Source organism: Paraburkholderia sp. MM5496-R1, assembly GCF_050436205.1.
Lineage (GTDB): Bacteria > Pseudomonadota > Gammaproteobacteria > Burkholderiales > Burkholderiaceae > Paraburkholderia > Paraburkholderia tuberum.
Genome location: NZ_JBNDLT010000003.1, coordinates 342750 through 399235 on the forward strand (window position 1 = coordinate 342750; position 56486 = coordinate 399235).

The 56486-nt window shown below is 64.1% G+C and carries 54 protein-coding genes and 4 pseudogenes (2 of these 58 cut by a window edge); 24 read left to right on the forward strand and 34 right to left on the reverse strand.

Annotated features, from left to right (window positions below; translation table 11 throughout):
* From OKW38_RS27770 to OKW38_RS27780, 3 genes are all read right to left on the reverse strand, one after another.
* Positions 1-3, reverse strand: the beginning of a protein-coding gene (locus OKW38_RS27770) for a hypothetical protein (RefSeq protein WP_167368704.1). The gene continues 141 nt to the left of window position 1, outside the view; 3 of the gene's 144 nt are visible here — the first part of the coding sequence; it begins with the start codon at positions 1-3; the stop codon falls past the left edge of the window.
* A 50-nt stretch (positions 4-53) separates the two neighbouring features.
* A complete protein-coding gene (locus OKW38_RS27775) occupies positions 54-344 on the reverse strand; it encodes a hypothetical protein (protein ID WP_429333564.1) in 291 nt (96 codons plus the stop codon).
* A gap of 247 nt (positions 345-591) precedes the next feature.
* Positions 592-924 (reverse strand): DUF2322 family protein, encoded by a 333-nt coding sequence (locus tag OKW38_RS27780; protein ID WP_429364135.1) that lies wholly within the window; start codon positions 922-924, stop codon positions 592-594.
* Between the two features lie 81 nt (positions 925-1005).
* Here OKW38_RS27780 and OKW38_RS27785 point away from each other — a divergent pair.
* Positions 1006-1332: pseudogene (locus tag OKW38_RS27785) on the forward strand (hypothetical protein); the annotation flags it as partial.
* A 297-nt stretch (positions 1333-1629) separates the two neighbouring features.
* Here OKW38_RS27785 and OKW38_RS27790 read toward each other — a convergent pair.
* From OKW38_RS27790 to OKW38_RS27810, 5 genes and pseudogenes are all read right to left on the reverse strand, one after another.
* Positions 1630-2481, reverse strand: a complete 852-nt coding sequence (locus tag OKW38_RS27790) for a carbohydrate ABC transporter permease (protein WP_018423397.1) — start codon at positions 2479-2481, stop codon at positions 1630-1632.
* A gap of 10 nt (positions 2482-2491) precedes the next feature.
* On the reverse strand, positions 2492-3466 hold the full coding sequence (locus OKW38_RS27795) for a carbohydrate ABC transporter permease (RefSeq protein WP_184064375.1): 975 nt from the start codon (positions 3464-3466) through the stop codon (positions 2492-2494).
* Positions 3467-3523: 57 nt separating this feature from the next.
* On the reverse strand, positions 3524-4777 hold the full coding sequence (locus OKW38_RS27800) for an ABC transporter substrate-binding protein (protein WP_090806886.1): 1254 nt from the start codon (positions 4775-4777) through the stop codon (positions 3524-3526).
* 85 nt (positions 4778-4862) lie between these two features.
* Positions 4863-6843, reverse strand: a pseudogene (locus tag OKW38_RS27805) (beta-galactosidase).
* A 20-nt stretch (positions 6844-6863) separates the two neighbouring features.
* Positions 6864-8030 (reverse strand): ABC transporter ATP-binding protein, encoded by a 1167-nt coding sequence (locus tag OKW38_RS27810; protein ID WP_429364136.1) that lies wholly within the window; start codon positions 8028-8030, stop codon positions 6864-6866.
* Between the two features lie 192 nt (positions 8031-8222).
* On the opposite strand from OKW38_RS27810, the gene OKW38_RS27815 reads away from it, so the two are divergent.
* The 5 genes from OKW38_RS27815 to OKW38_RS27835 all read left to right on the forward strand — a co-directional run bounded on the left by OKW38_RS27815 (position 8223) and on the right by OKW38_RS27835 (position 14097).
* Positions 8223-9266, forward strand: coding sequence for a LacI family DNA-binding transcriptional regulator (locus OKW38_RS27815; RefSeq protein WP_429364138.1), 1044 nt, complete (start codon positions 8223-8225; stop codon positions 9264-9266).
* Positions 9267-9894: 628 nt separating this feature from the next.
* Complete coding sequence (locus OKW38_RS27820; protein WP_090806894.1) at positions 9895-10899, forward strand: sugar ABC transporter substrate-binding protein; 1005 nt, start codon at positions 9895-9897, stop codon at positions 10897-10899.
* 97 nt (positions 10900-10996) lie between these two features.
* Positions 10997-11986, forward strand: coding sequence for an ABC transporter permease (locus OKW38_RS27825; RefSeq protein ID WP_090806896.1), 990 nt, complete (start codon positions 10997-10999; stop codon positions 11984-11986).
* A 20-nt stretch (positions 11987-12006) separates the two neighbouring features.
* The gene (locus OKW38_RS27830; RefSeq protein ID WP_208524305.1) at positions 12007-12810 is read left to right on the forward strand and encodes an ATP-binding cassette domain-containing protein; all 804 of its coding nucleotides are present in this window, start codon (positions 12007-12009) and stop codon (positions 12808-12810) included.
* Positions 12811-12852: 42 nt separating this feature from the next.
* Positions 12853-14097, forward strand: coding sequence for an ROK family transcriptional regulator (locus OKW38_RS27835; protein WP_090806900.1), 1245 nt, complete (start codon positions 12853-12855; stop codon positions 14095-14097).
* A 5-nt stretch (positions 14098-14102) separates the two neighbouring features.
* Here the strand turns inward: OKW38_RS27835 and OKW38_RS27840 are convergent, their stop codons facing one another.
* Together OKW38_RS27840 and OKW38_RS27845 are read right to left on the reverse strand one after the other, a co-directional pair.
* Positions 14103-17216, reverse strand: a complete 3114-nt coding sequence (locus tag OKW38_RS27840; protein ID WP_429364139.1) for a transglycosylase domain-containing protein — start codon at positions 17214-17216, stop codon at positions 14103-14105.
* 308 nt (positions 17217-17524) lie between these two features.
* Complete coding sequence (locus tag OKW38_RS27845) at positions 17525-18463, reverse strand: LysR family transcriptional regulator (RefSeq protein WP_429364140.1); 939 nt, start codon at positions 18461-18463, stop codon at positions 17525-17527.
* A gap of 159 nt (positions 18464-18622) precedes the next feature.
* On the opposite strand from OKW38_RS27845, the gene OKW38_RS27850 reads away from it, so the two are divergent.
* The 3 genes from OKW38_RS27850 (at position 18623) to OKW38_RS27860 (ending at position 21783) form a co-directional block, all read left to right on the forward strand.
* On the forward strand, positions 18623-19555 hold the full coding sequence (locus tag OKW38_RS27850) for a dihydrodipicolinate synthase family protein (protein ID WP_429364141.1): 933 nt from the start codon (positions 18623-18625) through the stop codon (positions 19553-19555).
* 107 nt (positions 19556-19662) lie between these two features.
* On the forward strand, positions 19663-20952 hold the full coding sequence (locus OKW38_RS27855; RefSeq protein WP_429364143.1) for an NAD(P)/FAD-dependent oxidoreductase: 1290 nt from the start codon (positions 19663-19665) through the stop codon (positions 20950-20952).
* Positions 20953-21057: 105 nt separating this feature from the next.
* Positions 21058-21783 (forward strand): TetR/AcrR family transcriptional regulator, encoded by a 726-nt coding sequence (locus tag OKW38_RS27860; RefSeq protein WP_429333557.1) that lies wholly within the window; start codon positions 21058-21060, stop codon positions 21781-21783.
* Positions 21784-21885: 102 nt separating this feature from the next.
* On the opposite strand, the gene OKW38_RS27865 is transcribed toward OKW38_RS27860, so the two are convergent.
* Genes OKW38_RS27865 through aroQ form a run of 3 tightly spaced genes read right to left on the reverse strand, consistent with a single transcriptional unit; the run spans position 21886 to position 24718 of the window.
* Positions 21886-23265, reverse strand: coding sequence for an MFS transporter (locus OKW38_RS27865; protein WP_187617331.1), 1380 nt, complete (start codon positions 23263-23265; stop codon positions 21886-21888).
* Positions 23266-23315: 50 nt separating this feature from the next.
* Entirely contained in the window at positions 23316-24266 is a 951-nt protein-coding gene (locus OKW38_RS27870; protein ID WP_429333556.1) for a shikimate dehydrogenase, read from the reverse strand.
* Positions 24263-24718: a type II 3-dehydroquinate dehydratase gene (aroQ, locus tag OKW38_RS27875; protein WP_429364145.1), complete on the reverse strand. Its 456-nt coding sequence runs from the start codon at positions 24716-24718 to the stop codon at positions 24263-24265. Before aroQ ends, OKW38_RS27870 begins: the two co-directional genes overlap by 4 nt.
* 319 nt (positions 24719-25037) lie before the next feature.
* Here aroQ and OKW38_RS27880 point away from each other — a divergent pair, with 319 nt between their 5' ends.
* The 3 genes from OKW38_RS27880 (at position 25038) to OKW38_RS27890 (ending at position 27839) form a co-directional block, all read left to right on the forward strand.
* Entirely contained in the window at positions 25038-26930 is a 1893-nt protein-coding gene (locus OKW38_RS27880) for a bifunctional sugar phosphate isomerase/epimerase/4-hydroxyphenylpyruvate dioxygenase family protein (protein ID WP_429364147.1), read from the forward strand.
* A 168-nt stretch (positions 26931-27098) separates the two neighbouring features.
* The gene (locus OKW38_RS27885) at positions 27099-27431 is read left to right on the forward strand and encodes a hypothetical protein (RefSeq protein WP_090806920.1); all 333 of its coding nucleotides are present in this window, start codon (positions 27099-27101) and stop codon (positions 27429-27431) included.
* A gap of 153 nt (positions 27432-27584) precedes the next feature.
* Positions 27585-27839 (forward strand): hypothetical protein, encoded by a 255-nt coding sequence (locus tag OKW38_RS27890; RefSeq protein WP_090810191.1) that lies wholly within the window; start codon positions 27585-27587, stop codon positions 27837-27839.
* A 273-nt stretch (positions 27840-28112) separates the two neighbouring features.
* On the opposite strand, the gene OKW38_RS27895 is transcribed toward OKW38_RS27890, so the two are convergent.
* The 9 genes from OKW38_RS27895 to OKW38_RS27935 all read right to left on the reverse strand — a co-directional run bounded on the left by OKW38_RS27895 (position 28113) and on the right by OKW38_RS27935 (position 35611).
* Positions 28113-28403 (reverse strand): contact-dependent growth inhibition system immunity protein, encoded by a 291-nt coding sequence (locus tag OKW38_RS27895; protein WP_429333553.1) that lies wholly within the window; start codon positions 28401-28403, stop codon positions 28113-28115.
* A 10-nt stretch (positions 28404-28413) separates the two neighbouring features.
* On the reverse strand, positions 28414-29250 hold the full coding sequence (locus OKW38_RS27900; RefSeq protein ID WP_429364149.1) for an RNase A-like domain-containing protein: 837 nt from the start codon (positions 29248-29250) through the stop codon (positions 28414-28416).
* 435 nt (positions 29251-29685) lie between these two features.
* Positions 29686-30015: a hypothetical protein gene (locus OKW38_RS27905; RefSeq protein WP_429364151.1), complete on the reverse strand. Its 330-nt coding sequence runs from the start codon at positions 30013-30015 to the stop codon at positions 29686-29688.
* Positions 30016-30032: 17 nt separating this feature from the next.
* Entirely contained in the window at positions 30033-30800 is a 768-nt protein-coding gene (locus OKW38_RS27910; protein WP_090806925.1) for an AraC family transcriptional regulator, read from the reverse strand.
* 159 nt (positions 30801-30959) lie between these two features.
* Positions 30960-32252, reverse strand: a complete 1293-nt coding sequence (locus OKW38_RS27915) for an NAD(P)/FAD-dependent oxidoreductase (RefSeq protein WP_429364153.1) — start codon at positions 32250-32252, stop codon at positions 30960-30962.
* Positions 32249-32524 carry a 2Fe-2S iron-sulfur cluster-binding protein gene (locus tag OKW38_RS27920; protein WP_090806929.1) on the reverse strand — a complete coding sequence of 92 codons (276 nt, stop codon included), beginning with the start codon at positions 32522-32524 and terminating at the stop codon, positions 32249-32251. Before OKW38_RS27920 ends, OKW38_RS27915 begins: the two co-directional genes overlap by 4 nt.
* Positions 32511-33668 carry an NAD(P)/FAD-dependent oxidoreductase gene (locus OKW38_RS27925; protein ID WP_429364155.1) on the reverse strand — a complete coding sequence of 386 codons (1158 nt, stop codon included), beginning with the start codon at positions 33666-33668 and terminating at the stop codon, positions 32511-32513. Before OKW38_RS27925 ends, OKW38_RS27920 begins: the two co-directional genes overlap by 14 nt.
* Entirely contained in the window at positions 33665-34621 is a 957-nt protein-coding gene (locus tag OKW38_RS27930) for a 4-hydroxyproline epimerase (RefSeq protein WP_429364157.1), read from the reverse strand. The genes OKW38_RS27925 and OKW38_RS27930 overlap by 4 nt, the downstream gene beginning before the upstream one ends.
* A 282-nt stretch (positions 34622-34903) precedes the next feature.
* Positions 34904-35611 carry a response regulator transcription factor gene (locus OKW38_RS27935; RefSeq protein ID WP_429365543.1) on the reverse strand — a complete coding sequence of 236 codons (708 nt, stop codon included), beginning with the start codon at positions 35609-35611 and terminating at the stop codon, positions 34904-34906.
* 293 nt (positions 35612-35904) lie between these two features.
* Here OKW38_RS27935 and OKW38_RS27940 point away from each other — a divergent pair, with 293 nt between their 5' ends.
* Both OKW38_RS27940 and OKW38_RS27945 read left to right on the forward strand, forming a co-directional pair.
* Complete coding sequence (locus OKW38_RS27940) at positions 35905-37206, forward strand: MFS transporter (RefSeq protein ID WP_429364159.1); 1302 nt, start codon at positions 35905-35907, stop codon at positions 37204-37206.
* A gap of 67 nt (positions 37207-37273) precedes the next feature.
* On the forward strand, positions 37274-38734 hold the full coding sequence (locus tag OKW38_RS27945; protein WP_429364160.1) for an MFS transporter: 1461 nt from the start codon (positions 37274-37276) through the stop codon (positions 38732-38734).
* A 20-nt stretch (positions 38735-38754) separates the two neighbouring features.
* Here the strand turns inward: OKW38_RS27945 and OKW38_RS27950 are convergent, their stop codons facing one another.
* The 6 genes from OKW38_RS27950 to OKW38_RS27975 form a co-directional block, all read right to left on the reverse strand.
* Entirely contained in the window at positions 38755-39027 is a 273-nt protein-coding gene (locus OKW38_RS27950; protein WP_090810195.1) for a hypothetical protein, read from the reverse strand.
* Between the two features lie 82 nt (positions 39028-39109).
* Positions 39110-39544: a DoxX family protein gene (locus OKW38_RS27955; protein WP_187611231.1), complete on the reverse strand. Its 435-nt coding sequence runs from the start codon at positions 39542-39544 to the stop codon at positions 39110-39112.
* A 103-nt stretch (positions 39545-39647) separates the two neighbouring features.
* The gene (locus OKW38_RS27960; RefSeq protein ID WP_090806942.1) at positions 39648-40055 is read right to left on the reverse strand and encodes a VOC family protein; all 408 of its coding nucleotides are present in this window, start codon (positions 40053-40055) and stop codon (positions 39648-39650) included.
* Positions 40056-40091: 36 nt separating this feature from the next.
* The gene (locus tag OKW38_RS27965) at positions 40092-40556 is read right to left on the reverse strand and encodes an RbsD/FucU family protein (protein WP_090806945.1); all 465 of its coding nucleotides are present in this window, start codon (positions 40554-40556) and stop codon (positions 40092-40094) included.
* Between the two features lie 80 nt (positions 40557-40636).
* Positions 40637-40918 carry a hypothetical protein gene (locus OKW38_RS27970; protein WP_090806947.1) on the reverse strand — a complete coding sequence of 94 codons (282 nt, stop codon included), beginning with the start codon at positions 40916-40918 and terminating at the stop codon, positions 40637-40639.
* Positions 40919-40940: 22 nt separating this feature from the next.
* Positions 40941-41309 carry a nuclear transport factor 2 family protein gene (locus tag OKW38_RS27975; protein ID WP_429364162.1) on the reverse strand — a complete coding sequence of 123 codons (369 nt, stop codon included), beginning with the start codon at positions 41307-41309 and terminating at the stop codon, positions 40941-40943.
* Between the two features lie 285 nt (positions 41310-41594).
* Between OKW38_RS27975 and OKW38_RS27980 the strand changes: the two genes are divergently transcribed.
* The 6 genes and pseudogenes from OKW38_RS27980 to flhC all read left to right on the forward strand — a co-directional run bounded on the left by OKW38_RS27980 (position 41595) and on the right by flhC (position 45445).
* On the forward strand, positions 41595-41984 hold the full coding sequence (locus OKW38_RS27980) for a type II toxin-antitoxin system RelE/ParE family toxin (RefSeq protein WP_429333545.1): 390 nt from the start codon (positions 41595-41597) through the stop codon (positions 41982-41984).
* The gene (locus OKW38_RS27985) at positions 41981-42283 is read left to right on the forward strand and encodes an addiction module antidote protein (RefSeq protein ID WP_090807042.1); all 303 of its coding nucleotides are present in this window, start codon (positions 41981-41983) and stop codon (positions 42281-42283) included. Before OKW38_RS27980 ends, OKW38_RS27985 begins: the two co-directional genes overlap by 4 nt.
* A gap of 88 nt (positions 42284-42371) precedes the next feature.
* Positions 42372-43220 (forward strand): helix-turn-helix domain-containing protein, encoded by an 849-nt coding sequence (locus OKW38_RS27990; RefSeq protein WP_090810207.1) that lies wholly within the window; start codon positions 42372-42374, stop codon positions 43218-43220.
* Between the two features lie 41 nt (positions 43221-43261).
* Entirely contained in the window at positions 43262-43798 is a 537-nt protein-coding gene (locus OKW38_RS27995; RefSeq protein WP_090807044.1) for a GNAT family N-acetyltransferase, read from the forward strand.
* Between the two features lie 741 nt (positions 43799-44539).
* Positions 44540-44860, forward strand: a complete 321-nt coding sequence (gene flhD, locus OKW38_RS28000; RefSeq protein WP_090807045.1) for a flagellar transcriptional regulator FlhD — start codon at positions 44540-44542, stop codon at positions 44858-44860.
* 14 nt (positions 44861-44874) lie between these two features.
* Positions 44875-45445: pseudogene (gene flhC, locus OKW38_RS28005) on the forward strand (flagellar transcriptional regulator FlhC).
* A gap of 139 nt (positions 45446-45584) precedes the next feature.
* Here the strand turns inward: flhC and OKW38_RS28010 are convergent.
* From OKW38_RS28010 to OKW38_RS28030, 5 genes and pseudogenes are all read right to left on the reverse strand, one after another.
* Entirely contained in the window at positions 45585-46091 is a 507-nt protein-coding gene (locus tag OKW38_RS28010) for a divalent metal cation transporter (RefSeq protein WP_429364164.1), read from the reverse strand.
* Positions 46027-47673, reverse strand: a complete 1647-nt coding sequence (locus tag OKW38_RS28015; protein ID WP_429364166.1) for an efflux transporter outer membrane subunit — start codon at positions 47671-47673, stop codon at positions 46027-46029. The genes OKW38_RS28010 and OKW38_RS28015 overlap by 65 nt, the downstream gene beginning before the upstream one ends.
* 13 nt (positions 47674-47686) lie before the next feature.
* Positions 47687-50873, reverse strand: a pseudogene (locus OKW38_RS28020) (efflux RND transporter permease subunit).
* A 43-nt stretch (positions 50874-50916) separates the two neighbouring features.
* Entirely contained in the window at positions 50917-52137 is a 1221-nt protein-coding gene (locus tag OKW38_RS28025; protein ID WP_429364168.1) for an efflux RND transporter periplasmic adaptor subunit, read from the reverse strand.
* Positions 52138-52171: 34 nt separating this feature from the next.
* A complete protein-coding gene (locus tag OKW38_RS28030; RefSeq protein WP_429364170.1) occupies positions 52172-53038 on the reverse strand; it encodes an alpha/beta hydrolase in 867 nt (288 codons plus the stop codon).
* Positions 53039-53213: 175 nt separating this feature from the next.
* Here OKW38_RS28030 and OKW38_RS28035 point away from each other — a divergent pair, with 175 nt between their 5' ends.
* From OKW38_RS28035 to OKW38_RS28050, 4 genes are all read left to right on the forward strand, one after another.
* Positions 53214-54218, forward strand: coding sequence for a LysR family transcriptional regulator (locus OKW38_RS28035; protein ID WP_018423444.1), 1005 nt, complete (start codon positions 53214-53216; stop codon positions 54216-54218).
* A gap of 211 nt (positions 54219-54429) precedes the next feature.
* Positions 54430-54735, forward strand: coding sequence for a DUF4148 domain-containing protein (locus OKW38_RS28040; RefSeq protein WP_429364172.1), 306 nt, complete (start codon positions 54430-54432; stop codon positions 54733-54735).
* 14 nt (positions 54736-54749) lie between these two features.
* On the forward strand, positions 54750-54887 hold the full coding sequence (locus OKW38_RS28045; protein WP_018423447.1) for a hypothetical protein: 138 nt from the start codon (positions 54750-54752) through the stop codon (positions 54885-54887).
* A 180-nt stretch (positions 54888-55067) separates the two neighbouring features.
* The gene (locus OKW38_RS28050; RefSeq protein ID WP_018423448.1) at positions 55068-56048 is read left to right on the forward strand and encodes an aldo/keto reductase; all 981 of its coding nucleotides are present in this window, start codon (positions 55068-55070) and stop codon (positions 56046-56048) included.
* Between the two features lie 139 nt (positions 56049-56187).
* Here the strand turns inward: OKW38_RS28050 and OKW38_RS28055 are convergent, their stop codons facing one another.
* Positions 56188-56486, reverse strand: the 3' end of a protein-coding gene (locus tag OKW38_RS28055; protein ID WP_090807058.1) for a cation diffusion facilitator family transporter. Its footprint extends 607 nt past the window's final position; only the last 299 of its 906 coding nucleotides appear in the window; its start codon lies beyond the right edge, outside the window; its stop codon occupies positions 56188-56190.

Sequence of the window (56486 nt, forward strand, 5' to 3'; positions counted from 1 at the left end):
CATGTCAGTTTCCGGTACTTCGGGATAGTACGGTGATGCTGCCGCGTAGGTTGTCAATGCAGCGTGGACCGCTCGGGCGCACCGAACAGCAGCTCATCGATCAGGGCGGTCGTGAACGTCAGCTGCGTTTCGAGCGATTGGCGCGCGGCTTGCGCGCCCGCTTCGTCGCTCCGGGCGACGGCCGCGTGTGCCTGCGTGGCGAGCCGCACGATGGCTTCGGAACCGCGTTGCAGTTCGCGCATCGCGCGGTCGTCCGGACCCGGCGTCGGCTGATCCCGTTCCGAGGTGGCGAGTTCCGGCAGGTCGGCGTCGAACCGGTGGGGTTTGTCGTGACGGGAAGACATCCGGGGCTCCTGACGGAAAAGCGCGATATACGCGACGGGACGAACCCAGTGTGCGCCGCCCCCCGCGTTTCAATTCACCGAACAGAAGCCGAATCTGAAGCCAATCCGAGGGCTTCGGGAAAAACGAGGGTTTTTACCGAGCAATTAGCGCAGGTGGGCCGCAAATCCCGTCGCCGGGGCGTTGGAAATTCGCGGCAGCGGCAGGAAATCGTCTACCTTGCCGGCGCGGAAAAGACTTTGAGCGGCCTCAAGCTGCCGCAACAACACCGATGCGCAATGCCTCGCCGCCAGCGGCAATCGCCAGCAGGTGGTCGACGTTCGGATGCGCGCCCGGACGGTTGCGCGCGTCGGCCGTATGCTCGGCAAACAGCGCGAGGCCGTGTTCGGCCGCCTTCGCGTCGAGCGTGCCGAACGCGCCGCGCAGGTAGTTGTACACCGCGAGCGAGCCCTGCTTGCCAGGTTTGTTCTCGATGCTAGCGACCACGGTACCGCTGCCATCGACCAGATCGATGCGTGCGATGCCGTCGATCGCCGGCATTCTGGCGAGATTTTCCTTGAAAACGTTGCTCGGTTCGATCATCGAAACCACTCCTTCCGTTCTAAAAAATGCATGGCGGGCCGTATCTTATCCGATGGGCGGCGAGCGGGCGAATTGGTGGCCACGACGGATCTCGATCTGCAGGTGCACACCGTGATGACATCCGCCAAGAGCTCGATCACGCGCACCGATACGCTGAGCTCGGGCACGTTGACGGGCAACCTCGCGGTGGAAACGGACTACACGTCGTTCGCGGACTTCCTGAACACGACGGCGAATAGCGACGGCTACTCGGTCAGCTACACGAATAGCCCCGCGACGAACCCGCTGTCGACCACGCCGATTGGACAGTTGCACTCCAACTTCGCCTGTACGACCAACGCGTTCGCGTTGACGGGCGGCGCCAGCCGCACGCTGACGTGGACGCTGAAGTACGCTGATCCGGCCTGATAGCGGCAAGCGCCTTCCTTCCTGTTTTCAGGCAGGAAGGCCTCGTTCGATGGTTGATAGGGGTAGCAGCCATACCGGTAGCAGAAGTTGGACCTCGCGAGCGAAGTCGGCGAAGGCAAGCGGCCTCTCGATAGTGCGCGCGCGGCGTTGAATGCCGTTATGCAGCGGGTCAACCCGGCGTAAGCTGAAAAGCGTTGATCGAGAAGTCAGCGTGCGAGCAGCGGTTCGCCACGCCGAAAAAAAGCCCGCTTCCGCGGGCAACCCTTCTCTACGCAGCAGCGCCACGCGTGAACAGCATCACCCCTTCGTCGCGCCAAACGTCAGACCCGCAACGAAATGCTTCTGCATCGCAAAGAACATCATGACCGACGGCAGCGCCGCCAGAATCGATCCCGCCGAAACGAGATTCCACGCGGTCGTCCACTGCCCTTTCAGCGCGGCCACGCCGACCGTGATCGGCGCGGCGTCATCGCCTTGCGTCAGACACAAGGCCCAGAAATAGTCGTTCCACACGAACGTGAACACGAGGATCGCCAACGCCGCGAGCGCGGGACGAATCAGCGGCAGCACGATCCTGAAGAACACGGTCCACTCGTTCGCCCCTTCGATGCGCGCCGCCTCGACCAGCTCGAATGGCAGTTGCTTGATGAAGTTGCGCAGAAACAGCGCGCAAAAGCCGGTCTGGAACGACACATGAAACAGAATCAGCGCGCTCACGGTATTGAACAGACCGAGTTGCAACGACAGATCCCGCACCGGAATCATCAACACCTGAATCGGCACGAAGTTGCCCGCGACGAACGTCGCGAACAACGTCGAATTGCCGCGAAAGCGATAGATCGCCAAGGCAAAGCCCGCCATCGCCGCGAGTGCGATCGAACCCACTACGGAAGGAACCGTAATCAGCACGCTATTCCAGAAGTAATGCAGCATCGGCGACGTCGTCAATGCCTCGCGATAGTTATCGAACATCGCGAAGTGCTTCGGCCATCCCCAGTAATTGCCCTCGCTCAGTTCTTCGGTCGAACGCACGGACGTGACCAGCACCGCGATCATCGGCAACAGCCAGATCACGAGTGCAATCGGCAACGTCAGTTTGTATGCGCGGCGCGTGGCCGGCTTCCATTTGTCGATCGGAATCGGAAACATCAGCGGCTCCTCATTGCTCGGCGCGCAGCATCCGCCGCAGGTGATAGACGATGTACACGAGCATGATGCCGAACAGCACCACCGCGATCGCCGCCGAATAGCCGATGCGGTAGTACTTGATCGCCTGGTCGTACATGAAATAGGCGAGCACCGTCGAGCTTTCGAACGGACCGCCGCCCGTCATCACCGAAATCAGATCGAAGCTGCGCAGCGCGCCGATGATCGTCACGACGATCGCCATGAACGTCGTAGGCCGCAACTGCGGCAGGATGACATGCCAGAGCATCGACCAGCCCTGCGCGCCTTCCATTCGCGCAGCTTCGATCTGCTCGGCGTTCAACGTGGTCAAGCCGGTCAGATAAAGAATCATGCAATACGCGGTTTGCGGCCACAGCGCCGCGAACACGATGCCGAGCGTCGCATAGCGCGGATCGCCGAGCACCGGCACGCCGTGGCCGAGCATCATCGCGAGCAGGCCGAAGGTCGGATCGTAGAACCATGAAAAGATCAGTCCGACCACGACCCCCGACAACACGAATGGCGCGAAAAACAGCGACTTGACGATGCGGATGCCCGCCACCGCCTGATTCAGATACAGCGCGACGGCGAGGCCCATCGGCGGTGCGAGCAAAAACAGCACGAGCCAGATCAGGTTGTTCTTGAGCGCCGTATAGAAGGTGGGCGTATGGACCAGCTCGATGTAGTTCGCGAGGCCGACGAAGGTCGGCTCGGTCATCCCATCCCAGTTGAAGAAGCTCAGGCGGATCGTCGAGAGGATCGGCCACACCACGTACACGGCCACCATGAAGCAGGCCGGCGCGAGAAACAGGAACGCGGCGCGCCGCTGCCGCCGCGCGGTCGGCGTGGGGCCGCGCCGGCGCGACGCGACGGACGCGCCGCTCAGCGCACCGCTCGACGCCGGCAAGCCCGGGCCGCCGGGTTCAACAGGACCGTCGACGCTACGACGGCTGACGGAATGCGACACGATCAATCTCCCGATCCAATCCGATGCATCGGACAGCGGCCTTGCGGCCGCCGCCGCTCACTTCTTGTAGATACGCTGACGCGTCTGCTCGAGCTGCGCGAGGATGTCGTCCAGTTTCGACGGATCGGAGACGAACTGCTGCATCCCCTTCATCCCTTCGTCGGCCATTTCCTTCGTCATGTCGCGATCGTAGAACTGCGCAATGCCGCCCTTCGTGTTCGACAGGATCTGGAAGCCGATCTTCGAAATCGGATCTTCTGGCTCCGGCGATTTGCTGTTCGCCGACAACGAGCCGAGTCCCTTTGCGAGTTGCGCACCGATCTGAGGCGTCTCGACGAACGCAAGGAACGTGTGCGCATCGGACTTGTTCTTCGCTTTCGACGGAATATGCAGCGATTCGACCGGTCCGTCCTCGGCGGTCGGCACCTTGGAGTCGATGATCGGGAACTGGAAGTACCCCATTTGCGGCTTCACGTTGTCCGGGAAACCCGCCGCAATGAACGTCCCCATCAGCATCATGGCAGCCTTGCCCTGGAACAGGAACGGCTGCACCGCGTCGAGATCGTAGGACAGTGAATTGTTGATGAAGTAGCCGTCGTCGATCAGTTGCTTCCACGTCGTATAGACCTTCTTCACGCGCGGATCGGTGTACGGAATTTCGCCGGCCATCAGCTTCTGGTGAAACGCATTGCCGTTCAAGCGCAGATCGAGATAATCGAACCAGCCGGCCAGCGTCCAGGCATCGCGGCCTGCCACCGCGATCGGTGCAATGCCGGCGGCCTTCAGCTTTTTCGCGGCGTCGAGAAACTCGTCCCACGTTTTCGGCTCGCCCTTGATGCCGGCCTTCTCGAACAGGTCCTTGCGATAGAACATCCCCCACGAGTAGTACACGGTCGGCGCGGCATACTGCTTGCCCTTGTACGACGATGCTTCCTTCGTCGACGCATACATGTCGTTCCAGCCGTTCTTCTGCCAGTCGCCGGTCAGATCCTCGAACAGGCCACGCTGCGCGTAATACGCCATACGCTCGCCGTCGTGCCAGTTGACGATATCGGGCGCGACAGTCGAAAGCCAACCCGGCAACTGAACCTTGTAGGCTTCCTCGTCGATGAACGATACCTTCACGTCGATCCCGGGATGCGCCTTCTTGAACTCGTCGACCACCTGCTGCCAAACCGCGCGCTGGCTCGCACCCTTGTACGCGATGTTCATCGCGAGCGTGGCCGCCTGCGCGGTGCCGACGACCGAGGTCCCCGCGGCAACCGCGGCCAGCGCGAGCGCCAACAGAATCTTGCGTGGTTTCAGTTTCATCCTGACTGTCTCCTTCTTTCCATGGTTTTTACGTCGTTGTCGCTTCTATATCGAATGACTGCGTGGAATTGCCAAGGCCGGACTTCTATTGCGAGCGGTAGACCGCTACCCCTTGCGGCGCCACCTCCCGGGAGCCGATCACGAATGCGTCGTCGGAAATGTCGTCGAGCGTGTGGGTGCTATCGCCATAGTTGAACACATACGTCAGTCCGCCGCGACGGCTGATGCGCACGCTGTCGCCGAGTGCCTGCGTTTCGAGGCCCGCTTCCTGCGCGATGCGCGCGAACAGGCGCACGGTCAAGGCGTCGTCGAACAGGCTCGCGAAGTAGTGATACGCGCCGCTTCGCACGTACGCCGGATGATCGTCCGCGAAACGCGCGCGCACGTCGAATGAAGATAATGCATCGCTGTCGATGAAATCGCGCCAGTGTCGCGCGAAGCCCTCGGCGGCACCGCCCTGCTGTTCGAGCACGACGGCTTCGGTCACGTTCGGCCGCATCGATTCGACGCGCCACACGCGCAGCGGCAGCACCGACGCCAATGCGCCCGGCGGCAGATTCGCCGGAATCCGCAGCTCGCGCGTCTTCGATCCGGTGCGTGGACCGAGCACGACCTGCGCGCCCGAGCGCGCGAGACGTTCGGCGAAATCGTCGGGCACGACCGGCAGCGGCGGCACGACGACGAGGCTATAACCATCGAACGATGCATCGGCCGGCACGACATCGACGTCGAGTCCGAGCGCGCGCAAAGCCGAGTAGTACTCGAATGCGAACCGCGGATAGTGAAAGTCCGCGCCCTGCGGATGAATCTCGAACAACCACTTCGCTTCATAGTCGTAGACGAGCGCGACTTTCGAGCGGATCGACGCATTGGCGTCGGCGTTCGCGGCGAGCACCGCGTGAATTTCCGACGCCACCCGCGATGCTTCATTGCCGCCGACGTCGAGCCGGTTGTCGGGCGTATTGAGGCCGCGCATGCATCTGCTCCTGCGCGAACGGCGCCTGACGCCAGCGGAAATACGACACGCAGCCCGCGCCGTGGGCGAACGCTTCCCAGCTCCACAGCCGCACCATGCCCGGCAGCGGCGCCGGATTCCACTGCGCCCAGTTCACCGGTCCCGGCTGCTGCTCCATCACCCAGAACGGCAGCTTCGACATGCCGCGATACACGTCGTGATTGAACGACGCGAAGTCCGGATGACCGCTGCGCAACCAGCGCGCCTTGATGTCCGGCGCGAACCACTGCTCTTCGAGCGCGCCGAGCGGATAGCTGTCCCACGTTGCGACGTCGAGATCGGCCGCGACCTTGTAGTGATCGAACTCGGTGAAGAGCTGCATGAAGTTGTGCGCGACGGGCCGCCCCGGCGAATGCGCGCGAATGATCTCGACCTGCATGCGGTTGTAGCGCGCCACTTCGTCGGATGCGAAGCGCCGGTAGTCGAGACGATGCGAAGGATGCGCCTCGGTCACGGTGCCGACCGGCGCGTCGATTTCTTCGAAGCCGCGGTACTCCATGCTCCAGAACACTGTGCCCCACGTCTCGTTCAACGCCTGGATCGTGCGATAACGCGCCTTCAGCCACTCGCGAAAGCGCGCGACCGCGGCCGGCGAATAGCTGACCACCGTGTGATGACAGCCAAATTCGTTATCGGTCTGCCAGAAAGCGACCGCCGGATGCTTGCCGTAACGCTCCGCCACCGCCGTGCAAATACGACGCGAAGCCTCGAAATACGCGGGCGACGAGAAGTCGTAATGACGCCGCGAGCCGAACGCGCGCGGACGTCCATCGGCGCCGACCGGCAGGATCTCCGGATGACGATCGATCAGCCACTTCGGCGGCGTCGCGGTCGGCGTACACATGACGACCTTCAGGCCAGCCGCGCCGAGCACGTCGACGGCGCGATCGAGCCAGCCCCAGTCGTGTTCGCCGGGAGTCGGCTCGATCCGGCTCCAGGCGAATTCCGCAATCCGCACCTGCTCGATGCCGAGCGCTTTCATCCGGCGCGCGTCGTCGTCCCACATCGACTCGGGCCAGTGCTCCGGGTAATAACAGACTCCAAGACGCATCCCTATGTCCCCAGTGTTTTTCAAGCGTAGTGTTCGACGGATTCGAGCGACGCGGCCGCGAAACCGTCCTCGGTAAACAGATGACAGGCCGTGCGCGACACCCGCAGGCTCGCGCGATCGCCTGGAGCGAGGCGCGTGTTGCCGGGCGCCTTGGCGATCAGAACGGCGCCGCCGGGTTGATCGAGGTGCACGTAGCTGTGTTCGCCAAGCTGCTCGACGAGCGATACGGTGCGCGCGAGCACGCCGTCTTGCGACGCGGCCGCATTCGTCGTGGCCGATGCATCGACGAACTCGAGATGCTCGGGACGCACGCCGAGCGTGACCGGCTGCGCTGGCTGCAGTCCGGCGCTGCTGACCGGCACACGCACGTTCTCGCCGGTGTGATCGAGCGTGACGAGCACGCGCTGCGCATCGAGTGACGCCACCTTGCCCGGCAGGAAATTCATTCGCGGCGAGCCGATAAAGCCGGCCACGAAGCGGCTTTTCGGGCGGTGATACAGCTCGAGCGGGGCGCCGATTTGCGCGATGCTGCCGTAACGCTCGGTGTCCTTGCCCGAATGCAACAGCACGATCTTGTCGGCGAGCGTCATCGCTTCGATCTGATCGTGCGTCACGTAGACCACGCTCGCCTTCGCAAACTGCTTATGCAGACGCGCGATTTCGACGCGCGTTTGTCCGCGCAAGGTTGCATCGAGATTGGACAGCGGTTCGTCGAACAGAAACACGCCGGGCTCGCGGACGATCGCGCGGCCGATCGCGACGCGCTGCCGCTGGCCGCCCGACAGCGCCTTCGGCTTGCGCTCGAGCAGTGCCTCGAGTTGCAGGATGCGCGCGGCTTCACGCACCTTGCGTTCGATTTCATCCTTCGGGGTCTTCGCGAGTTTCAGGCCGAACGCCATGTTCTCGAACACGCTCATGTGCGGAAACAGCGCATAGCTCTGGAACACCATCGCTACGCCACGCTGCGCGGCCGGCACGTCGTTGACCATCTTCCCGCCAATCGACAGGTCGCCGTCGGTCACATCCTCGAGCCCGGCGATCATGCGCAACAGCGTTGACTTGCCGCAACCCGACGGGCCGAGAAACACGCAGAACTCGTTTTCGCCGATGTCCAGATCGACGTTGCGAATCACCGGCGCACCGTCGCCATACGCCTTCTGCACGCCTCGTAACGAAATGCTCGCCATTGCATCGACTCCGTGATTTAATCGGTGCGAAGTCGGAGATTAAGCGCTTAATCAGCATGACCGAAAAATCGATCGCAAGGCGATCGTTGGTCTGTCTCCGATATCGTTTTGTACGCTGTTCGATGACAGATGTTGCCGCGCCTCGCGCCGCGACGCAAATGTCGGACAGCCATCCCAAATACTGACCATATCATGCCCACACTCAGCGAAGTCGCGCGTCATGCCGGCGTCACGCCAGCGACGGTGTCCAACGTGCTGCGCAAGCGCGGCCGCGTTGGCGAAACGACCCGGCAACGCGTGCTCGAGGCAGTCGCGGCGCTCGGCTATCGCCCGCATCTCGCCGCACGCGCGCTCGCCGAGGGCCGCGCGCCGACGCTCGCGCTAATGGTGTCGAGCATCGCGAATCCGTTCTATCCGGAGTTCGCGCTCGCGGTCGAACGCGCTGCGCGCACGAGCGGCCACTTCGTGATCATCTGCAATACCAACGACGATCCGCTAAGCGGCCGCGCGTACCTCGACCAGATCGCCGGCACCTTGTCCGAAGGCGTGCTCGTGACCAACGCGAACCTCGATTTCGCCGATCTGCACGAGACCGAAGCGCGCGGCACGCCGGTCGTGCTGTGCATGTGGGAGCGGCCCAACGAGCCGCCCGGGCTGCCGTGCGTCGCGGTCGATTTCCGGCTGGCCGGCAAGCTGGCCGGCGAGCATCTGCTCGAGCTCGGGCATCGGCGCTTTGGTGCGATCGTCGGCAGCAAGGTGTCGGGCATTCACGCGGCGCGCTTCGAAGGTTTCGTCGACGCGTTGCGCGCGGCCGGTGTGACGAGAAATCGCGTGCGACACGCGGCCGACACGATCCACGGCGGCTACCTGGCGGCCCGCGCGCTGCTCGAAGCCGATCCGCAACTCAGCGCGATCTTCGCGACCAACGATTTGCCTGCCCTCGGCGCGATGCACGCGGCCGCGGATCTGGGCCTGCGCGTGCCGGACGATCTGTCCGTGATCGGCATCACCGACATCCAGCTCGCGCGCGAGTCGCGCCCCGCACTGACGACGGTGGCGGTGCCGACGGTCGAGGTCGCCGGACTTGCAGTGGAACTGCTGCGCGAGCTGATCGAGACTTCGTACGGACAGCCGGGACGCGTCGAGCGGGACATGCCGGCGCCCGTGCCGATGCGGATTTCGTCCGAGCCGAAACTGGTCATGCGCGCATCGACGGCCGCACCGCGTTCGCGTTGATGTGGCGGTTACAGCCGCGCCGCAAGGTTGCAGTAACGCGCAATTGCGCGGGCACACCGATGCGTGGCGCGAACGACACCTGTGCGAACGTCCGGACGCGCGCCTGGACCGTTTCGCATGCGAGCGCGGCCAACGCCGCGGTGACCAGAAAGTCGTCGCTGCCACCAGTGCGAAGGCATGGGTCTCTCCGAAAAGTTCGCATTCAGTCGCCGCGCGCAAGCGCTGTTCCGCCGCAACCTCTCGCAAACATTCATCGCCCACTGAAAAAGCGCGTTACGCACCTCGAATTGCGTTGAAAAACCACCGCTGACATTTCAACCCGCTTTCAGACGGGCCAGGACTTTCCCCAAGCGGAGAAGCGCCGCTTCGCACTGCAGCACAGCGCCAAAGCATTACCACACAAGGCTCTCAGCCTGCACGCGGTTCGCGGCGCGGCGAATTTCCGCGTTCACATTTCCTTGACGAGCAGTCGCGGGCCTGCTGTACTAAATCAACCCAAGTGATTTAGGCGATTTCCTTCGGACCACATTACGTCGAAGCGTCATCGTCAAACGTCAAGCCCGCAGCTTCGCAGTTTCGATCTATCTGCAGTCCCATACGTCGTTGCCAATAACCGGAGGAGCGTCTCATGAATCTGAATTCCCACAGGCGTCCTGTCGCCAGGACAATCGCGTCGATGTGCGCCGCGGCAGCGGCGCTGTGGTGCGCAAGCGCGAGTCAGGCCGCCGACCAGCCCGTCATCGGCCTGATCACGAAGACCGATACGAACCCGTTCTTCGTGAAGATGCGCCAGGGCGCGGACGCGGCCGCGTCGAAAGACGGCGCGAAACTGATCACGGCCGCCGGCAAGTTCGACGGCGACAACGCGAGTCAGGTCACCGCGATCGAAAACATGATGACGGCCGGCGCGAAAGCAATCCTGATCACGCCGAGCGACACCAAGGCGATCGTGCCGAGCATCAAGAAGGCACGCGCGGCCGGTGTGATGGTCATCGCCCTCGATACGCCGACCGATCCGCAGGACGCAACCGACGCCCTGTTCGCCACCGACAACTTCAAGGCCGGCGTGCTGATCGGCAAATATGCGAAGGCCGCGTTGAACGGCAAGCCCGCGAAGATCGCCACGCTCGATCTCGCGCCGGGCGTGTCGGTCGGCGTGCTGCGCCACAACGGCTTCCTCGAAGGCTTCGGCATCAAGGAAGGCGATCCGTCGATCGTCTGCAGCCAGGACACGCGCGGCGATCAGGCGAAAGGTCAGACGGCGATGGAAAACTGCCTGCAGAAAGCGCCCGACATCAACGTGGTCTACACGATCAACGAACCGGCCGCGGCCGGCGCGTATCGCGCGCTGAAGGCGGCGGGTAAGGACAAGGGCGTGATGATCGTGTCGATCGACGGCGGTTGCGAAGGCGTGCGCAACGTGAAGGCCGGCGCGATCGCGGCGACCTCGCAGCAGTATCCGCTGAAGATGGCCGCGCTCGGCGTCACCGCCGGCGTCGACTACGCGAAGACCGGCAAGAAGGTGTCGGGTTATCACGACACCGGCGTCACGCTGATCACCGACAAGCCGATGTCCGGCATCGACAGCAAAGACACGAAGTTCGGCCTCGACAACTGCTGGGGCAACAAGTAACGCGCATTGCATAGCAGCCCGTTGCGCGTCGCACCGGGCCGCCAATTGAGTTGCCGCGTGACCTTCATGTCACGCTCATGTACCGAGGACTGCCATCATGTCGACCCCTTCCGCGCCCGCCGGCCGGCCGCGCCCGTCTTTCACCGAGCACCTGCCGTCGCTGTCCGAAATCGGACCGCTGATCGCGCTGGTGCTGGCCTGCGCATTCTTTGTCTCGCAGAGCAGCCGCTTTCTATCGTTCCAGAACCTGTCGCTGATCCTGCAACAGACGATGGTCGTCGCGGTCATCGCGATCGGCCAGACACTGATCGTGCTGACCGGTGGCATCGATCTGTCCTGCGGCATGGTAATGGCCTTCGGCTCGATCATCATGACGAAGTTCGCGGTCGTGCTCGGCGTGCCGCCGATCCTCGCGATTCTGTGCGGCATCGGCGCCAGCACCTTGTTCGGCTTACTGAACGGTCTGTTGATCACGCGCATCAAGTTGCCGGCGTTCATCGTCACGCTGGGTACGCTGAACATCGCGTTTGCGCTCACGCAGATCTACTCGAACGCGGAAAGCGTGTCGAACCTGCCCGATGCGATCATGTTCCTCGGCAGCACGTTCAGGCTCGGACCGGCGGAAGTCACGTACGGCACCGTGCTGACGCTGCTGATGTATCTGGGCACGTGGTTCGTGCTGCGCGACACGGTGCCCGGCCGGCATCTGTACGCGCTCGGCAACAACGCCGAGGCCGCGCGACTGATGGGCCTGTCGTCGCAGCGGATTCTGCTGACCGTCTACACGCTTGCCGGCGCGATCTACGGCATCGCCGCGCTGCTGTCGGTAGCGCGCACCGGTGTCGGCGATCCGCAGGCCGGGCAAACCGAGAACCTCGACAGCATCACCGCGGTCGTGCTCGGCGGCACGAGTCTGTTCGGTGGACGCGGCTCGATCGTCGGCACCTTGCTTGGAGCGCTGATTGTCGGCGTATTCCGTAACGGCCTGACGCTGATCGGTGTTTCCTCGGTGTACCAGGTATTGATCACCGGCATCCTCGTGATTCTCGCGGTCGCCGCCGATAAACTCTCGCACCGCGGCCGTTGATCCCGCACAGGAGCCCTGTCATGTTGACCTCCGCCTCCCCTTCCACGTCCGCTGCGATGCCGGTTCTGCAGGCACGCGGGCTCGTCAAACGTTACGGCAACGTGACCGCGCTCGACGGTTGCGATTTCGAAGTGCTGCCCGGCGAGATCCTCGCGGTGATCGGCGACAACGGCGCGGGCAAATCGTCGCTGATCAAGGCGCTCTCGGGCGCGACGGTGCCCGACGAAGGCGAGATTCTGCTCGACGGCAAACCGGTCAAGTTTCGCAGTCCGCTCGATGCGCGCGCACAAGGCATCGAGACCGTGTACCAGGAACTCGCCGTCGCGCCGGCGATGAGCATCGCCGAAAACCTGTTTCTCGCCCGCGAATTGCTGAAGCCCGGCTGGCGCGGCTCGCTGTTCAAGATGATCGACAAGCGCCGCATGCTCGATGAAGCGACCGCGGCCATGAAGGATCTGCAAATCGGCATCCGCTCGATGCGCCAGGCGGTCGAAACGCTGTCCGGCGGCCAGCGCCAGGGCGTCGCCGTTGCACGCAGCGCGGCATTCGCGCGCCACGTGGTGATTCTGGACGAGCCCACCGCCGCGCTCGGCGTGAAGGAAGGCAACATGGTGCTCGAACTGATCCGGCGCGTGCGCGAGCGTGGCCTGCCGGTGATTCTGATCAGCCACAACATGCCGCACGTGTTCGAGATCGCGGACCGCATCCATATCCAGCGGCTCGGCCGGCGCGCGGCGCTCGTCAATACGAAGGACGTGCACATGTCGGAAGCGGTCGCGATCATGACCGGGGCGAAGGAAGCCGACGTGAAGGCGATCGCATGACGCGCCGCCCAATCCGCTGAGCCACGAGGCCGGTACACGACAATGGACACCCCCAGCACCAGCAGGCGTTCGCCGGTCAAACGCACGGTCGGTTCGAATCAGGTCGGCATGCGGCAATTCAACGAGCGCATCGTGCTGCAAACGATCCGCTTGCATGGACCACTGCCGAAGGCCGAGGTCGGCCGCCTCACGCGTCTTTCGATGCAGACGGTGTCGATGATCGTCGACCGGTTGATCGCCGACGGCCTGCTCGAAAAGCACGCGCGCGTGCGCGGCAAGATCGGCCAGCCGTCGGTCCCGATCGCGTTGTGCGCGGACGGCGCGTACACGATCGGTATCAAGGTCGGACGCCGCAGTCTCGACGTGCTCGCGATGGACTTCGCCGGGCGCATCGTATGCCGCGACGTATTCGAGTATGCATATCCCGATCCGCGCGCGCTGTTCCCCGCGCTCGAAAACAAACTCGCGCGCGTGAACCAGACGCTCGGCGCGAAGGCGGGCAAGGTGGTCGGCGTCGGTGTCGCGGCGCCGTTGTGGCTCGGCGGCTGGCGCGACTTTCTCGGCGCGCCGCCCGACGCGCTCGACGCCTGGAACGACATCGATCTGCGCGCGCGCATCGCGACGATAACCGGCCTGCCCGTCGAGTTCGCCAAAGACACCACGGCCGCCTGCGCGGCCGAACTCGTGATGGGCCAGGGCCGCGGCATCCACAACTTCCTGTATCTGTTCGTTGGCACGTTCATCGGCGGGGGTCTCGTGATCGACGGACGTCTGCATGGCGGTCCGCACGACAACGCGGGCGCGGTCGGTTCGATCCCGCTGCGCGAAGGCGGCGCACGCAAACCCGCGCGGCAGTTGCTGCACGCGGCATCGGGCTTCGTGCTCGAACGACTGTTCAGCGATGCGGGCGCGCCGGCGGCCGCGGCGCATGATCATCGCGCGTTGTCGCCCGAGTTGTGGCGGCATACCGAGCGATGGCTCGACAGCGCGTGCCCGGCGATCGCGAATGCGCTAACCAATGCGGCCGCGTTGCTCGATCTCGAAGCCGTCGTGATCGACGGCGAGTTCGACCGGCTACTGCTGCGCGAGATCATTCGCCGCACCGAGCGCGTGCTCGATCGTTTCGAATGGGAAGGGATGGTGCGGCCGCAATTGCTCGAAGGCGCGATCGGCGCCGATGCCCGCGCGATGGGCGGTGCGATTCTGCCGCTATATGCGCATTTCGCGCCGGTGCATGAGCTGTTCCTGAAGCCGGCGGCGTCGGAGACGGGTTATAACGAGCGGTGAGCGATTCACTGCGCGGCAACTTTCGTCGCCGCAGGCGTCGATCCCGCCGGCGCCGCCGTCACGGTTTTCTGAACCGGCTTGTCGAGCAACGGCTGCAACGCCGGTGCCATCGACTTCAGCAACTGCACCGCCAGCGCGCTCGTGAAGTCGTAACGCGCGGCATACGGCTCGTGCACCCACGCGGTCAACGTGCCGTAGAAGCGGTCGCCGAGCGCGAACACGAAGGTCGCGCTGCGATTCACCTTGCGCGACTCGATCAACCGCGCGCCCTTCGCGTACACGTTCAAGCGCTGATCGCCGGTGCCGGTCTTGCCATAGACTTCGAGCGTTTCGCCGTTCGGGAACGTCATGCCTTGCGCGAGACGCCTCGCGGTGCCACCCGTCACGACGTCGCGCAACAGCATCCGCACCTCCCCGGCAATCTCCGGCGACACCTGCTGCTGCGGCGCGACCACCGCGCGCCTGAAATGCGTTTCGTACGGCGTGTCCTTCGCGAAGTCGATTTGCGTCAGCGTTTCGGTCGGCACCTTGTTGCCGCCGTTCGTGATCACGCCGATCAGTTGCGCGAGCGCCGCCGGACGATCGCCCGACGCGCCGATCGCCGCCGCATACGACGGCGTCAGCGACGCGAACGGATAGCCGAGCGCCTGCCAAGATTTGCCGATCGCGTCGTAGGCGCGCAGTTCGACCATGCGCTTGATGCGGTGATCCTGGGTCACGTGATAGCGCGTCTTGAAGAGCCACGAGTAAGTCGACAGGCGCACGTCCTGGCTCGCGGCTTCGATCTGCGCCAGCGTCGCATCCGGATGCGAGCGCAGGTAGTTCAGCGTCCATAGTTCGAGCGGATGCACACTCGAAATATAGCCGCGGTCGTTCAGGTTGAAGCGGTTGATGCCGTACTTGTCGTACAGATTCGCGAGATCTTCGTCGTCGAGCATCGAAGCCGCCGGCGTGTTCTTCAGCGCCGCGTACATCAACTTGTTGAACCACGCGTTCGATTGATCCGGCGCGACGCTGCGCAACGCGGTCGCCACTTTCGGGGGCGACTTGCGCACCCCGAGCAGCAATAGCGTGATCTGCTGGTCAGGCGTCTTGCCGTGGTACTTCGTGTAGAAACGCTTCATGTACACGCGGCTTTCCTGATCGGCGAAACGCGTCAGGTACATCTTGCGGGTCGCCGGATCGCCGAGCCATTGCGACGACGGCCCGGTGGTCTGCACCATTTCATAGTGCACGATATCGCGCATCAGCCGCACGAACACGAGGTTCACCGAATGCTGGAACGCGCGATGCACGGTCAGGATGCGGCTGTTGTCGTCGGACTCGAAGTTCGTGAAGGTCTGCGCGCCGCCGCCCGTAAAGAACGTTTCGCCCGGGCTCGCCGAGTATTTACGCTCGACGGCGGCGTCGAGCATAGGCTGCAGCGAATGGTCGCGCGTGTGCAGCAGATAGTCGATCGCCCAGCGCGTCAGCCGATCGTTCGGATCGGGCGTGATCGCCTTCAACTGGGCATTGCTCAGCGATGCGTACCGTGTGTGCAAATCGGTGACGATCTGCAGATACGTGATGACGGTGCGCAGTTTCGCGGTCGAGCCGAGGTTCAGGCGCGCGCCGGAATTGATGTCGAACGGCTGGTTCACGCTATCGGTCTGCACGCGCACGAGGTTCGCGTCGCCTTGCCGCTCGAACAGCGTGAAGCTGTAGGCGATATGCGACGGATCGTCGGACCCGCGCAACATTTCGTAGCCGACGAGACCCGCGGCCTTCGCGCCGTCTTTCGTCGCGGCGGCGGCGAGCCGCTCGGCAACGGCTTGTTGCACGTCATTGTTCAGCGTGCCTGTCGCCTGCACGTCGAGGCGGTCCAGTTCATAGAAACTACGCACGCCGAGCGCGGCGAGCAGATGCGAGCGCATCGACGTGACGGCCTTGCGCGACACGAACGAACCGAGATCCGGTGTGCTGCGCGGCGCGCGATGCAGTTCGACGTGCGCCGCCAGCGCCGCGTCGCGCAACTGCTCAGTGATCACGCCGCCACTCGCGAGCAGCCGCATGTAGCTGTCGGTCAGCCGTTCGAGCTCGGGATAGCCGCGCTGCAGAAAAAACGACGGCGCGCGCTGCGCGATCATCAGCGACAGCACTTCGCGAAACGCCAGACCCTGGTCGGGCAGATTTGCATCGGTCGACGGCGCCTTCAGCAGCCGGTTGGTCTCGCGGAAATCGCGCCCATACCAGGCGGCGAGCCCATCGCCGATACCGTTGATTTCGCCGACGCCGGGCTGCGCGGCAAGCGGCACCGAGTTCAGATAATGGACCACGATCTGTTCGCGCGCGGGCAGCGTTTGCGGTCCGTTCAGATAAGCGCGCACCGACGCCGACGCGATTTGCCGCAGCTTTTCCGGCGGCGTCGCGGTGCGGCCGCCCGCCGAGTGACGGAATTTCTCGATCTGCGTCGCGAGCGTGCTGCCGCCGGGCGTCTGTTGATGACGATTGAACACGCGCGCGCCCTGGTCGACGAGCGCGCGGCTGAAGCGCCCCCAGTCGATCGCCGGATTGCGGTTCGGCTGATCCGGATCGAGCAGATAGCGGTCTTCGATGAACAGCAGCGAATTCACCACGAGCGGCGGAATCGCGCCGAAGCTGTCGTACACGCGACCGGGAAACTGAGCGCTGTATAGCGGCACGCCGGTGCCGTCGAACAATTGCAGGCCGGCCGTGTCTTTTTCGTCGTAAGGCAGGAACAGGCCATCATCGGCTAGCGAAAGCATGCGTTCTGAATCGCGCGCCTGCGAGCTGATTTCGAAGCCACGTTGCAACAGACGCTGCTGGATAGCCGGCAACAGCGCGTAGCCGAGGCGCGCGTCGTACGGGCCCTTGTCGGCTTGCGGAAAGCGGATGGAATGACTAGGACCGTCGGTGACCGAAAAAGCGACGTCGCGGGTCAGCTCGGAAAGGTACCGCGCCTGCAGTCGCGAGGTCTCGATCTCGATCTGCACGAGCCGCGCAATCAGCGCCACCGCGAGCAGCAAAAACGCGCCAAGCCCCCATTTGAGCCAACGCCAGCTCCGCACGGTCACGGTGCTGGTCACGCGAAGCGGAAACCGAAGCGGTGGCCGATTCATGGCTGCTCTCCCCGAGCGATGGCCAGGGGGTCGAGCCTGGCTCAGTTCATTCAAAGCAGTGTAGCTCGGAACGAGAAACCCTCATCGGTTCGGATTGATGCGACAGTGTCGCGGCTACAACACCTGCTGGCGTCGGATGACAAAACGCGAACCGGCATGAGATATTGAAGCTCTTTTCACATGAACAACAAACCGCCTTTTCGGGCGGTTTTGCCGTTTCTGGCGGGCCTTGCCGAAAGAAAGTCGCTTTTTGGCTGGCATTCTTACCGGAAACGGGCGGACGGCTGGGCAACTTGTTTACGGCGCGCCTAAATTCGCGCTTTCGTCTGTGCACGCAACAGCGCGATAAACCGTTCCGCCGGCGGCGACAGCACGCCGCCCTTGCGCGTGACGATGCCGAACGTCTGCGATGGCGATTTGAGCCCGACCGGCACGACGCGCAGCATCTTGTGCCGCACGAACGGCCCAGCAATTGCACTCGGCAGCAGCGAAACGAGTTCGGCGCTGCTTTGCAGCAGTGCAACTGTCACGAATGTGGAAGCCGTCGAAATCGGATTGTCGGGCATGTCGAGGCCGGCGAGATCCATCTCGCGTTCGAGCAGCGCATGCAGCGGCATGTGTGACGGATACATGACCCAGCGATGCCCGCCGAGATCGCGCAACATCATCTCGCGGCGCGGCAACGGCGCATGCTGATAACCGACCACCACCGCCAACGGCTCGTCGCCGAGCGGACGATACTGATACTTTGACGGATCGGCCGCGACCGCCGCTCGGCCGACCACCAGATCGAGCCGCCCGTCGTCGAGCTGCGCGAGCATTCGTGCGCTGGTGTCCTCGACCACTTCGATCGACAGACCCGGTTGCGCCGCATGCAATTGATTCAGCGCGGGCACCACGCAGTCGGGAATCGCGCCCATGATCGCGCCGAGCGCGAGCCGCCCGCCGCGCCCCGAACGAATTTCGGCGACGTCCTGGCAGAGCGCGGTCAGGTCCGACGTCACGACGCGCGCATATCGGATCACGCAATGACCGAGCTGGTTCGGGATCATGCCGCTTTTCGAGCGCTCGAAAAGCGGCGCGTCGAGCATCGATTCGAGCTCCTGCAGCGCCTTGCTCGCCGCCGATTGCGTCATCGACATCACGCCGGCCGCTTTGTGCAGCGATTTGTGATCGTCGAGCGCGATCAGCAGATGCAGCTGCTTCATGCGCAGCTTCGACAGCAGGACGTTGAGCGTGTCTTTCATCGGTCGGGTGAGTCGCAAAAGCGATCACGATATGGAAACAATTCAATATACCCGCGAGGCCCAGCGCCGTATAGTCGCCGAAGGAGACATTCATCCAGTTGCGCCGCCCGTTCGCGGGCTTGAGCGCAATCCTTCCATCCCCGTACGGACCACATCGCCATGAGCCAAGCGTCACACTCTCCCGCCCTGCGTGGCGTCTTCCCCGTCGTGCCGACGATCTTCGACGACGCCGGGCGTCTCGACCTCGAAGGCCAGAGGCGCTGCCTCGATTTCATGATCGACGCCGGCTCGAACGGCCTGTGCATTCTCGCGAATTTCTCCGAGCAGTTCGCGCTGTCCGACGACGAGCGCGACACACTGATGCATCTCGCGCTCGAACACGTCGCGGGCCGCGTGCCGGTGATCGTCACGACCACGCACTTCAGCTCGTACCAGTGCGCGGAGCGCAGCCGCGCAGCGCAGGCTGCGGGCGCCGCGATGGTGATGGTCATGCCGCCGTATCACGGCGCGACGATCCGCATCGGCGAGCGCGGCATCTACGAGTTCTATCGTACGGTGTCCGATGCCATCCAGATTCCGATCATGATCCAGGACGCGCCGGTCAGCGGCACGCCGTTGTCCGCGCCGTTCCTCGCTCGCATGGCGCGCGAGATCGACAACGTGTCGTACTTCAAGATCGAAACGCCGCAGGCCGCGAACAAGCTGCGCGAGCTGATCGAACTGGGCGGCGACGCGATCGTCGGTCCGTGGGACGGCGAGGAAGCGATCACGCTGATGGCCGACCTCGATGCGGGCGCGACCGGCTCGATGACGGGCGGCGGTTATGCCGATGGCATCCGCCTGATCGTCGATGCCTATGCGGCCGGTGATACCGAGGCCGCCGCCGCGCACTATCAGCAGTGGCTGCCGCTGATCAACTACGAGAATCGCCAGGGCGGCCTCGCATCGTGCAAGGCGCTGATGAAGGAAGGCGGCGTGATCGGTTCGGACGCGGTGCGTCACCCGCTGCCGCAGATGCATCCGGCGACGCGCGAAGGACTGTTGAAGATCGCACGCCGGCTCGATCCGCTGGTGTTGCGCTGGGGTCGATAACGCAGAACGAAGCGCGGCGGGGCGCCTGTCGACGTGCGGGCTCACGCGGGCTGGACGGGCACACGCGATTGCCGCTAACCTAGGGCGTGTCCACAAGCTCGCGCCCCATGCAAAGTTTCTACGAAGCCACCGTCACCCGCTCCTCCGCCTACGCGCCGCTCAACGGCCGACGCAGCGCGCACGTCTGCATCGTCGGCGGCGGACTTGCGGGACTCTCCACCGCGCTGGGACTCGCCGAACGCGGCGTCGAAGACGTCGTCGTGCTCGAGGCGCAGCAGGTCGGCTTCGGCGCATCGGGACGCAACGGCGGCTTCGTGTTCGGCGGCTACAGCCTCGATTGCGCCGACCTGCTGAAGACGCTCGGGCCGACTCGCGCGCGCGAACTCTATGCGCTGACCACCGACGCGGTCGAGCTGATGCGCAAGCGAATTGCGCGCTATCGGATCGATTGCGACGCGACCGATGCCGGCGTGATCCTCGCGAACTGGTTCGACGAACCTGCGCGTCTCGAAGCGCAACGGCGTCTGATGCGCGATTCGTTCGGCGTCGACTGGGAACCGATCGCTGCCAACCAACTCGCCGCGCAACTGAAAACGAGCCGCTATCACGGCGGCCTGTTCGAGCGCAACGCGTTCCATTTTCATCCGCTCAAGTACGTTGTCGGCGTCGCCGCGGCGGCCGCGCAAGCGGGCGTGACGATACACGAGCGCTCGCCGGCCGTCAGCTTGCGGCGCGACGGCGCGGGCTTCGTCGTCGAGACGCCGCAAGGTGCGCTCGACGCGCGTCACGTCGTGATGGCGGGCGGCGGCTATGCACGCAACGTGTACGCGCGCGTCGAGCGCGCGGTGCTGCCTATCGCCACCTACGTGATGGCAACGGAGCCGCTCGGCGAACGCTTGCACGACGCAATCGCCACACGCGCCGCGATCTATGACACCCGCTTCGCGTTCGACTATTACCGCCCGTTGCCCGACACGCGCATCCTGTGGGGCGGCCGCATCTCCGTGCGCGACCGCGAGCCCGAGGCGATCGCGCATCTGTTGCGACAGGACCTGCTGAAGGTCTATCCGCAGTTGCGCGACGTGCGCATCGAGCACGCATGGGGCGGCCTGATGAGCTACGCGCGACACAAGATGCCGCAGATCGGCCAAAGCACGGACGGCGTCTGGTACGCGGTCGGTTTCGGCGGACACGGCATGGCGCCGACCACGGTGTCGGGCGAACTGCTGGCCGCGGCTATCTCCGGTGAACGGCCGGTGCCCGACGCGTTCGCGACCTTCGGCCTCACGCGCACGTACGGCGCGCTCGGCCTCGCGGCCGCGCAGCTCACGTACACCGCGATGCAAACACGCGACGCACTCGCCGCGCGCCGCCGGCCCACGCGCCCGGTCGCGTAAGCGCCACGCAAGCTCCTTCGAGATGCCTTCGTCGATGCCCGGGACCCACGCCAGAGGCCCGTTTCGCCATGCTAGAATGCGCCGTCACTGCCGCTCGAAACCACAATGAAAAAGGGAAGCAAGGCCGCCGAGCCTGATACCAACGGCATCGTGTCTGGCACGCCGCACGCCGACGCGCGACGTACCGGCGCCAGGCGTACCGACGCCCCACGCAAATACGATCCCGAGCAGACTAAGCGCAACATCCTCGACGTCGCGACCCAGGAGTTCTCCGCGATGGGGCTGACGGGTGCCCGCGTCGACGCGATCGCGGAACGCACGAACACCACCAAGCGCATGCTGTACTACTACTTCGGCAGCAAGGAAGGGTTGTACCAGGCGGTGCTGGAAAAGGTGTATGGAGACATTCGCGCGCTCGAACAGGACCTGCACATCAGCGAACTCGATCCGGTCGAAGGCATGCGCGCGCTGGTCGAATTCACGTTCGACTACCACGACCGCCAGCGCGATTTCGTGCGCCTCGTGACGATCGAAAACATTCACGGCGCGAAGTACGTCGAGCAGGTCAAGACGTTCAAAGGACGCAACGTCACCGTGATTCACACGATCGAGGATCTGCTCGCGCGCGGCATCGCGGCGGGCCAGTTCCGCAGCGACATCGATCCGATCGATCTGCATCTGATGATCAGCTCGCTGTGTTTCCATCGCGTGGGCAACCGGCATACGTTCGGCACCGCGTTTGGGCGCGATCCGTCGCATCCGCGGCTGCGGGCGCGGCATCGGGCGATGATCGTCGATGCGATCTTGCGGTTCGTGAAGAAGGAAGATTGACGCCGGTTGCGCGGCGACCGGCTGAAATGGAAACGGGATGTGGTGAAAGCCACATCCCGTTTTTTATCGCTTCGAGAAACGCAGCGCGTTCAGCGGGAAGACTCAATCCACCAGCACGATCCGCTTGATATCGCCGACGACGAAGATATAGGACAGCGCGCCGATCAACGCGATGACACCGATAAACACCAGCGCGCCCACGAACGAACCGGTCGCCGCGACGATCAGGCCCACCACGAGCGGCGTCACGATACCCGCCAGGTTCGCGGCGAAGTTGAAGATGCCGCCGGTCACGCCGAGCAAGCCCTCGGGCGCGATATCCGACACCAGCGTCCAGCCGAGCGCGGCCATGCCCTGCGCGAAGAACGCCACCGACAGAATCGCGATCACCACGACGTTGCTCTCGACATAGTTGGCGAGAATGATCGTCGACGCGAGCAGCAGACCCGCGATGATCGGCAGCTTGCGCGCGACGTTCGGCGATTTGCCACGGCGCAGCAGCCAGTCGGAGAACACGCCGCCGAACATCACGCCGATCGAAGCCGCGATGAACGGCATGATCGCGAAGAAGCCGATCTTCAGCCACGCCATATGACGTTCGGTGGCGAGATACGTCGGGAACCACGTGAGGAAGAACACCAGCGTCGAATTGCCCGCGAACTGGCCGAGGCAGATGCCGGTCAACTGGCGATGCTTGAGCAGTTGGCCAATCGTGCCCCATTGGAAGCCGCTCTTCTTCGATGCCGCCGTATCGGCTGCACCCGCGGCCGCACCCGCGACATCCTTGTTGCGTTGCGTGAGACCGCCGCCCGCCTCGATATAGTCGAGCTCTTCCTGATTCGCCGACGGATGATCGCGCGGCTCGCGATACAGCAGCCACCACACCACGCCGAACGCGATACCGACGCCGCCGACCACGAGGAACAGCGAGCGCCAGCCGAATGCGCCCATCAGCATGAACAGGAACGGGCTGAAAAACGCGAGGCCGATATATTCGCCGACCGTGTAGGTGCCGGTCGCCATCGCGCGCTCGCTTTGCGGAAACCACGTGGCGACCACGCGGCTATTGGTCGGAAAGCATGGCGCCTCCGAAACGCCAAGGCCGAGACGGAAGGCGAACAGCCCGCCGATGCTCCCCACGAGCCCTTGCGCGAGCGTGCAGAGCGACCAGAACGTCATCGACAGGAAGTAGGTGAGCTTGCTGCCGAAGCGGTCGAGAAACAGGCCGCCCGGAATCTGCGAGGCCACGTAGCTCCACGAAAACACGGAGAACAGCAGGCCCATCAGCGCGGCGTTGATGCCGAGCTCCTTCGTCAGCTGCGGTGCCGCGATGCCGAGCACGGTGCGGTCGAGATAGTTGATCATCGTGCCGACCGCGAGCAGCGCGAGGATCTTGTAACGGGCCTTCGAACGGCGCGCGGGGCTCGCCGCCTTGTTCTGCGCGGGCGAGCCCGCGGAGCTGGATTGGAACGATTGCGTCATGGCGTGCTTGTCTCCTCGATCAGCTTGGGTGCCGGTCTCTACGCGGCCGGTTAGCGTTGCAACAACGATTGAAAGTGGGTGTAGACGCGCTCGGCGTCCGGCTCGAGGCCCGTGAAAATACGCATGGCGTCGACCGCCTGGTAGACCGCCATGCCGCCGCCACTCAGCGTGCGGCAGCCAAGCGCCTCGGCCGCCTGCAGCAGCGCGGTGCGAATCGGGAAATAGACGATGTCGGCGACCCACAGGTCGCGGTGCAGCAATTCGGCCGGCAGCGGCAGGCCCGGCATTTTAGCCATACCGGTCGGGGTAGCGTGAATCAGGCCTTGCGCGACGCCGAGCGAATCTTCGAGCGACGTGCCCGCGCTGACCTTGGCTTTCGGGAAACGCGCCTGCAACTCGTCGGCGAGCGACTGCGCGCGGGCGGCATCGACGTCGAACAGCGTCAGCGACTGCGCGCCCATGTTCAGCGCCGCATGCGCGACCGCCGCGCCGGCGCCGCCGGCGCCAAGCTGCACGACGCGTTCCAGCGACACGTCCGGCAGGCCGCGCTGGAACGCACGCGCGAAGCCGGACCAGTCGGTGTTGTGACCGATGCGCTTGCCGTCCTTGAACAGCACGGTGTTGACCGCGCCGAGCGCGCGGGCGTCGTCGGACAGTTCGTCGAGCAGCGGAATCACCGCCTGCTTGCACGGATACGTGATGTTCAGGCCGTTGTAACCCATCCGTTCGGCCGCCGTCAGCAGCTCCGGCAGCGCGGCGGTGTCGAGCTTCTGCGCATCGAGATCGATGCGTCGATAGACATAGTGCAGTCCGAGCTTGCTGCCCTCTTCCTCGTGCATCGCGGGCGTGAGCGAACCGCTGATGCCCGAGCCGATCAGGCCGACCAGAAAGGAGTGGGGAGTGGCCCGCAAGCTCGCCTGCGCATTGGCCAACGCGGCGATCTGCGCGTCGGTCCGGGAATTTCCCCGAGTGTTCGCTTGAGTGTTCGCTTGAGTGTTCATTTCGCCGCCCTATTCTTAAGAATCGTCGCCATCCGTTCCAGCGCGAGCACATAGCCCTGCGTGCCGCAGCCGACGATGATCGCGTCCGCCACCGCCGACACGTACGAGTGATGCCGGAACGCTTCGCGCCGATGCACGTTCGAGATATGCACCTCGATGACGGGCTTTTCGATCGCGCTCAATGCGTCGGCGATCGCGACCGACGTATGGGTGTAAGCGGCCGGATTGATCACGATGCCGTCGACCTTGGTGCGCGCCGCGTGCAGCCAGTCGATCAGTTGATGCTCGGCGTTCGACTGGCAGAAGTCGATCGCGAGGTCGAGGCGCTCGCCCGCGTCGCGGCACAGCGTCGCGACGTCGTCGAGCGTTTCCGCGCCATAGATGGCCGGCTCGCGCGTGCCGAGCAGATTGAGGTTCGGTCCGTTCAGGACCAGTACGGAGGCAAAGCTCATGACAACGACTCCCGCAAAATAAGGCGCGACTCGAACCGCGGCACCCGCGGCGGTTCTTCGACGCATGGCGAAGTGTGCGCGCATCGGCCGTCGTCGTCATTCGGGGTTTCTACGAATTTGTACCATCTAGTTAGTTTGTATAGACTATCGAAACTCCCGGGTAGTGTGGGGTATTCCGGCCTGCGTCTTGCTTCAGTGCGTAACGAACTAGCTCGTTTTTGCGCATTGCAGCAAGCCCGGCAGGCCGCGCCACCAGGCGCGCCGCCGCGGTTTTTCCCTGAGTTTCCCCCTCGTTTGTCCGTTTTTGCAGGAGCCGTTCATGCAACGTTCGATTGCCACCGTGTCGATTAGCGGCACCCTCGTCGAGAAGCTGAGCGCGATCCGCGCGGCGGGTTTCGAAGGTGTCGAAATCTTCGAGAACGACCTGCTGTATTTCGACGGCTCGCCCGCCGACGTGCGCCGCATCGCCGACGACCTCGGCCTGAAGATCATGCTGTTCCAGCCGTTTCGCGATTTCGACGGCGTCAGTCCCGAACGGCTCGAGCGTAATCTCGACCGCGCGAAGCGCAAGTTCGACGTAATGCACGAGCTAGGCACGGACCGCATCCTCGTGTGCAGCAACGTGTCGCCGGACACGATCTGCGACGACTCGCTGATGATCGACCAGTTGGGCGCGCTCGCCCGCGCGGCCGAAGCGGCTGGCGTGCTCGCCGGTTACGAAGCGCTCGCCTGGGGCAGGCACGTAAAGACCTATCGCCAAGCGTGGAAGCTTGTCGACGCCGTGAATCATCCGAATCTCGGGCTCGTGCTCGACAGCTTTCATACGCTGTCGCTGAACGACACGCCCGACGCGATCGCCGACATTCCTGGCGAGCGCATCGCGTTCGTGCAGATCGCGGACGCGCCGAAGCTTGCGATGGACGTGCTCGAATGGAGCCGCCACTACCGCTGCTTCCCCGGCCAGGGCGACTTCGATCTCGCGAACTTCACCGCGCAGGTCGTCAAAGCTGGCTACAAGGGCCCGCTTTCGCTGGAAATCTTCAACGACGGCTTTCGCGCCGCCCCCACCACGATTACGGCCGCCGATGGCCATCGCTCGTTGTTGTTCCTCGAAGAGCAAACTCGCGCGTTGCTCGAAGAGCAACAACAGCCGCGCAAAACGACAGGCGGCCTGTACCGCTCGCCCGCCGCGCCCGCGCACGTCGGCTATCAGTTCCTCGAATTCGCGGTCGATCACACCACGCGCACGCAGCTAGCCGACTGGCTCGGCAAGCTGCGCTTTCGCCAGGCCGGCCAGCATCGCTCGAAGGACGTAACGCTGTATCAGCACGGCGCGGCCTCGATCGTGCTGAACGCCGAGCCCGATTCGTTCGCGAACGCGTTTTTTCAGCAGCATGGTTTGTCGCTGTGCGCATCGGCGTTTCGTGTCGACGACGCGAGCCACGCATTCGAGCGCGCGGCCGGCTTTGGCTACGCGCCGTTCTCCGGCCAGATCGGGCCGAACGAGCGCGTGCTGCCGGCCGTGCAGGCGCCGGATGGCAGTCTCAACTATTTCGTCGACGAAACGCCCGATCAGCCCACGCTGTTCGAGGCCGATTTCGTGCTGACCGACGTCAACGGCCCGACCGAGGTGGGACCGCTCGAGCGCATCGATCACGTGTGTCTGTCGGTGCCGGCGAGTGCGCTCGATACGTGGGTGCTGTTTCTGCGCACCGCGTTCGGCTTCCTGGCCGAGCCGGGGGTGCTCGTTCCCGATCCGTACGGCCTCGTGCGCAGCCGCGCGCTGCGCAGCCCCGACGGCTCGGTGCGGATCGCGCTGAATGCATCGGTGGATCGCCATACGGCGGTGGCCGAGGCGCTGCACACGTATCACGGCTCCGGACTGAACCACGTCGCGTTCAGCACCGGCGACATCTTCAGCGCTCTCCCCGAGTTCGTCGCCGACGGCGTGCCGATCCTGCGCATTCCGCGCAATTACTACGACGACCTCGCGGCCCGCTACGCGCTGTCCGACACGCTGCTCGAAGCGATGCGCGCGAACAATATCCTGTACGACCGCGACGAACGCGGCGGCGAGTTTTTCCACGCTTATACGGAGCAACTCGACCAGCGCTTCTTCCTCGAGATCGTCGAGCGGCGCGGCGGCTATGACGGCTACGGCGCGGCCAATGCGGCGGTGCGGCTCGCGGCGCAGGCGCAGCGGCGCAAGTAACGGGCGGACACCGGAGGCACGACGGCGGCTTCGTCATTGGAAGTCGCCGCGTCGATACGGATTTCGTCTTTTCAGGCACGCGACCTGCGTCCCCGATCGGGACAGGCTCGCCGTCTCGATATAATGGCGCCTGCTCAGCCGAATCGCCGAATCAACGCCAGGAGAGATATGAAGAAGTTCGCTGCAGTCCTGTCCCTTTCGCTACTGCTCAGCGCTTGCGCGTATTTTCAGAAAGACCCGGATTCCGGCGAACCCGTCACGGACACGACGACACAGCGTTCCGTCGACGACGTGGTCGCCTGTCTGACGCAGATGGCCAATCATCACAACGCCGCGTTCAAGTCGACCGGGATCCCGCAGGGTCAGATGCTCGACTTCGGCGACTCGAACGTCGTCAAGGTACGCAGCGACAACGGCGCGACAACTTACCGTTTCTATGCGGGCAAGCGTCATGTAAGCAACCTGTGGATCGAATCGGCAAGCAAAACCTGCGCGCCGTAAGGCTTTGTGGCGCATAAAGGCGAAGTTGCAGGCGCCGGAATCTGATCCATTGCAACGTTCATGTCACGGTGTTACAGGACAATGGAGTCTTAAGAATCGTTTAAGACTTCGTCCGCAAGATCCCCGGACATGTCCCCGCACGAGGTGCGCTCCATGAATCAGCCCGAAATCAACACCAACGAAACACCGGCCAAACGGCCTACTATCCTGCGCCGTCTGTTGAGCCATCACGAGCTCGCGACGCTGCTGCTGCTGCTGCACGCGCCGATCGATGCATCCGCAAAACCCGAAATTCCGCAGCTTTACGAAGCAGGTCTCGTCGAGACCGTTTCGAACGATGCGGGCACGCCGCATATCCGTCTGACGTCCGAGGGTAATGCGGTGTTGCGAGGGCTTGGGGTGAAGTAAGCAGATCGGCTCGCGACCCGGTCATCCGAGGCCGCGTCAGCGCTTTGCGTTGACGCGGCTTTAATGAGATGGTCAGCCCGACTAAAACAGCCCGATCGACTTACGCTGATCGGGCTGTTTCCTTTTCGGAGATCGCCAACTTTACTTCCATCTCCTGCGCACCGCGGTAAGGCATCGGGTTGAACACTTCGTACAGTTCAGTTCGGGCATCAGCCGTAAGCCGTAGTCCCGCACATAGGTTGTAGACGCGCCGTCAGATGGTGCGATCGGGGACTACTCGCTTAGGAGTCGCTTCAACTCCTGAAGAAATGAGGCGGTCGTGTGACCCCACGGCTCTGGAGCGAACTCGTGCCCATACATCTGTTCGAATGCAATATCGAGATCATGTGGGTGCCTTTTCTCAAACCTGTCTATTTCAGCAAGCATTGATTTATGGTCCGCCACCGGACTATCTCTTTTGTAGCATGCAACAATAGCAGGAATGGTATCACCCCATATATCGAAATCCTGATTCAGATAAACACCAAATAATTGGCTCAGTTCAGGATACTCAGAATGTCGCATTTATCCGACCTCAGTATAGATACGCCGTCAGAACGTAGTATGGCATGCCGTTGTAGGTTTCATATTTCAGAACCACGTGCACGATACTCATTTCTGTCAAAACACCTGTTTTTCTGGATATTCCGTAACCGACCTTCCTCCCCACATCTTTTTCCAATTCGAGTGGCTTGTTCCGAGATGCAGACTGCGCCCATATTTTGATGCGAGACGCGTCGTACCGCATAACCTCTGAAATTGCCCATTGCGCACACTGCAAATTCATAAACGACGAAACCGTTTGCCGCTTTGGTTCACGTACTAGTCGCTCGCGCAACTGCACTTCAGTGCGCCCCACATGCTTTTCGAGTGTATGCCCACCAATCCTTGGATGGAGCGCTTTCGCCTCGTGCATTTCCAGATCGATCCGGCCCATCGTGACGCTCGCCGCGCGTGCAGCTTTGATTGAGCCAGCGAAGCCGAAGGGCACGATCATCTCAAGCGACAGACCGATATTGTTCGCCATGTCAGGACTGGCTTTCATCGCCTCGGCAAGCTTTGCGGCACCGCGTTGGGTGAGCGTGCTGGTATCCTGCGCAGTCCAGACCTGTCGCAGACCCGCCACCGCCGTGTCCGAGCCATGCACGCCAAACACGACGCAACCGACCTTGCTTGCCATCGTCGGCTCTGGCAGCACGCATAATGCACCCGCGCGGACCATTTCCAGTACACCGCCGAGAACCTGCCAACCGCCCCATAGTCGGTTGGCAAGCATCTCAGTCGGGCTAATTGACTGACGGGCCAGTACAGCTGCCAGTTGCGGGGCGCTCAGTACAATGCGGACGCCGTCTGATTCATTCGCCTGTAACATGCAAAAAATCCTCTTATTACTATCGGATCTTCACGCTAACAGGTCGATTCACCATCTGGCTATGGGCGACGGATGATTCTGACAGAACATGCTGTAATTTCTAAAGCGTTTTAAGCAAGTACGAAAGATCAAGATGATCGCTGGCAAACCACATAGAAACTGTGCACCCATATCGGCTCGAATAATCCGAGAAGCCAGATGCCTTAGAAACCAGGAAACATCCAATTCGTAACGCGTCTCTCGATCTCATTAAAAAGCGCCACGAATCGCTTTGGGAGCCCGGCCCCCTACGATGTCGAGGCTTGGGGCAACTTTGTGCTGGTCGTTTCGGGATATATCGTCGCCATCGCAATCGTAGTGCCGGCAAGCGTCATCGCATGGCGGCGAGCACATTGAGCACGCTCGTCACAATGGAATTCGGCGGCGTCAAGCCTTTCAAGCCTGCCACACCCCATACCCCGCCTCGCGCAGCCCGATAGCCAATTCCACTTCCATATCCTGCGCGCCGCGGTAAGGCATCGGGTTGAACACGTCGTACAGTTCGGGCATCAGACGCAGGCCGTAGTCGCGCACAAAGCGATTCGCCTGAATGCCCGCCTTGTGCCGATCGAAGCGCAAGTCCGGGTCGAGCCCCGTCATGCCGACGTACACGCACGGCCTGTCGAAACGGTAACCAGGATTCGCGCGACGAAAGCGCGCCTCGTTCCACACCTTGTCGTCGAGCGCGACGACGTACACGTAGTAGTGATGCGCGCGACCCGCCATGACACGCCCGACGCCGTTCAGCCGCGCAGCGTACCGTGCAGCAACATCCGGTATTCGGTCGGTGTGACGCCGACGGTCGCCTTGAATTGCCGTGTGAACGCGCTGTGATCGGTGTAGCCGCAACGCGCGGCGACGTCGGTGACCTTGTCGTGCGACACCAGCAGCGCGGTCGCCGCATCGAGTCGCGTTTTCAGGAGCACCTGGCGCGGCGTCAGATGAAACACCTTGTGAAAGTAGCGCTCCAGCTGCGCGACCGACATGTCCGCCATCGCCGCAAGCTGCTTCAGGTTCAGCGGCTGCACGTAATTCTGCTGGATCGACTGCACGACGGCGGCAAGCCGGCTGTAGGCCGGATGGCTGCTTTCGTCGGCTTTCAGATCGCGGGAGATGCCGGCGAGGCCGACCACCTTGCCCGTCGCATCGCGCAACGGTTGTTTGCAGGTCAGGCACCAGCCCGGTTGACGGCCCGGATACAGATGCAGTTCGAGCTGATCGAGCATCTGGTTGCCGACGCCGATGATCGCCTTGTCCTGCGCGGTATAGATGCGCCCGAAGCGGCGCGGAAACACGTCTTCCGCGGTCTTGCCGAGCAGCGCGGCCTTTTCCTTGAAGCCGCAACGCGAAGCGAGCGTGCGGTTGACGAGCGCATACCGCGCGTCGGCGTCCTTGACGAAGAACACGACGTCCGGCATTGCATCGAATACCGGCTCGAGCAACCTGAAATGCGACAGCATGCCGGACAGCGTCGTATCGTCAGTTTCGAGCGGATGCGCCAGCGTGTTCATCGTGCGGTTCCGTGGGTGCGTGCCTGGTTGATTGCGTTAGGTTGCGTTCGCGGATCGCTGCGCCGGTGCGGCCGGGCAGCCTGCTCGTGCGGTTGATTGCGGTCGATTATAGAGCCGCGCGTCGCCCGCCAATATCTACCGAGGGTAAGCGCGGAGCCGTCATGGCGCCGCAGTCGGCGGTTCGGCGGCGCTCATCAGCGTGCCGATTTGCGCCGGACTGAACGGCGGACGCGCCGCGGCGGCCGGCCAGCCGAAGTACAGGCTCGCGGCCGCCCCGCAGATGCGCCCCTGGCAAGGGCCCATACCGCAGCGCGTCTGCAGTTTCGCGTCACGCCAGTCGGCGCAGCGGCGCACCTCGCCGACGCTCACGTCCTCGCAACGGCACAACAGCGTCGCGTCGGCGGGCGGCGTGCGCGCGGCCTCGCCCAATGCGAACGACGCTGCGACGCGCGCGCCAAAGCCCCGCCAGCGAGCGCGTTGCGCGACCAGCGCCGCCAGCGCGGCGCGTTGCGTGCTCGCCGCGCCGCTCGCCACGAGACCGGCGATCTCGCCTTCCGCGCCAGCGAGCTCAGCGCCGCCGACGCCCGTGCACTCGCCCGCTGCATAAACGCGTTCGAGCGAGGTGCGCTGTCCGTCGTCGATGACGATTTCGCCCGCGTCGTTGATCGCGCAGCCGAGCGCCTGGGCCAGCGTGACGTTCGGCAGCAGTCCGAAGCCGCACGCGACGCGGTCGCAATCGAGCGTCACCTCGCGTTCGCCGCGCCGGATCGTCACCTGTTGCACGCGCTGCGCGCCACGGGCTTCGCTCACGATGCTGCAGGTCCAGTAGCGCAGTCCCGGGAAGCCGCGCGTGAGGCCGATCGCCTGACGCAGCTTCGCGGGCTCGCGCAGCAGCGACACGCCGAAACGCGCGACCTCGGCCGCCGATGCCTGCTCGACCACCGCGATCACGCGCGCGCCGGCCTCTCGCGCGGTGGCGAGCGCGGCCATCAGCAGGGGGCCGCTGCCGGCGATCACGATCCGTTCGTCGCGCACCGGCATGCCGCCTTTGATCAGCGCCTGCAATGCGCCCGCGCCGGTCACGCCGGGCAAGGTCCAGCCGGGAAACGGCAGAAGACGCTCGCGCGCGCCGGTCGCAAGAATCAGTCTGTCATAGGTGATCGACACGCCGCCGTGTTCGGCGGATTCGAGCAGCAAGGCTTGCGCGCCGAGCGGCGCGATCACGCGCGTCGATGGCCAGTAAGTGAAGTTTTGCTGCGATTGCAACGCCGCGAGCAACGCCTGCAACGCTGCTTGAGGCGGATAGGCGGGCCCCTGGCGCCAGACCTGGCCGCCGGCGCGCGGATTGTCATCGATCTGCGCGACAGTCGCGCCCGCCTGCGCCGCCGCTCGCGCGGCATTGAGCCCGGCCGGACCACCGCCGATCACCACGATGTCGAAGTGCTGCGTCATGCGTGTACTGTCCCGTTTCGTGTCTGCACGCGCTGGCCGTCGCGGCATAGCGTCTGGCACGCGAGCGCGTGCGCGCGACCGTCGATCGCGACGCGGCACTCCTGGCACACGCCCATCCCGCACAAGGCTTCGCGCGGCTCGCCCTTGACCGACAGCCGCGAGCCGCGCACACCCGCGATCGCGAGCGCCGCGGCTATGGTCGTGCCGGGTTTCACTTCGATGCTGCGGCCGTCGACGGTCAAACGGATGCGGGCCGCGTCAGTGTCGGTCATGAGCCACCTGCTCTGCAAAACGCACCGGTAGATAAGGTTCGCACGGAATCGGCGCGGCATGGCCCGCGATCTGCGCCGCGAGCAGTTTCGCGGTCGCGAGCGAGGTCGTCACGCCAAGCCCTTCGTGGCCGACCGCGAGCCATAGGCGGGATGCGGAGCCAGAGCAGACGTCGGGCGCGAACTCGCCGGCCGGTCCGATCAGCGGCAGGCCGTCCAGCGACGCGGCGCGAAACCCCGTCCACGCGCGGATGCCGCTGAGCGCCGGCAACCGCGGCAGATACTGCGCGGCGCGTTGCAGCATCCGGGCGAGCACCGGCATCTCGACGGCGGGATCGGTTGTTTCGAACTGGCGCGACGAGCCGATCAGCAGTTGCCCGGTCGGACGCGGCTGTACGTTGAACGCGACCGACGTGCCGGTCGCGTGATGCGCGCTCTTGATATAGCCAAGTTCGAGCAGTTGATGACGGATCAGCCCCGGGTAGCGGTCGGTGATCAGCAGATGGCCTTTCTTCGGCTGCAACGGCAGCCACGGCAACAATTGCGCCGCCCCGAGGCCGTTCGCGACGACCACGTGCGCCGCGCTGGTGCGCTCGCCGCACGCCAGGGTCACGCCACCCGCACCGACCGACGCGACCGGCGCTCCAGGTCGCACGCTGATATTCGCCGCATGCGGCGACTGCGTGAGCAGCCATTCGGCGGCGGTCGGCGCATACACGATGCTGTCGTGCTCGATGCGCAAGCCGCCCGCCATCGACGGTGCGAGCGCCGGTTCGCAGGCGCGCAGTTCGGCCGAGTCCAGCAATTGCGCGGCGACGCCCTGGCTCTCAAACGCCGCCTGCATTGCGCGGGCGGCTTGCCGTTCTTCGTCGTCGGCTGCGACCCACAGCGTGCCGCAGCGCGCGAACGCGTCGCGCGCGCGCAGCTGCGGCGCGAGCTCGAGCCAAAGCTCGCGCGAATAGCGGCTCAGCGCGAATTCGGCGGGCGAGTCGTTCATCACGACGATATGGCCCATGCCGGCCGCCGTCGCGCCGCCGCCGATGCGCTGCGCATCGAGCACGTCGACGCGCATGCCGAGCGCGGCCAGTTCCGCCGCGCACGCGGCACCGACGATACCCGCTCCGATGATCAGCGCGTCCGGGCTCATGCGGTCCGGATACCCCAAGCGAACGGATCGCGCTCGTCGAAACACAGGCACCCTTCGGCCATGATGTGCGCGTGACCGGTGATGGTCGGAATCACGTGGACGCCGTCGCCCGCCGTGCGATAGCTCGCCTCGAACACGCTGCCGATGATGCTCTCCTGGCGCCACACCGCGCCTTCGGCAAGCTTGCCGTCGGCCGCGAGACACGCGACCTTCGCGCTCGTGCCGGTGCCGCACGGCGAGCGGTCGTACGCATTGCCGGGACACAGCACGAAGCTGCGGCTGTCGAGGTCCTCGCGCGAACCCGGTCCGAACAGCTCGATATGGTCGATCAGCGCGCCGTTCGCGCCGGTGATGTTCCGTGCGATCAGCGCGTCGCGAATCGCCGAGCTGAAAGCCGTCAGGCTCGCGATGTTCGCGGCTTCGAGCTCGTGCCCATGCTCGGCGACGAGGAAAAACCAGTTGCCGCCCCAGCCGATGTCGCCGGTTAGTGCGCCATAGCCTGGCACGTCGACCTGCACCGCCTTGCGGTGGCGATACGCGGGCACGTTGCGCACCGCGACGCCGCCGTCTTCGTTCAGCGTCGCCTCGACCATGCCGACCGGCGTTTCGATGCGGTGTCGTCCCGGCCCGATCCGCCCCATGTGCGCGAGCGACACGACGAGCCCGATGGTGCCGTGCCCGCACATGCCGAGATAGCCGACGTTGTTGAAGAAGATCACGCCGGCCGCGCAAGTCGGATCGTCGGGCTCGCAGAGCAACGCGCCGACCACCACGTCCGAGCCCCGCGGTTCGGTAACGATGCCGGCGCGCCAGTCGTCGAAGCGGGTGCGGAACACCTCGAGCCGTTGCGCGAGCGTGCCGCTGCCCAGATCCGGGCCACCCGACACCACGAGGCGGGTGGGCTCACCGCCGGTGTGCGAGTCGATGATGTTGAGGGTTTTCATGTCGCCCATGGTAGGAATCGCGGGCCGGCGGGTCTTGGTGCGCGTACGCGCGGATTGAGACGATTTCGGCATAGCGGCGCGATGCGTGAGCCGCCGCGCGCGCGGCGCGCGAAACGTCCCGCTATTCGGTAGCGGCGTCGACGACCGTCGGTGCAAACCCGGTAACCCGGCTAACCGATACGGACACGTAAGGAGAATGAACACCGCTGGCGAGCGCGACGGGCTGCAACGCGGATTTCAGCATATACCTGGCCCTGGCGACCTCAGGCCGTACGCGCCCACTGCCAATCTTCACTCCCTGAGCACATGGTCGTGAAGCTGCAGCAACCGGTAGCCGCTTCTGTACACCGGCTGCAGCCGGAAACCATTGTGCGGCTCGATCGCGAGCAGCAGACGCAGCCGTGACACGTGACTGTCGATGGTCCGCGTGAACTCGCGCAGTTCGCGGCCCCACACCGTCGCGAAGATATGGTCGCGCGACATCACGCGATCGACGTTGGAAAAGAACAGCGCCGCGATCCGGTACTGGGTGGGCGACAGCGACACCGGCTCGCCGCGCAGCGTGACCGCCCGGCGGATCGTGTCGAAGCAATAGGGGCCGATCTCGAAACAGGTCGCGGCGCTGAAACGCTCCGGATACGCGCGCCGCAGAAGCGCCGCGACTCGCGCGCGAAACTCGGCGTCACGCAGCGGCAACGCGAGGTAATCGTCGGCACCGCCGGCGAGCGCGCGCACCATGCTTTCCTCCGAGCCGTCGTCCGACACGAACATGATCGGCACGTGCTCGCCTGCCACGCGGCGCACCGAGTGCAACAGGTCCGCGCCGGCGGGCCGCATATCCTGCCAGTCGAGCACCAGCAGATCCATCGTGGAGCGCACGAGCGACCTCGACAACGCAACGCCGTCGTCATAGGCCGCGCAGAAATGGCCGGCTCTCACCAGACTTGATTCAATGGACTGACGCATGACGGGGTCACGCTGAAGAACTGCAACGCGCATGGGATAGACTCTCGACAAGGACATGCAGGCCATTCTCCGAGCCGCACCCCGGTCCCTCCCTTCGGAGCATTCCGATTTTCCGCCGCTTTTTTCGCCCAACTGGGCGCTTCCGCAGGACTTCCGCTTTCATCCTGTAAAATCCGCGCCGGCCTCCGTCGTCAGCGCGCCCGCCCTATCAGGACGGCGCGCCCGTGTCCCGTGCTCTACCCAGCGCCTGCCGCACTTCTCGCCCGACGACCGCCGTATGTCCACGCGTCTCCCGCGTGGCTCACAATTCATCAAAAGACATGGCAATGCAAGCGACAAATCTGGGTGGAGCGCAGGCTGTCACCCCCCGCCCGCTTGGGCACAGCGATTACAAGACACTCGGTCTCGCCGCGCTCGGCGGAGCGCTCGAGTTCTACGACTTCATCATCTTCGTTTTCTTCGCGCCGGCGATCGGCCAGCTGTTCTTCCCGGCGGCGATGCCGGACTGGCTGCGTCAGGTGCAGACCTTCGGCATTTTCGCGGCCGGTTATCTGGCGCGGCCGCTCGGCGGCGTCATCATGGCGCACTTCGGCGACCTGTTCGGCCGCAAGCGCATGTTCACGCTGAGCGTGCTGCTGATGTCGGTGCCGACGCTGCTGATGGGCCTGATGCCCACCTACGCGAGCATCGGCGTGCTCGCGCCGGTGCTGCTATTGCTGTTCCGCGTGATGCAGGGCGCGGCGGTCGGCGGCGAAGTCCCGGGCGCATGGGTGTTCGTCGCAGAGCATGTGCCCGGGCGGCACGTCGGCTATGCGTGCGGCACGCTGACGGCCGGCCTCACGGCGGGCATTCTGCTCGGCTCGCTGATTGCGTCGGCGGTCAATCGCCATTTCACGCCGGCCGATATTTCCGAATATGCGTGGCGTGTTCCGTTCCTCATCGGCGGCGTGTTCGGTATGTTCTCGGTCTATCTGCGCCGCTGGCTGCACGAGACGCCGGTGTTCGCCGAACTGAAGCAACGCAAGGCGATCGCCGCGGAAGTGCCGCTGAAGGCCGTACTGCGCGATCACGGCCGCGCGGTGATCGTGTCGATGCTGCTCACCTGGATGCTGTCGGCGGCGATCGTCGTCGTGATCCTGATGACGCCGACGCTGCTGCAAAAGCAATTTCACATCGAGCCGGCCACCGCGCTGCTCGCGAACTGTGTCGCGACGCTGTGCCTGACGATCGGCTGCGTGGTGGCGGGTTCGATCGCCGGACGCATTGGCGCGGGTCGCACGATTTTCGTCGGCGGTGTTGCGCTTGCGATCACGTACTACGTGATGTTTCGCCAGTTGGCCGTCGATCCGTCCCTGCTCGTGCCGCTGTATGCACTGGCCGGACTTTTCGTCGGCGTGATCGGCGCGATTCCGCTCGTGATGGTCCGCGGATTCCCGCCGGCGGTGCGCTTCTCGGGCATCTCGTTCTCGTACAACGTCGCGTATGCGGTGTTCGGCGGTCTGACGCCGATCGCCGTATCGCTGATGATGAAGTCGAACCCGCTGGCCGCGCCGCTGTACGTCGCGGCGATCTGCGTGCTGGGCGCGCTGACCACGCTGTTCATCAAGGATGCGCCGCGGGCGCGTTGATCCGGCGACATCCATACTTCACGCCACGCCGAAACGTGGCGCGCTGCATCGGGCTTACGATGCAGTCATGAACTCATCCACACCCTCCTTTTCGCCCGCCCTCGGTCGCGTTCTCGCGACCGTCAGCGTCGGCTTCGTGGTCACGCAACTCGACGTGACCATCGTCAACATCGCGTTGCCACGGATCGGCGCGGACCTGCACGCGAACGTCGCGGGCCTGCAATGGGTCGTCGATGCATACACGCTCGCGTTTGCGGTGCTGATGCTGTCGGCCGGCGCGCTCGGCGACCGCTTCGGCGCGCGGCGCATGTATGCGTGCGGAATCGTGCTGTTCGCGCTCGCGTCGCTGGCCTGCGGGCTCGCGCTCGATGCCCCGATGCTGATCGCCGCGCGCGCGGTGCAGGGCATCGGCGCGGCCGCGATGCTGCCGAATTCGCTCGCGTTGCTCAACCAGTCGTTCGGCCACGAACCGAAGCTGCGGGCACGCGCGGTCGGCCTGTGGACCGCCTCCGGCGCGATTTCGATCGCGGCCGGGCCGGTGGCTGGCGGTCTGCTGATCGCGGCGTTCGGCTGGCGCAGCATCTTTCTCGTCAATCTACCAATCTGCGCGGCCGGCCTGCTCGCGACACTGCTGTGGATTCCGCGTCCGCAAACCTCGCAACGCGGCGTGCCGGCCGCCGCTCGCGGCAATACCGGCGCGACGCCACGCGGCATCGATCTCGGCGGCCAGTGTCTCGCGATCGTCGCGCTAACCGCGTTCGTCGCCGCGGTGATCGAATGGCGGCCGCTCGGGCTCGCGCATCCGCTGGTCGCCGGCGGCTTCGTGCTGGCGCTGCTGGCGGCGGGTGCGTTCGTGTTCGTCGAAGCGCGCGTCGTGCGCCCGATGCTGCCGCTGTCGCTGTTCGGCACGCGCACGTTCAGCGCGGCGGTGCTGTTCGGCATCTGCGTGAATCTGACCTATTACGGCATGGTGTTCGTGCTGAGCCTTTACCTGCAGCGCGTGCGCGGCTACACGCCGTTGCAGGCGGGCCTCGCGTTCCTGCCGCTGACGGGCGGCTTCCTGATCTCGAACGTCGCGAGCGGCTGGGTGATCGGCCGCCTGGGAGTGCGCGTGCCGATGATCCTCGGCGCGATCACGGCCGGTCTCGGCTATGGTCTGCTGCATCTCGTCGACGCCGAGACGCCGCTGATTGGCCTGCTGCTGCCGTTTTTGCTGATTCCGTCGGGCATGGGACTCGCGGTGCCGGCGATGACCACGGCGGTGCTCGCATCGACCGAAGCGCGGCGCGCGGGCACGGCGTCGGCGGTATTGAACACGGCGCGCCAGGCCGGCGGCGCGGTGGGTGTGGCGGCCTTCGGCGCGCTCGCAGGCGGTGCGGCCGCGACGCAGATCGTGCCGGGGATGCAAGCGGCGACGGCTATTTCGGTGGGACTGCTGGTGCTGGGTCTCGTGCTCGCGTGTTTCGTGCATCCGGAGCCGCACGCGGCGGCATCGTCTGCGCGCGGCGCGAGCGCCGCGAGTAAGTAAGCGGTGTGTAATGCAGGCGCCTACAGCGACGCCTCCTGAATCGTGCCGGTAGCGATTGCGCGCTCGATCAGGCCTTCGTTGCGCGCTTTGGCGATCGCATCCGCGAGCAGCTTTTCCGGGTCCTCGATGTCCGCCTTCAGCGTGCCGATGAATCCGGACGCATCCAGAACCACCAGCGTCTTCGCCGACTCGGCGAGGCTGATGATCACACGATGCGGCGTCGGCCCTTCGCCGAGACTCGCGCACAGTTGCGTGAGCTTGCCGCCGATCATTTGCTCGAAGTTCTGAATCATCATCTGCTCCCATGATTGGCGCGGATTGGAAATCCTGCTGTGTAGCAGGATGCGGGCCGCGCCGACTGCGCGCGCTCACGCTTTACAGCCCGCCGAGTCCGCTGCGGGGTGCGCGCGCGTTGTCGATGCTCAGACGCCCCGCGCCGGTAACGAACAGCAGCAGGAAACCGCCCGCGATTCCGATGTTCTTCCAGAAATGAATCACCATATCGTGCTGCAACGCAGGGTCGGTGATATTCCAGAAGTCGTGGCCGAGCACCGCCGTCGCGACCGTATACGCCGCCATGACCAGCGCGAGCGGCCGTACCTTGAAGCCGACCACGAGCAGCAGGCCGCCGAGCACCTCGATCGCGGTTGCGATCGGCGCGGCGATCTGCACGAACGGCACACCTTTCGAATGCAGGTAGCCGACGAAGCCCGCATAGCCCAGCAGTTTCATCACCCCGCTCCACAGGAACAGCACGGAAAGCGCAAGACGGGCGATGAAAATAATGCCGAAATCGACGGGACGCGACATGGGGGGACTCCTGTAATGAATAAGCAGCAGACCCGAATGGACGGGCTCAGTTCCCCGCCTCGCCCCTGAGCATATGAGCAATGGCCGCGATTTCCAAGCCCGCTCAAGCTGACGGATACGTGGCGACCTCGATCAGGTTGCCGTCCGGGTCGCGGCAATACACCGAGGTCATCTTGCCGCGCGCGCCGTCGCGCTCCACCGGCCCCGCCTCGATAGCGACGCCTTGCGCAAGCCAGTGCGCCTTGACGTCGTCCGGGCTTGCGGTGGTCACGAAGCACAGGTCCGCCGTGCCCGGCACCGCCTCGCGCGACGTGAACCAGGCGACGGTATCGGCCGACGCGGGACGCAGATTGATCTTCTGATTGCCGTAGTTCATCGCCACGCGCGTGCCGGTGCGCGACGCGAACTCGGTGCGTCGCATGCCGAGCATCCGCGCGTACCACGCCGCGCTCACTTCGACGTCGGCGACGTTCAGAACGAGATGATCGAGACTGGCTAGCTGGAAGCTCATGGGTTTGTCGTGATGAATCGAGAAAGGTGGTAGCGACTATACGCGTGGCGCGTCCGGCGCGAGCAACACGCCTTTCGTGAATACGAAGCAGCCGTAGCCGCGCTCCTCGCCCGTCGCGATCACACAGTATGCCTGGCGCGCACGCTCGTAAAACGCGAACCGCTCGATCGACACGAAGGGCACCTCGCGCCCCTCGCCCGCGTTGACCTCGGCTTGCGCTTCGCGCTGCACCGCGGGAATCGTGTGCGGCTCGCCAACCACTTCCATGCGCGACGCGGGATGCTCGATAAAGGTGTCGAGCGGCAGCACCGACAACACCGCGCGGATCGCGCGCGGCGAACTGACGCCGTCGAGACGCAGCGGCTTGCCGAGCACGGTATCGCGCGCGACGGCGTCGGCCGGGAAGTTGGCGTCGCAGATCACGAGCTCGTCGCCGTGGCCCATCGAGCGCAGCGCGTGCAGGATATCGGCGTTCAGTAGCGGGTCCAGATTTTTCAGCACGGGGTCTCCAGGTCGTTCGGTTGGGAACATGCTGAGGGGGTGAGGTCGTGAGCTTTGCGCAAGACGATGCGTGTCACGCTTCATCCGCACGACGATCGATTGTAGCAAGCGCGCCGGACGTCTTGCGGCGCTGCGCTCGCACCGCATTGCCAGCGCAGCCATCCGACCAAAGCGAGCAGCACGAGCCCCGCGCCGCCGAGCACCGGCTCGCGCCAACCGAGCAGTGCGATGAACATGAACGCCCGCGCGCCGCCGAGCAGCGCGAAACCGGCGATCGCGCTCGATAACGCATCGAGCGCGGCCGCGACGCGCAGCAACGCGAGATGGACTTGTGCGGGCTTGGCAGCGGCGGGCTCATGCATGATCGTCTCCGTGAAAGACGCCTCAGGCGGCGCCGGGGGTTTCGTCGAGAAAACCGGTGACCGCTTGCAGACGCCCATGCGCGTCCACCACGCCGAAGTCCGAGCCCTTCACGATCGCCTCGCCCGCGGGGGTCGTCAGTGCCCACGAGAAGCGCAGGCGATTCGCGAAGCCGTCGACGTCGGTCGTACGGCGAAACGTGTGATGCGGAAAACGCTCATGCACCGCGCGGATCATGGCGTCGATGCCATCGTGGCCCGCGCCCGCCAGCAGCGGGTCGCGATAGTCGGCATCGGCGCTCCACGTTGCCGCGATCAACTCGCGACGACGCGCGCCGTCGATCTCGTTCCAGGTATCGAAATAACGGTCGATCAAATCGGTATGCGCATTCATTTCAAACTCCTCGATTGACAGGACTGAGCACTTCGCGCGGCATACGCATCGCATGCGGCGGGCTCGGAATGAAGATTGACGGCTCGCGTGCATTGCGTCGATTACGTGAGAGGTAATCAAGCGGATGCAGCCTTCGCTGTCACGCAGCGCTTTTCACTGTTTTTCTCGCCAAATAGGTCATTCGGCCGAGTCGTCAAAAAACCTTCGCACCGCTAACCTCAAGTGACTCATCGAAGCCCGCCGACGACATCGCGAGGCGGGCAATGCAATGAACAGGAGGGCCGCTTGGACCGCTTTATCGAGACGCTTTTCGCGCTTGCACGACCGTATCCCCGGAGATACAATCATCCGCAGATCGAAACACCGCGCGTGTACACGATCAACCGCACCGAAGAGTTCGACCGTTGGCTTCACGGCCTCACCGACCTCAAGGCGAAGGCGCAAATTCTCGTGCGGATCCGCCGCGCGGAACGCGGGCTTTTCGGCGACGCGAAGTTGCTGGAAAACGGCGTGTTCGAGATGCGCATCGATTGCGGGCCGGGTTACCGGGTCTACTACGCGCGCGAGGAACGCATGATGTATCTGCTGCTCTGCGGGGGTAACAAGTCCACGCAGCAGGCGGATATCAGGCATGCCGGAGCAATGTGGACAACCATCAGAAAGGAACGGTCATGAGCAAGATCAAAACGGCACGCTTCGATGCATCGAAGTACCTCGACAACGACGAAATGGTCGCGGCCTATCTGAACGCCGCCCTCGACGAAGGCGACTCCGATCTGCTGCTCGCCGCCATCGCGGATATCGCCAAGGCACGCGGCATCACGAAGATCGCCGCGGCAGCGGGCCTGGGCCGCGAAAGCCTCTACAAGACACTCGCGCCCGGCTCCAAGCCACGCATGGACACGGTCCTCAAACTGGCGAGTGCGATCGGCGTCAAATTCACCGCCGTGCCGTTGCGCCTGGCTCCCGCCTGAGCCGGGCACGCGTCTCGTTGACTGAAATTGGCGGGGCATTACCTCTCAGGTAATCGATTGCTTGCACGCTTTGACTATGATCGGTGGCATGAACACACTCTCTATTGCACAAGCGGCTCCATCATCCGCGCCGATCGGCACTCGGGCGGTCGGCGAACTTCTCCGCGAATGGCGTCAGCGGCGGCGCATGAGTCAGTTGCTGCTCGCCACGGAGGCTGACATTTCGACCCGCCATCTGAGTTTTGTCGAATCGGGGCGCGCGCTACCGAGCCGGGAAATGGTCATGCATCTCGCCGAGCGCCTCGACGTGCCGTTGCGCGCGCGCAATGCTCTGCTCGTCGCGGCCGGTTACGCGCCGCTGTTTCGCGAACGTGCCCTCTCCGACCCGCAGCTCGCCGCCGCGCGCGAAGCCGTCGAACTGGTGCTCAAAGGACATGAGCCCTACCCGGCCCTCGCGATCGACCGGCACTGGACCATCGTCGCGACCAACAATGCGATTGCGCCGTTGTTGAGCGGCGCGAGTCCCGAACTGTTGAAGCCACCGGTCAACGCACTGCGCCTGAGTCTGCATCCGCAAGGCATTGCGGCGTCGATCGTCAACTGGCATGCGTGGCGCGAGCATGTGCTGGGCCGCCTGCAACGGCAGATCGACGTCAGCGGCGACGACACGCTGAGCGCACTGCGCGACGAACTGGCCGGCTACCCCGCGCCGCCGGACGCAGACGCCTCGACGCTGGACGATGCAGTCCTCAACCAGATCGCCGTGCCATTGCGGCTGCGTACGCCGCTTGGCGTGCTGTCGTTTTTCAGCACCACCACGGTGTTCGGCACGCCCGTGGACGTTACGCTGTCGGAACTCGCCATCGAGGCGTTCTTTCCGGCGGATCAGCAAACCGCGTCGGCGCTGCGCGAATTTGCCGAACACCAGCGCGGCTAGCCGCTCGCGTACCTCCACTCCACTCGCCACGAATAAGTGAGATGTCCGTCAACGCCGACACCCTGTTGATCCGCCAACTCGGACCCGCCGACCGGGACGCCTATTTCCAGCTTCGTCTGCGCGGGCTGAAGGCGCACCCCGCTTCGTTCGGACAAAGCCACGACGAAGCGCTGGCGAAAGGCGCCGGGCAGCATGACGCGACACTGCAGGGCTCGGAGACGGAAGGTACGTTTCTGCTTGGCGCGTATGCGTCGGCCGACGCTCCGCTGATCGGCGTCGTCGGTCTGCTGCGTAATAAAGCCCACAAGGAGCGGCACAAGGCGAACGTGGTCGGCATGTATGTCGCACAGGAAGCGGCTGGTCGTGGGGTCGGGCGCGCGCTGCTCGGCGAGTTGCTGACGCGCGCGGCGCGCGTCGACGGTTTGCGACAGGTGCAGCTAACCGTGGGTAGCCGCAACGACGTGGCGCGCAGGCTGTATGAATCGCTCGGCTTTCGCAAATATGGGTGCGAAGTCGGCGCCTTGAACGTCGACGGGGTGTTCCATGACGAGGATCTGATGGCGCGATTCCTCGCGTAGCGCCCCCGGGAATCATTGACGACGCCTCCTTGCGGCCATTCCCGGCCCCTCGTCAACGTTGTAATGTCGTCCTATCGCACCGACATCGTGTCAGACAGCCTGCACGGCACTGGCTTCTCGCAGCCTCCGTGCGCAACGTGATCGGTACGCGTCTGCGACCGCTGTTCGGTCTCGGGGTCGAACGCGTGCGACAGACCGGCTGCCCTTCCTCATCGAGCCGTTACAAATCCGGCCCTCGTTTGCGTAGTTTGTAACGGGGGACGCTTCATACGGTTACAGGCTCCATCCGCCCCTCACGCGCCACCCAGCACGAGTATTTATTACCGTATATTCCATCGCTATCTGTTCCTTTCTAATCCAAAACAAGTTTACCGATCGCCGCGCGATGCGGACGCACGCCTCTGACAATCGCGCAGACTTCCCATCCAGCAAGGGTTTTCATGGATCAGAAGCCAGTGTCAAAAGGCTATAAATTCACTTGGCATCATTCATTACAATGGCGTGAAAAACTTACCGAAAAATGATGTAGTTTTTTGAGATATTTTTTTGAGAAGGGTTGATTTCTCGTTTTAGCCTTCATACAATTCGTCCGAGCTGTTACGAAATGTAACGTCTTGTATCAAATGTTCGCTGTCTGTAGCAGGTAGCAACATATAGCCGGAGGCCACGTTGCCGGCGAGGCAGAAAAGACATAACGGCGCAAAGCCGACATAGTAATTCGGGGCTTCGGAAACAGACAAAATGGACCGTAGCAGCGAGACGCTGGATTCAATCCGCGAGATCAACTTGTCTTACATCATGCTCGCGCAACGCATGTTGCGCGAGGACAAACCGGTCGGAATGTTCCGGCTGGGACTGTCGTCGGAACTGGCTGACTTGCTTGCCGGGCTGTCGCTCGCGCAAATCGTCAAGCTGGCCGCTTCCGACCAGCTTTTGTGCTTCTTCCGCTTCAACGACCACGCGATGCTGTCGGCGTTGACCCAAACGACGAAGCACACCGCAATTGCACCGACCCACACGGCGATCCTGCTTGCAGGCCAGCCCGCCGAGCAATTTGCCTGATCGAGGGGACTGCAATGCTCAAGCGAAGCCTGACCGAAGATGCACAGGAAGTATTTCGCGCGATCGCACTGATCGAGCTCGGCGCCCGCATGCAGGTGCTCGAGAGCGAGTTGACGCTGTCGCGCGACCGTATGATCCGCCTGTATCGCGAGGTCAAGGGCGTATCGCCGCCCAAGGGCATGCTGCCGTTCTCGGCGGACTGGTACATGACGTGGCTCGCGAACATTCACGCGTCGCTGTTCTACAACACGTACCTGTTCCTCAAGAACGAAGCGCGCTGCTCGCATCTGGATGCGCTGACCAAGGGCTATCGGCTGTATCTCGAACACTGTCAGCACAGCGAAACCGAGCCGGTGCTCGATCTGACGCGCGCCTGGACGCTCGTGCGTTTTCTTCGACGCCGACATCCTGCAGTTGACCAGATGCTGCCGCTGTACCGGCAAGTTCGTCGCGCACAAGCACGACCTGCAGCACAACGTCGTGTGCGGCGCCTGCCAGCCGCCGTCGCGTGCCGGCAAAACGAAGAAGGCAGCAGCCGCGCGCCGGGAAGCGCTCGATGCGGCGCAGGTTGCGCAGGCCGCTTGACCGATCGATTCGCCGTCGCGAGACGCGCTCGACCCGATTCAAACCGAAGCTCACATGATTCCGCGCAGTAATTGAACTGCGCGGATTTTTTTCGCCTTCGCGCCGGGCAAACCGGCGTGCCGAAGGCCGGTCGTTCAGATCAACCGGCCAGCCCCACCGTGTGGGCAACGAGCCACAGATTCGCCGCACTGATCGCAACAAACAGCGTCCACACGAGCAGGCGCGTCGGCAGCGTGTTGGCGAATTCGCCCATCAGCGATCGGTCGCTCGTCATGCGGATCAGCGGATACAGCGCGAACGGCAGTTGCAGGCTCAGCACGACCTGACTCGCGACGAGCAGTTGGCCAACCGCGCCATTGCCGAGCATCTGCACACCGATCAGCGCCGGGATCACGAGCGATGCAATCGTGTCGATGCGTGACATGCCGATCGCCGAGCGGATCCTGGCCGGATCGCGCTTCACCGTGCGGGTCTGCACGATCGACGAGTGCAGATACAGGTTATGCGGCATCACCGTCGCGCCGAGAATGCCAAGCGTCGTTGATGAGGTCGATGAAGCGCTTGCCAACAGGCTCAGGAATTCAGCGCTTCGCCACCTGCTGCTGCGCTGAAACCGATGCGGCTCCGGCCGCGCCGCCGGAAGCACCAACCGGCACCGGCGCCGCCCCCACCGCCGTATCCCCCGCCGTCACATCGCCCCAACCGCCACCGAGCGCGCGAATCAGATTCACGGTCGCGACCGCCTGCGTGCCCGCCAGATGGCTCGCCTGCAATTGCGACTGCAGCACCTGCCGCTCGCCATCGATCACGTCGAGATAGCTGACCGCGCCCTCCGTGTACTGCGTGCGCGACAGATGCGCCGCGCGCTGCGACGCATCGACCGCGTCGTTCTGCTCGCGCATCTGATCGTCGAGCAAGCGCAGATCGGCAAGATTGTCCTCGACTTCACGGAACGCCACGAGCACCTGCTGGCGATATTGCGCGACGTCCTCGTCGTACTTCGAACGGGCCTGCGCGAGATTGGCCTTGCGGCGGCCGCCGTCGAAGATCGGCACCGTCAGCGCGGTACCCGCGAGCGGACCGAGGATGAACGCGCGGCTCGACCACATGAACAAATCGCCGAGCGTCGCCGATTCAAAGCCGAACGCGCCCGTGATGTCGAGCTTCGGGAAGAACGCCGACTTCGCGAGCCCGACGCGCGCATTCGCTGCCTGCATCGCGCGTTCGGCTGCCGCGATGTCCGGCCTGCGTTCGAGCAGCGCCGACGGCAAACCCGGTGGCACGCGCACCGCCACCGGCGCGAGCGGTTGTTCCGCGAACGAGAAATCCGCGGGCGGCTTGCCGAGCAGAATCGCGAGGCTATGCTCCGAGGCCGCCCGTTGCCGCGCGACGCCGACCGCATCGGCACGCGCGCTCGCGAGCTCGTTACGCGAGCGCGACAGATCCAGCTCGCTGATATCGCCTTCCTTGAAGCGCCGCTCGACGAGCTTCAGCGTGTCCTCGCGCAACGCGACGGTGCGGCGATACAGATCCTGGTCGGTGTCGAGCTCGCGCAACTGGAAGTAGTTCTGCGCGACATCGGCCTGCAACGACAGTTGCACCGAGCGAAACAGCGCTTCGCTCTGCTGTTCGTCCGAGCGCGACGCGTTCACGTTCGAGCTGACCCGCCCGAACAGATCGGCCTCATACGACGCGCCGACCTGCGCGCGCCAGATCGTGCCCGTCGTGCCGCCCGCGCTGTCCGGCAGGAATTGCGACGCCGCCGACGCACGCTCCCGGGTCGGGCCGAAGCCCGCGTCGAGCTTCGGGAACCAGTCGGACTTCGCCGCCTGCGTGACCGCACGCGCCTGCTGCACGCGCGCGGCTGCGGCCTTCAGGTCCTGGTTCGCGGCGGCGGCCTGCTCTTCGAGCGCGTCGAGCTGCGGGTCGCCGAACACCTTCCACCATTCGCCACGCAGGGCGTCGTCGGCGGGCTGGGCCGGCTTCCACGTGCCGGTGTTTTGCGCCGGCGCGGCCGAACCAGCCGCCACGCTTGACGCCGCCGCAGCCGACGTCGCCATCGCGGGCGCTTCCTTGAACGCCGCCGGCGTATCGACGTCGGGCCGCTTGTACGTCGGCTCGACCGAACAAGCGGCCAGCAGGGCGATCAGCAAACCGCTCGCGGCCGCGCGGCCCCATCCGCGCAAAGATACAAAGCGAGATTCAAAGCGAGATTCAAAGCGTTTCATTGTTGTTTTCTCCTCAGGCGTCCGTAACGGGCGCGCCGTAGCGCGGCGCATCCTTCTGCGCGACGTGAATCGTCCCCGCCCGCGAGCGAACGCAGCACCACATAGAACACCGGCGTCAGCATCAGGCCGAACAGCGTGACGCCGAGCATGCCGAAGAACACCGCGACGCCCATCGCGTGACGCATCTCCGAGCCCGCGCCGCTCGACAACACCAGCGGCACCACGCCCATGATGAAGGCGATCGACGTCATCAGAATCGGCCGCAGACGCAGACGGCTCGCTTCGATCGCGGCCTGCAGCGGACTGCGTCCGTCGTGTTCGAGCTCACGCGCAAACTCGACGATCAGGATCGCGTTCTTCGCGGACAAGCCCACCAGTACCATCAAACCGATCTGCGTGAAGATGTTGTTGTCGCCGCCGGTGAGCCACACGCCGGTCAGCGCGGACAGCACGCTCATCGGCACGATCAGGATGACGGCGAGCGGCAGCGTCAGGCTTTCGTACAGCGCGGCGAGCACGAGGAACACCAGCAGCACGCTGATCGGGAACACCCACATGCCCGCATTGCCGGCGAGGATCTGCTGATACGTGAGGTCGGTCCACTCGAGCTTCACGCCGCGCGGCAGCACCTCGGCGGCCACGCGTTCGGCCGCGGCCTGCGCCTGTCCCGACGAAAAGCCGGGCGCCGGGCCGCCGTTGATGTCGGCGGCCGTGTAGCCGTTGTAGCGCACCACCATCTCCGGTCCGTAGGTCGGCGTCACCGTGACGAGCGACGACAACGGCACCATCTCGCCCGCCGCGTTGCGCGTCTTCAGTTGCAGGATGTCGTCGGCGCGTTGACGGAACGGCGCATCCGCCTGCACGCGCACCTGATACACGCGACCGAAGCGGTTGAAGTCGTTCACGTACAGCGAGCCCAGATAGATCTGCATCGTGTCGAACACGTCCGTGACCGACACGCCGAGCTGCTTCGCCTTCACGCGATCGAGATCGACGTTCAGTTGCGGCACGTTGATCTGATAGCTGGAGAAGGTCGGCCCAAGTTCGGGCGTTTGCGCCGCGCGCTTCACGAATGCTTCGGCAGCCTTGTTGAGTTCCGCGTAACCGAGCGCGCCGTGATCTTCGAGCTGCATCTTGAAGCCGCCGAGCGTGCCGAGCCCGAGCACCGGCGGCGGCGGGAACACCGCGACGAACGAGTCCTTGATCGCGCCGTACTGCTGGTTCAGCGCACCGGCAATCGCGCCTGCCGAAAGCTTCTTGTTGCCGCGCTCCTTGAACGGCTTCAGCGTGACGAACACGATGCCCGCGCTCGAACTATTCGTGAAGCCATTCACCGACAGACCAGGGAAGGCCACCGCGCTTTCCACGCCCGGCTGCTTCAGCGCGATCGCGCTCATATCGCGGATCACCCTCTCCGTGCGATCGAGCGACGCACCGTTCGGCAACTGCGCGAACGCGATCAGATACTCCTTGTCCTGCGCGGGCACGAAGCCGCCCGGCACGACCCGCGCCATCAATACGGTTGCACCGACGAGGATCGCGTACACCGCGAGCATCGCGCCCTTGCGACGCAGCACGCCGGTCACGCCGCGGCCGTAGGCTTCCGAACCACGATGAAAGACCTTGTTGAAACGCTTGAAGAAGCCGCCGAGCACACGGTTCATCAGACGCGTCAGCCAGTCTTCCTTCTCGCCGTGGCTGCGCAGCAGCAGCGCGGACAACGCCGGCGACAGCGTCAGCGAATTGAACGCCGAAATCACCGTCGAGATCGCGATGGTCATCGCGAACTGCTTGTAGAACTGGCCCGTGAGACCCGTCATGAACGCGAGCGGCACGAACACGGCGACGAGCGTCAGCGCAATCGCGATGATCGGCCCGCTCACTTCGCGCATCGCCTTGTAGGTCGCCTCGCGCGCACTGAGCCCGCTTCCGATGTTGCGCTCGACGTTCTCCACCACGACGATCGCATCGTCGACCACGATGCCGATCGCGAGCACCATGCCGAACAGCGACAACGCGTTGATCGAGAAGCCGAACGCAAGCAGCAGCGAGAACGTGCCGACGATCGACACCGGCACCGCGATCAACGGAATGATCGACGCGCGCCACGTCTGCAGGAACACGATCACGACGATCACGACCAGCGCGATCGCTTCGAGCAGCGTATGGATCACCGCCTCGATACTCGAACGCACGAACTGCGTCGGGTCGTAGACGATCCGGTATTCGACGCCGGCCGGCATGTCTTCGGCGAGTTCCTTCATCGCCGCGCGCACCTGCTCTGAAATCGCGAGCGAGTTCGCACCCGGCGCCTGGTTGATCGCGAGCGCAACCGCGGGCTTGTTGTCGAGCAGCGAACGCAGGCCATATTCCGACGCCGCGAGCTCGATCCGGGCGATATCGCGCAGATAGGTCACGCCGCCGTCGGGCGCGGTCTTCACGATGATGTCGCCGAATTCGCCCTCGGTCTTCAAACGGCCGCGCGCATTCACCGACAACTGCAACTGCGTGCCCGGCACCGACGGCGACGCACCGATCACACCGGCCGCGACCTGGATGTTCTGCTCGCGGATCGCGTTGACGACTTCGGTCGCCGTGAGACCGCGCTGCGCGACTTTCTGCGGGTCGAGCCAGATACGCATTGCGTAATCGCCCGAGCCCCACAGTTGCACTTCGCCGACCCCCTGAATCCGCGCGAGCCGATCCTTCACGTTGAGCAGCGCGTAATTGCGCAGATACGTCATGTCGTAGCGATCGTTCGGCGAGATCAGGTGCACGACCATCGTCAGCGTCGGCGAACTCTTGATCGTCGTCACGCCGAGCCGCTGCACGTCATCCGGCAGACGCGGCAGCGCCTGATTGACGCGGTTCTGCACGAGCTGCGTCGCGAGGTCGGGATTGGTGCCGAGCTTGAACGTGACGGTCAGCGTCAGATTGCCGTCGCTATTGGCCTGCGACTGCATGTACAACATGTTCTCGACACCATTGATCTGCTCTTCGAGCGGCGCGGCGACCGCCTCGGCGATCACCTTCGGATTCGCGCCCGGATACTGCGCGTGCACCACCACCGAAGGCGGCACCACTTCCGGATACTCGGAAATGGGCAGCTTGAACAGCGAGATGATGCCCCCGAGCAGGATCAATACCGATAGCACGCCTGCGAAGATCGGGCGATCGATGAAGAATTTGGATATGTTCATTGGAAGCTCTTAACGTTGGAGCATGCGCGTTGGAGCATGCGGCTCACGAATTGCCTTTCGCGCCGGCCTCGGCCTTGGCACGCGACTGCGCGAGCGCTGCGCTGTTCGGGTCGTCGTCGGTCGTCATCGGCACCATGTGCGCTCGGACCGTATCGCCGGGACGCACACGCTGAACGCCGTTGACGACGATCCGATCGCCCGGCTTCAAACCGTCCTTGACGACGCGCAGATTGCCTTGCATCGAACCCGTCGTGATCCCGCGATAAACGACGTGGTTGCCCTGATCGACGACCAGCACGAACTTCTTGTCCTGGTCGGTGCCGACCGCGGCATCGTCGATCAACAGCGCCGGATGCGGTGCGCTGCCCCCCACCTTGAGGCGCGCGTAGAGGCCCGGAATCAGCGCGCCGTCCGCGTTGTCGAACCTCGCGCGCACGCGGATCGTGCCCGACGACGTGTCGAGCCGGTTGTCGACCGACTCGATCGTGCCGCTGCGCGAGTAGCCGGATTCATCGGCGAGACCGAGTTCGACCGGCACCTTGCTGCCGTCCTTCGCGCGGCTCAGGTATTGCAAGTAGGTCTGCTCGTCCGCGTCGAACGACGCGTAGATCGGCGACACCGAGACGAGCGTCGTCAGCGGCACCGAACTGGCGCCCGCCGACACCACGTTGCCGACCGTGATCTCCGCGCGCGACACGCGGCCCGACACCGGCGCGACGATCTTCGTGTAGCCGAGATTGATGCGCGCGGTTTCCAGCGCGGCTTGCGCGGCCTTCAGGTTCGCGCTCGCCTCGCGCGCGGCGTTCTGCTTCTCGTCGTAGTCGCGTTTGGCGATCGCGTTGTCGACGATCAGCCGTTGCGCGCGTTCCCAGTCGCTTTGCGTGTAGCCGGTGCGTGCCTGCGCGGCCGCGAGTTGCGCTTGCGCGCGATCGACTTCGGCCGCGTACGGACGCGGATCGATCACGAACAGCGTGTCGCCCTGCTTCACGAGCGCGCCGTCCTTGAAGTTCACTGACACGATCGTGCCCGGCACCTGCGAACGCACGTCCACTTTCTGCACGGCTTCGAGACGGCCCGAATAGGACTGCCAGTCGGTGATCGTCTTCTGCACGACGGTCGCCACGTCCACTTCCGGCACGATGGTGGGTGCGGCCGGCGAGCTCGCATCGACACGAATCGCGCCGAACGTGCCAAGCCCGGCAAGTACGACGACGACCACGGCGGCTAACGCCACGCGGCGGCGGGAAAGAGGAAGGATAGTCATGTGTAGCTCCCGGTATCGTTGATTGAATTTCTGTTTATCGATGAGCGCGCGCGTCGAAGCGCCACTGGAAAAAGCGCACCGCTTCCTGCAAAGCGGGCGGATGATCGGCGAGCGCCGCGTGCGACACGCTCGGAAAGCGCACCACCTGGGTCTGCACGCCCGCGTCGATCAGATTGCTTGCATACTTCTCGGCCTCGACGTGCAGCACGTCGTTCTGCGCGGTCGCGATCAGCGTGGCCGGCAAGCCGGCGAGCCGCGACGATTCGAGCGGCGCCGCATACGGATGCATGCGCTGAGACGCTTGCGGCAGATACGCGCGATAACACGCGGCGCACTCGCGCGCGGTGATGTCGGAACCGAGCCGCCGCTCGTCGCCGAGCCGCGTCAGGCTCGGATCCAGCATAGGGCCGAACAGCGCCTGCGCGCTGATCGGCACGTCGCCACGATCGCGCGCGATGAACGCGAGACAATTGGCGAGTTGGCCGCCCGCGTCATGGCCCGCCACGCCGATCTTTCTGCTATTGCCACCAAACGCCCGCGCCCGCGTCTGCACCCACAGCGCCGCGCGATGCGCGTCTTCCGGCGCGGCTGGAAACGGAAACCGCGGCGCGAGCGAATAGCCGACCGACACCACGAGCGCCGGTAAATGTTCTGCGAAATACCGCGCGGCGAAGTCCGCGCACTCGATCGAACCCTTCGTAAAACCGCCGCCGTGAAAATAAAGCAGTACCGGCAACGCGGTTTTTTTCGTCAGCCGATACAGCCGCAACGTAATGGGTTGAGCGTACCCATCGATATCCACGTCGGTGACTTCAAGTGTCGGGTCATTGGCCTCAGCGCCAGTGTCTTCGGCGGAAACGCCGGTGGAAAAAGGCGGGTACGGCGATTTGAATGCATCCATGTCGAGCCGCGCAAATGCGCATAGAACTTCAATGGTGCGAATTGTGGGTTCGGCAGACTCGCAAATAAATGCCTATAATCCGGCAACACAATTCGGTGCCTTTGAACAATCCCGATGTGATTGTTTTCGCGGACTCCATTCCCGCCTGTGCACCAGCCCCTTCTGGAGGTTTGCAATGGACCGGCTTCAGGCCATGCAAGTGTTCACGCGCGTCGTCGACACCAACAGCTTTACCCGCGCAGCGGAAACGCTCGACCTGCCGCGCGCATCGGTTACTACGATTATTCAGAACCTCGAAGCGTTTCTCGGCACGCGGCTGATGCACCGGACCACCCGCCGTCTGTCGCTGACGCCCGATGGCGCCGCGTACTACGAGCGCTGCGTGCGCATCCTCGCGGATGTCGAAGAGACCGAGGCGAGTTTCCAGAGCGGCAACAAGAAGCCGCACGGCAAGCTACGCATCGACATGCCGGGCTCGATTGGCCGTCTGCTCGTCATTCCGTCGCTGTGCGAATTCCACACGCGCTATCCGGACATCGATCTGCAACTGGGCCTGACCGACCGGCCCGTCGATCTGCTGCAAGAAGGTGTCGATTGCGTGGTGCGTGTCGGCGCGTTGCAGGATTCGTCGCTGGTCGCGCGCCGCATCGGTCTGTTCGAGGGCGTGACCTGCGCGTCGCCCGACTACATCAAGCGCGCGGGCGTGCCCGCTTCGCTCGAAGATCTCGACAATCACAAAGCCGTCAACTACTTCTCGAGCCGCACGGGACGCACGCTCGACTGGGCGTTCCTGGTGAACGGCAACGAAGTGGAAGTGAAGATGAAAAGCATCGTGTCGGTCAACGACGCGGATGCCTACGTGACCTGCGGACTCGAAGGCTTCGGCCTGATTCAGCCGGCGCGCTTCATGGTGCTGCCGCATCTGGGCTCGGGTCAGCTCGTCGAAGTACTGCCGGACTTGAAACCCTTGCCGATGCCGATTTCGGCAGTCTATCCGCACAGTCGTCATCTGTCGCCGAAAGTCCGCGTTTTCGTAGACTGGATCGCGGAGCTGTTCGATCGTTGCCCATTGCTGAGCGGACGCGGCACTCTCGACGCCACCTGCACGAAGCGCACATTCGAGCAGCGCGAGTCCGCGCCGGCACTCGACACGCCGGTGATGACCGAATGGGTCGCATGAAGTACGGGAAGTGAAACAGTGAATTCCAGCCGCGGCGCCAATGCCGCGGCAACCGTGCAATCGCACGGCCCCGATGAAGCCTCGCTCGCGATTGTTCCTGAATCGCGACAATTCATTTCGCAAAACCGCGATTTATCCATACCGCGTCGACGTCTACATTTCACCCTGTCGCGGCGCCATCGCGCTGCCAATGAATCGACAGGAGTGAATCATGAAACGCAATCTGTTGGCAGGCCTCGCTCTGTCACTGCTCGTCAGCGTTCCGGCATTTGCGCAAGGCGGCGGCGGTATCGGCCGCGCGGGAACGTATGACACGCAACCGTCGCCGAGCGCGAGCACGAAGACACGCGCCGAGGTCAAGGCCGAACTGGTCGCCGCGTATCGCGACGGCTCGCTGCCCTCACTGAATCGCACCTCGTATCCGGACAAAGGCCTGATCGGCCAGACGCAAGCCGCGCGCATCGCGTTGCAGGAAGGAACGAACGGCGAAGTGACGCGCGTTGCGGAGGGCCAGTAACGAGTTAGAAGAAGTTGATTCAGAACCCGGCGCGCTTGCGGCGCAAAACTGCGCGCCTCTTCATCGAGGAGCACATCATGACACCATCGGAACTCGACAACTGGAATACCGACACGCCCGTGTGGACGCCGTATCGCCCGGTACAGCATTGAGCGTTGGCTGTCGTTCACGGCACTCGGCTTCATGCGCCCGCGAAGTGGCTTCGCGGGCGCATTTGCATTGAAGCGATCGAAAGCGGTGCGGCCCGTGACGACGCGCTTGCCGTCGTTTCCCTATAATCGAACTTCCTTCCCTCGCAGCGGGTTTGTGCGCTTCACTATAGGAGCAACACGATGGATTATGTGAAACTCGGCCGCACCGGCCTCGATGTATCGCGTCTCTGTCTCGGCTGTATGAGTTATGGCGTACCCTCGCGCGGCACGCACCCCTGGTCGCTCGACGACGAAGCCGCGCGGCCTTTCATCAAGCAGGCGCTCGATCACGGCATCAACTTCTTCGACACGGCCAACGTCTATTCGGACGGCACCAGCGAGGAAATCGTCGGCCGTGCGCTGAAGGACTTTGCGAAGCGCGATGAGATCGTGCTAGCCACCAAGGTCAATAGCCGCATGCATCCGGGCCCGAACGGCGCGGGGCTGTCGCGCAAGGCGATCATGGCGGAGATCGATAACAGCCTGCGGCGGCTCGGTACCGACTATGTCGACCTGTATCAGATCCATCGCTGGGACTACGGCACGCCGATCGAAGAAACGATGGAAGCGCTGCACGACGTCGTGAAAGCCGGCAAGGCGCGCTATCTCGGCGCGTCGTCGATGTACGCATGGCAGTTTGCCAAGGCGCTGCAGGTGGCCGAGCGCAATGGCTGGACGCGCTTCGTGACGATGCAGAACTACGTGAATCTGCTGTACCGCGAGGAAGAGCGCGAAATGCTGCCGCTGTGCGAAAGCGAAGGCATCGGCGTGATTCCGTGGAGTCCGCTTGCCCGCGGACGCTTGACGCGCGACTGGGACACCGAAAGCGCGCGCTCGGAAACCGATGAATTCGGCCGCACGCTGTACGCGCACACGCAGGAAGCGGATCGGCGCATCGTCGAGCGGGTCAGCGAGATCGCGAAAGAGCGCGGCGTGCCGCGCGCGCAGGTTGCGCTAGCGTGGGTGCTGCAGAAGAAGCCGATTACCGCGCCGATTGTTGGTGCTACCAAACTGCATCATCTCGACGATGCGGTTGCGGCGCTCTCGTTGAAGCTCAGTGACGACGAAGTTCGCCGGCTCGAAGAACTGTATGTGCCGCATGCGGTGGCGGGGTTCAAATAAACGCTGTGAAGCGTACTGGCATCCAGTCGGGACGGGCGGAATGACCCGCGATTGCAGCGCACGTCGCTTCGCCTCCGCTCGCCTCCTCTCGCTCGCGGGGTTCATGGACCCGATTCATGCCCGAGTGGAGAAGTCTTCTTTAATTGCGCGGCACATCCGGTTCAAAGAACACCCAGCGCACCTGAGGAAACGTGGCCTGCAGATCGGCCTCGATGACGTTGATCGCATCGACCATCGCGCGGCCGCTCGCGTAGTCGATCATTTCCGCCTGCACCGCCACCACCACGTGACGCCCCCACTGCAGCGTGATCAGGTTGATGATGCCGCGAATCTCGGGACGCGCGCGCAGATGCGCGTCGATGGCGCTGCGCACTTCCGGGCTCGCCGATTCGCCGACGAGCATCGACTTCACTTCCCGCGCGACAAGCCACGCGATCG

Coding starts and splice junctions, on each gene's coding strand:
- OKW38_RS27775 (WP_429333564.1), bottom strand. CDS start 344: ATGTCTTCCCGTCACGACAAACCCCACCGGTTCGACGCCGACCTGCCG.
- OKW38_RS27780 (WP_429364135.1), bottom strand. CDS start 924: ATGATCGAACCGAGCAACGTTTTCAAGGAAAATCTCGCCAGAATGCCG.
- OKW38_RS27790 (WP_018423397.1), bottom strand. CDS start 2,481: ATGTTTCCGATTCCGATCGACAAATGGAAGCCGGCCACGCGCCGCGCA.
- OKW38_RS27800 (WP_090806886.1), bottom strand. CDS start 4,777: ATGAAACTGAAACCACGCAAGATTCTGTTGGCGCTCGCGCTGGCCGCG.
- OKW38_RS27810 (WP_429364136.1), bottom strand. CDS start 8,030: ATGGCGAGCATTTCGTTACGAGGCGTGCAGAAGGCGTATGGCGACGGT.
- OKW38_RS27815 (WP_429364138.1), top strand. CDS start 8,223: ATGCCCACACTCAGCGAAGTCGCGCGTCATGCCGGCGTCACGCCAGCG.
- OKW38_RS27820 (WP_090806894.1), top strand. CDS start 9,895: ATGAATCTGAATTCCCACAGGCGTCCTGTCGCCAGGACAATCGCGTCG.
- OKW38_RS27825 (WP_090806896.1), top strand. CDS start 10,997: ATGTCGACCCCTTCCGCGCCCGCCGGCCGGCCGCGCCCGTCTTTCACC.
- OKW38_RS27830 (WP_208524305.1), top strand. CDS start 12,007: ATGTTGACCTCCGCCTCCCCTTCCACGTCCGCTGCGATGCCGGTTCTG.
- OKW38_RS27835 (WP_090806900.1), top strand. CDS start 12,853: ATGGACACCCCCAGCACCAGCAGGCGTTCGCCGGTCAAACGCACGGTC.
- OKW38_RS27840 (WP_429364139.1), bottom strand. CDS start 17,216: ATGAATCGGCCACCGCTTCGGTTTCCGCTTCGCGTGACCAGCACCGTG.
- OKW38_RS27845 (WP_429364140.1), bottom strand. CDS start 18,463: ATGAAAGACACGCTCAACGTCCTGCTGTCGAAGCTGCGCATGAAGCAG.
- OKW38_RS27850 (WP_429364141.1), top strand. CDS start 18,623: ATGAGCCAAGCGTCACACTCTCCCGCCCTGCGTGGCGTCTTCCCCGTC.
- OKW38_RS27855 (WP_429364143.1), top strand. CDS start 19,663: ATGCAAAGTTTCTACGAAGCCACCGTCACCCGCTCCTCCGCCTACGCG.
- OKW38_RS27860 (WP_429333557.1), top strand. CDS start 21,058: ATGAAAAAGGGAAGCAAGGCCGCCGAGCCTGATACCAACGGCATCGTG.
- OKW38_RS27865 (WP_187617331.1), bottom strand. CDS start 23,265: ATGACGCAATCGTTCCAATCCAGCTCCGCGGGCTCGCCCGCGCAGAAC.
- OKW38_RS27870 (WP_429333556.1), bottom strand. CDS start 24,266: ATGAACACTCAAGCGAACACTCAAGCGAACACTCGGGGAAATTCCCGG.
- aroQ (WP_429364145.1), bottom strand. CDS start 24,718: ATGAGCTTTGCCTCCGTACTGGTCCTGAACGGACCGAACCTCAATCTG.
- OKW38_RS27880 (WP_429364147.1), top strand. CDS start 25,038: ATGCAACGTTCGATTGCCACCGTGTCGATTAGCGGCACCCTCGTCGAG.
- OKW38_RS27885 (WP_090806920.1), top strand. CDS start 27,099: ATGAAGAAGTTCGCTGCAGTCCTGTCCCTTTCGCTACTGCTCAGCGCT.
- OKW38_RS27890 (WP_090810191.1), top strand. CDS start 27,585: ATGAATCAGCCCGAAATCAACACCAACGAAACACCGGCCAAACGGCCT.
- OKW38_RS27895 (WP_429333553.1), bottom strand. CDS start 28,403: ATGCGACATTCTGAGTATCCTGAACTGAGCCAATTATTTGGTGTTTAT.
- OKW38_RS27900 (WP_429364149.1), bottom strand. CDS start 29,250: ATGTTACAGGCGAATGAATCAGACGGCGTCCGCATTGTACTGAGCGCC.
- OKW38_RS27905 (WP_429364151.1), bottom strand. CDS start 30,015: ATGGCGGGTCGCGCGCATCACTACTACGTGTACGTCGTCGCGCTCGAC.
- OKW38_RS27910 (WP_090806925.1), bottom strand. CDS start 30,800: ATGAACACGCTGGCGCATCCGCTCGAAACTGACGATACGACGCTGTCC.
- OKW38_RS27915 (WP_429364153.1), bottom strand. CDS start 32,252: ATGACGCAGCACTTCGACATCGTGGTGATCGGCGGTGGTCCGGCCGGG.
- OKW38_RS27920 (WP_090806929.1), bottom strand. CDS start 32,524: ATGACCGACACTGACGCGGCCCGCATCCGTTTGACCGTCGACGGCCGC.
- OKW38_RS27925 (WP_429364155.1), bottom strand. CDS start 33,668: ATGAGCCCGGACGCGCTGATCATCGGAGCGGGTATCGTCGGTGCCGCG.
- OKW38_RS27930 (WP_429364157.1), bottom strand. CDS start 34,621: ATGGGCGACATGAAAACCCTCAACATCATCGACTCGCACACCGGCGGT.
- OKW38_RS27935 (WP_429365543.1), bottom strand. CDS start 35,611: ATGCGCGTTGCAGTTCTTCAGCGTGACCCCGTCATGCGTCAGTCCATT.
- OKW38_RS27940 (WP_429364159.1), top strand. CDS start 35,905: ATGCAAGCGACAAATCTGGGTGGAGCGCAGGCTGTCACCCCCCGCCCG.
- OKW38_RS27945 (WP_429364160.1), top strand. CDS start 37,274: ATGAACTCATCCACACCCTCCTTTTCGCCCGCCCTCGGTCGCGTTCTC.
- OKW38_RS27950 (WP_090810195.1), bottom strand. CDS start 39,027: ATGATTCAGAACTTCGAGCAAATGATCGGCGGCAAGCTCACGCAACTG.
- OKW38_RS27955 (WP_187611231.1), bottom strand. CDS start 39,544: ATGTCGCGTCCCGTCGATTTCGGCATTATTTTCATCGCCCGTCTTGCG.
- OKW38_RS27960 (WP_090806942.1), bottom strand. CDS start 40,055: ATGAGCTTCCAGCTAGCCAGTCTCGATCATCTCGTTCTGAACGTCGCC.
- OKW38_RS27970 (WP_090806947.1), bottom strand. CDS start 40,918: ATGCATGAGCCCGCCGCTGCCAAGCCCGCACAAGTCCATCTCGCGTTG.
- OKW38_RS27975 (WP_429364162.1), bottom strand. CDS start 41,309: ATGAATGCGCATACCGATTTGATCGACCGTTATTTCGATACCTGGAAC.
- OKW38_RS27985 (WP_090807042.1), top strand. CDS start 41,981: ATGAGCAAGATCAAAACGGCACGCTTCGATGCATCGAAGTACCTCGAC.
- OKW38_RS27990 (WP_090810207.1), top strand. CDS start 42,372: ATGAACACACTCTCTATTGCACAAGCGGCTCCATCATCCGCGCCGATC.
- OKW38_RS27995 (WP_090807044.1), top strand. CDS start 43,262: ATGTCCGTCAACGCCGACACCCTGTTGATCCGCCAACTCGGACCCGCC.
- flhD (WP_090807045.1), top strand. CDS start 44,540: ATGGACCGTAGCAGCGAGACGCTGGATTCAATCCGCGAGATCAACTTG.
- OKW38_RS28015 (WP_429364166.1), bottom strand. CDS start 47,673: ATGAAACGCTTTGAATCTCGCTTTGAATCTCGCTTTGTATCTTTGCGC.
- OKW38_RS28025 (WP_429364168.1), bottom strand. CDS start 52,137: ATGACTATCCTTCCTCTTTCCCGCCGCCGCGTGGCGTTAGCCGCCGTG.
- OKW38_RS28030 (WP_429364170.1), bottom strand. CDS start 53,038: ATGGATGCATTCAAATCGCCGTACCCGCCTTTTTCCACCGGCGTTTCC.
- OKW38_RS28035 (WP_018423444.1), top strand. CDS start 53,214: ATGGACCGGCTTCAGGCCATGCAAGTGTTCACGCGCGTCGTCGACACC.
- OKW38_RS28040 (WP_429364172.1), top strand. CDS start 54,430: ATGAAACGCAATCTGTTGGCAGGCCTCGCTCTGTCACTGCTCGTCAGC.
- OKW38_RS28050 (WP_018423448.1), top strand. CDS start 55,068: ATGGATTATGTGAAACTCGGCCGCACCGGCCTCGATGTATCGCGTCTC.